Raw genomic sequence first — 57671 nt, forward strand, 5'->3', positions numbered from 1 at the left:
GCATAGAGCAGCTCCGCCGCCCTGGCTTGCGCTGACTGAACCGCCCACGCTCGTTGATGACGAGCAGTTCATCCGCCGCCTCCAAGAGGATCTTCAAGCCGCTGAACCTGAGCCAGCAGGGCCTCCTGTAGTAAGACTCGGCTTCATCGGGGAGGTGTGGGAGCGAGTGCGGGAAGGCGTCGATCGCCTGCACCACGAGGCGGCCGATTTTGTGGGAAAGTCCGCATGGAACGCCGCACGCGAGCTGCTCGTGCCCACAGTCCCCCGTTTTCTCGGTGATGTGTTCGTGTACCTCGAGGGACGCGGGAGCACGTCCGATCCCGGGCCAATACCGGACCGGGTGATGGCTGCCCTGCAAGAGGGCATGAGGGGGCGTACCGCAGATGACCCTTTGATCGTCGTTGGCCACAGCCTGGGTGGAGCGATCGCCTACGACATGCTGTCGAGCTTCTGTACGGACACGACCGCAGATGTTCTCTGCACAGTGGGCTCCCAGGTAGGACTTCTGGAAGAAATGAAGGTTCTCGCAGTAAGTGACGACGACACAACAGGGCGCAAGGTGGCGAAGCCGCCTAACGTCGAGCACTGGATCAACGTCTTCGACTACAACGACGTGCTGTCATACAAGCTGGAGCCGATCTTCGCCGACGTGATCGACTACAGCTATCCAAGCCATGACCTGCTCAGAGCCCATGGTGCTTACTTCGGGCAGCCATCGTTCTTCCAGCGTTTGGGCGTCCGTGTCCAGGAGGTACGGGGACGATGACCACGGTCCTCGACAAGCAGACGAGGGACGCAGCCCTGCACGCCTTCGTGATAGGTGTCGGCGCTTACAGACACCTGCCCGGTGGCTCAGGACCCTTGATGGCGAACACACTGGGACTTGAGCAGATCCAAGAGCCTCCGTTGTCAGCTCATGCTTTCCTGGACTGGCTTACCGGCGACTACCCTCATCCTTCAGGCGCGCCGCTGGGCAGCATCGAGCTGTTGATGTCGACAAGCGACGGCCCCTACAGATATGCCGGGCATGACATAGCGCCGGCAGACCTTCCCAACGCCCAACTCGCGGCCAGCAGTTGGATCAAACGCTGCAACGCAAACCAGGCCAACGTCGCCCTGTTCTACTTCTGCGGTCACGGCTTGGCTCGGGATCACCAGTATCTCCTCTTGGAGGACTTTGGGCAGGCTCCGCTGAATCCGATGTCGACGAGCATTGACCTCAACCGCATGCGGTACGGCATGGCCAGCTGTCAGGCGGATACTCAGGTTTTCATCACTGACGCATGCCGCCAGGTGAAATGGGACTTGAGGAAAATTTCTGACACCCTAGGAGACCCACTCATACCGCCTATCTGGGGGGGAAACACCGATAGGAACACGCCAGTCCTACTTGCCACCCGCAAGGGCGGTACCGCTCTCGGAGCGCCTGGGCAGGTCACATATTTCACGCAAGCACTTCTGGCCGCGCTCCGCGGCGCAGGGGGCGAGGACCCCGGGAACAACGACACGTGGGTGGTCCGCTATCGCAGGCTGGCAGATGCCGTTCAGGATCTTCTGACCTACGGCACCTTCGGTCCGGCCACAGGGGAGCGCCAGTGTTGCCGCACGGACGGCGAGTCGGAGAACGTGATTCTGGGCCACCTTCCTGGACCGCCCTTGGTGTCCCTCCAAATCGACTACGACCCTCCCGACAGCGCCAAGGTCGCGACCCTCAGCCTTGACTCATCTCACCGGAACTTCCACCAAACCAGGAAACAGATCGCCGGTCCATGGCAACTGGAGGCGCCGGCCTCTTGCTGGTACCAGCTTCAAGCCTCCTACCTTGATGGAACGTCTTGGTCACGCCCCGTAGCAGTACTGCCGCCGCTGCCTCGTGTGCCCGCGGTTCACACACGGCGGAGCAACGCCCCGTCAAACCCGGCACCTGACGCGCCGTGATTCGACACACATCCACGATCCAGGGGAAGCGCACAGGAAGTGGGGAATCGAATGGCGAACAGCCCCATGGACAGGCGCGCCTTCGGCGGGCAGCACGATCGGCCCACCGGCCAGGGCGCGGAGTACACAGGTCGATACCTGGTGCTGCTCGAACCAGATGACCTGGACAACGGGCTGAACGCGCTGCGTTCCTCCGCCGACATCGCGTCCGTCGAGCGTGTCGGAGGAAAAATTGAGGCCGCGAACGTCACCGACTTCCTTGAGCGCCCCGACGTCTCGGTGCTCTTCGAGGAACTCGGCGCCGCGGTCGTCGAAGTGCGGCCCGCGAAACGCCATGCGCTGGTGACCACGGCCGAGGCGACATCGTCGATCATCGCAGCGGAGCCGGAGCGCATCGTCTACGCCTCACCGATCACCGTCGCGACGCAGGCGCCGACCGAATTCTTCCCGGCATACCGCAGTGACGAGGACGTGGTCGCCCGCTACAACAGGGCCGCATCCGCCGCCTCCCAGGACCCGCCCTGGGACGAGCAGCAGTGGACCTGGGGCCTACAAGTGATCCGCGCCAACCTGTCCAACCTGTCCAACCTGACGGGCCGCGATGTGAAGATCGCCGTCCTCGACACCGGAGTGGACACCGACCACCCGGACCTAGCCGGCCGCATCGAGGCGGCGGCCTCCTTCGTACCTGGAGAGAGTGTCAAGGACTTCCACGGGCACGGCACACACTGCACCGGCACCGCCGCAGGTCCGGTCAACCCTCAGCAGGGACCCCGCTACGGCGTCGCCTGCGAGGCCCGGATTCTCGCGGCGAAGGTGCTGAGCAACGCGGGTACCGGCACCGACGGGCAGATCCTGGCGGGCATGGCCTGGGCCGTCGCCCGAGGCGCGCGAGTGATCTCCATGTCGTTCGGCGTCCCTGTCCAGCCAGGTGAGCTCTTCCCGCAGACGTACGAGAAGCTGGCCCAGCGCGTGCTCGCCCTCGGCACGGTGATCGTCGCCGCTGGGGGCAACCACAGTGAGCGACCTGGGTTCGTGGCGCCCGTCGATCGACCCGCCAACTGCCCCTCCATCCTCGCCGTGGGCGCGCTCGACAAGGCACTGACCACGGCATTCTTCTCCAACGGCAGCATCAACGATCAGTGGGGTGAGCTTAACGTCGCCGCGCCCGGCTGGCAGGTGCACTCGGCTGCCCCCGGGGGCGCGTACCAGCTAATGAGTGGCACCAGCATGGCCACGGCGCACGTCGCGGGTGCGGCCGCTTTGCTCGCCCAGGAGAACCCCAATGCCTCCGCGGTCGATCTCATGGCCAGTCTGCGCCGCTACTTCCCTCGGGACGGAAACCCGCTTCCGGCGGCCGTTCCCGTCATGAGCGCCCTCGCCGTGTTCCTGGAGGCACCTCACGCCCCCAAGGGGTCGATAGTGCCCCTCGAAGTTCTCGACCTGCAGACAGGGCACACCATCCACGCGCTGGCACACTGCGGAATGGTAACGAAAGTGGACGTGAAAGAGGGCCCCCTGTACGTTCAGGCCAAACTCGCCGACGGTCAGGTCCTCACAGCGTTCGCCGACATGCATGGCACCGCTCGTGTGACCCTGAAGCCGCACAGCACTGCACTTGAGGATGAACAGCTGTCGATGGATAACGCAGCAACCAGCAGCAATGCGTTCCCCGCCCTGGAACGTGAGGTGGCAGCGCTGTACAGCGGTAGCTGGGCTCGCCTGTGGCGCCTGGCAGCGGACCAGAAGTCTTGGACGCCGGTGCCATTCGAACCGATCGCTCTGGTACTGCGATCTGGAGCGCTGCAGTGGGGTGTGGACGAGGCTGGCGGATGTGCACTGCAAGTCGGCGGGGACCACATCGCGCACCGCTGCGTCCTTCTTCCCCCCACCGACCAGGTCACAGTGACTCTGACCTACACCGGTGACGATGAGCTGGGCTTCAACGCCGGATACGTATTGCAGGCTCACAGCGACGACGAGCGAGCCGAGGCACTGCTGGCCTACAACGCAGCTGGCCAACTTACAGCCGCGCAGATTATCGCGGACCACTACGATCCGCTCGCCGAAACCATGCTCTACGACAAGGTGTCCAGCCCCGTAGGGGCGATTGTCGGCGGATACCACCTGCTACGTTCACGCGCACTCGGACAAACGTGCGAATGGCCCAAAAATCTCGCTGACTGGTTCCCTCAACTGCCCGACGCCGCTGTCATCCGGATCGGCCAACTGCTACAAGCCTCAGAACCTGATCAAGATGAAGTGCGTGCCCGAATCCACCAGGCCCTAGACGTCGGCTTGCCTTCGTACACCGATGGTCTGCGGTGGCTGTACCGCGCCACCGAACTGCTGCTGGCAGCTACTCCCGAAAGCGAAGATGTTGCGGCCGCCTACCAACATCTTCGCCCATACGCCGACGCTGCCGATTGGGACGCGGTACTCACCAGCTTCCGCGGCGATCCGAATGAGCCAACGGTCGAACAGCACACCGGTCCTCTTGATGACCTTGAGAGAACGGAAAACACGGTACCCCTGGTACCTGTTCGTTACGCTTCGTAACATTTGCAGGTCCATGCGCCATGTACAGACGGGCTGTGACGTAGCCCCGCTTCTATGGCGTCGAGTCGCCTCCCTGCCACACCCCGAATCGACTGAGAGCAGCTGCGCAGCGTCGGGAAAGACCGGCGCTCCCCTCGCCTTCGGGGCCAAGGCTGAGAGCGGTCATGGCTCAGTTCTCAACCCTGTCCACAAACCAGCCGACCTGATCTTCGGGGTGGGAGGACAGATCCGTGACGGGCCCGCCCCAGGGGCCTCATCCACCGGTACTGCGGGCGGATTCGTCCTGGTTCCGGTCTCCACGCTGGTTGAGGGTCCGGGTCAGCTCACGGTTGGTTTCCCGGGCCGCCGCCAGATCGGCCTGGCTCTCTTCCAGGTCCTCGGTCAACTCGACGTTGCGCTGCTCGAGCCGCGTGATCGTTCGCTGCAGTTCCTCGATGTCGGTGGGAGCGCCGAGGCCCGACTCGCGCCACGTCTGCTCGCCCAGCTCCTGGGACAAGCGCTTCTCCAACTGTTGAATTCGTGCGGACAGGCGGACGGTGCGGGCCTGCGCGTTCGCGAGATCGGCCTGGAGCGAGGCCCTGCTCACCGCGGAGGCACCCGATGCGGGGTCCCGCTCGGCCGGCTCGAGCTCGGCAGCGTGGACCATGGCGAGCAGATCCCGGTGCCGGTACAGGAAGGTCCGGTCCACCCCGGCCTGACGGGCGATGCCCGAGACCGTGATGTGGTTCCCCTTCTGCGCCGCAGCGTTGACGGCCTTCACCACCCGCTGGCGGCGCCGGTCGCCATCCGCCTTGCGGCCGGCGCTCATCGCGGAGTTCATGCGGTCCTTCGCGGTCGGACGTCGGGCAAGGGCTGGGCGATGCGAGGCATCCCCAGCATCACGCTGCGCCCCCGGCGGATGACCGAGACCGCCTGCTGGATCTGCGCCTGCTCCTCCTCGGTGAGATCGCCGAGGTCAGCCTTGACGCGGTTGATCAGTCGACGGACCCGGCGGATCTCCTCCTGGGACGGCAATGCCTCGGTGCGTGCCCAGTCGTCCGCTTCAAAGGCGGACATCAGCTTCTCGCGGCTTCGTAGGAGGTCTGCGTGGTACGCCTCCAGGTCCGGCAGGTAGGAGACGTCGGTGTGGAAGTGTTCGCAGCCCAGGCAGCGGAAGCGCAGCGGGCAGCTGTGCCCGCCAGCCGCCACGTTCGTGGGTTCCCTGCACACGCCGTACGCCGTGGCGACTTCGCCGATCTCGCGCCGTACGTGCTCGGAGTCCAAGAGTCCCTGAACCTGGCGCCACACCCGCTTGCCGTGCCGGTCGAACTGCATGACCGCGACCCGGTCGATGGCCTCGCGTCGCCTGTCCTGGCCGATGCGGTAGTACGCCTGGCTGGTCTGTAGCTGGCGATGGTCCATGAGGTCCCTGAGGACCTCCGGCTTGACTCCCGCGTCGGCGTGCCGCTGGGCGAAGCTGTGCCGGTACGCGTACGGGAAGATCTTTCCCTTGTCGAACGGCAAGAGTTTCGTAACGGGTTCGCCATCCACTTCCACTTCGATGGGCACGAGGAAGTCGGGCAGTGCGCGGACCCAGTTCCGGTGCTGTTCCCAGATACCGGCGATGGGTTTGGTTCCCCACGGGTTGGCGACCGGAGACGGAAGCAACTTCAGCTCGGAGGAGGGAGTGTCGGGGAAGCGCCGTCGTACGCGTTCCTGCTGAGCGGTGACCACCGCTGCGGTCACTTTGGCGATCGGGAGCCTTCTGCCCAGCCGGAACGCCTTGTGGTTGTCGTAGAGGAGCACGGGGCTGCCGTCCGGATCTCGCTCAAGGCAGTCCAAGGGGAGCTGGCAGACTTCGTCGGGCCGACGGCCCGTGTCGATCAGCAGTTCCGTGCAGACCCGTACTTCTGTGCTGCTCATCTCCTCCAGGAGGTTCAGGTTGTCGCAGAGCTGCTGCATCACCTCGTCGGGCAGGTCCTTGCCGGCCTCGGTGTCCTCCGGGTCATCGGGCATGTCCTCGGGCCCCATGACGAATTCGGCCCGCAGACCTTCGAGGATCTCGCCCTTGCCTGTGAGGCCGAGGGTGCGCCACCGGTTCAGGATCTTGCGTACGGTCCGCGCCATGTAGAGGCGCTGGTGCGCGCTCAGCTGCCCGCTCTCCGTCTTGAAGGCGAGCCGGTTACAGAACGCGACGATGTCGCGTCGGTCGAGCAGCGCGACGATCTGCCCGCCGTCCTCGCGCTGGAGGCGCAGGCTCTTCGAGAGTTCCACGATCGCGTCGATCTGCCGCTGCAGCGTGCGCCCGCCGCGTTTACCGCGGCGCCGGGGCAGATCATCGGCGGCCCAGATCCTCATGGCCTCGCGGAGCGTGTCCTGGCGGATATCCGTAAAGTCGGCTGTACCGCCGAACCCGAAGATCGTGAGGTCCCATACGTCGCGTCGCGACTCCTCCTCCGGGGTCGCACCGAGCCGGCGGACGGTCCTGCGCATGGCCGTGACCAGCGAGACGGTGTGGGCCCGCAGCCCCGCCGCCTCCGGATCTTCGAGGCCGTCGAGGGTCTCGCACCGCAGGAGACGGAGACGGTCGCAGATCGCCCGCAGGTTGTGCCCGACCGTCCGCACGCCGTTCGCGGTGCGCTGCTGCACGCAGTACAGAAGCTCGGCGACCAGCCGTCGCGGAAGGCCCCGCATGCTGACCTCGCGTCCCATGTGGATTGGCGGAGTCGTCAGCCGCCACAGCTCCTCGTCGCCGTCGAAGGTGCCGGTGAGCTTCGCCTTGCTGAGCTTTTGCCGGTGCGCGTCGCAGTACAGCGTGCTCGGGGTGACCCGCTGACGCAGGCAGGCCGCCACTCCGCAGGCTCCATGGCCTGGAAGCGGCTGCGGGAAAGGGTGGACGAGGAACTCGTCGAGAGAGATCTTCAGCCGGTGTTTCCGCTGGTAGTGGTGGTTTTGGCACAGCGCTGCGGTCGGGCTCCGCCAGGGCCGCTCGCAGCCCGGCAGCCGGCACAGCTCCTGCCGGACGTGGACGACGTTGTACCGCTCCTGCGTGCCGAGGAAGTCCTCGACGCTCAGTCCCGACTTGTTCCATCGGATGCGACAGCCGGAGCACAAAGGGCCCCTGCTCTCGTACCCCTTGTCGCATCCCCGCACCTGGCACTCCGGCATCCCGATCACCGGGTGGTCCTGCGGATAAAAGAGAACACCCAACTCCCAGTCCCAGGAGATGAGTTCGAGGAACTCTGGATCCAGGGCCTCGACCAGTTCCTCGGTCCTCACAGCAGCCGCCGGCGGCCGCAACGGCAGGGGGATCGCCGACATCAGCGCTCACCTCGTCCGTACAGCTCCCGAGGAGACGGAACCCGTTCCACCGCCTCCCGCAGCCGGGCTCGATCCGGGATCACATAGGGACGGGCCGACTCGGGGTGTTTCTGCCCCAACAGGGCCTGGACCTCGTCGAGTTCGCCACCGGCGTCCGACACATTGCTGCCGAAGGCGCGACGCGCCATGTGCGGACCCACCTTCCTGGAAAGCCCCGCTCGCCGCGTCAGCCGCTCGAACAGCTCGTAGATCGCCTCCGGCGTCATCGGCGCTCCAAGCACCCCGCGAAAGAGGTTCACCAGCAGGAAGTCGCTGCCGCCAGCGCCGAGAAGGGCGAACCGCTCATCGGCGTACTGGTCGTAGGCCTGCACGACGAGGAAGTCCACGGGCTGAATCCAGGACTCCCGGGACTTGGACCAGGCACCGTTGGCGTTCTCCCGGCGCCGCACGTGGATGTGGGGCCCCTTGTAGTCACATCCGAGTGCACGCGAGTCCGCCAGCATGTGGCAGTCGGAGCGATGGAGGCCCGCCGCTTGTCCGCGCCGCAGACCCACCCGCCCCAGCAGCAGCACGACCAGTCGATCGCGGGCGCAGCGGCACTCCATGAACATGCCGACGATCTCCTCGTCGGAAGCCCGGTCGACCTCGGTCTCCGGCTCCTGGAGCCGGTGGCGGGCCCGGAGCCGGTAGAACAGCCCGGAATCCTCCCCCTGCGCCTCCGCCGGCAGGTCCCGGCTGTCGCCCAGTTCGTAGAGCTGCCCGAGTACGGACCGCGGTACCTCGGCGATCGAGACCGCGTACGAGAGGAACCCGCGGGTTGCCGAGAGCACGACGTTGATCCGGCGCTCGCGCCGAACCGGCGTGCCGCCCGGACCAGACTGGACAACGACGGGACCGTCGCCATTCGCTCGGGAGGGAGTGTGCCTCAGCCAGACGATGAACAAGCCGAGGTCGCGAGCGGCCTTCCTCCAGTCGCGGCCGGTTGCGCCGCACCACCGGAGGTAGAGCGCGGCGCCTCCCGCGTTCGTCTTGGTCGTGAGTTCGGCCCGGCTTCGGCCGAAACGCTGGTATCGCCCCCAGCTGTCGGCGACGGGGACGACTCGGAGGTCGTCATCAAGGACGGTCCAGTACCGCGTGCCCGAGGGCAGGACCACAGGAAAAGCCCGCATCTGTAACTCCGGTGCTCTGACGGATCATGCAACAACCCGCCACAGAGCCACACCCCGCGAGTACGAGCGTCCAAGCACCAACGAGGAACACTCGCACCACGTCACACCACACCTGTAGGAACCCCGTAGAACGTCGCTTCTCTGGGGTTCCAACGGCTGACATGCTGTGAAGCTCACATCGGCGCAGCTCAACGCTGGTGCTACGCAACCTAACCATTGCAACATGTGTGGCGCTATCGCCGGTTCGGGTGATCTGGGCACACCGAGATCAAGTTCGTTCGTGGGACGCCTGGTCGGGCTGGGCATTCGGGCTGATAGCCGACAACCCCGCCGATGGGTCACCGCCCTCTGACCTGGGACGAGACGATCAGCTCCCGCATGCCCACCCCCGTTGAGGCCAGACGGCTCCACCTGGCCAAGGGTGTCCCGCTGCTGCGGATCGTGCGGACGGCCGCCGGCCCGGACGGGACGGTGGTCGAGGTCAACGACACCCGCATGTCCGCCGACGACTTCGAGGTCGGATACGCCGTCACCCGCCACTCCGCAGCCCGCCTGCCGGGCTGAACTGCCGGCACGCGGCAAGCGGGGTTGGCCCCGGCGCAAGCCGGACACGTTGTACGCCGACCGCGGCTACGACCACGATGTGTACCGTCGCCGTCTGCGCGAGCGCGGCATCGTCCCGAAGATCGCCCGGCGCGGCGCGCCGTATGGCTCGGGTCTGGGCCGAGTCCACTGGGTCGTCGAGTCCGCTATCGCATGGCTCCACGGACCCCGCCGCCTACGGACCCGCTGGGAAACCCGAGACGACATATACGACGCCTTCCTCCAGCTCGCACACTGCATGACCCTCGCCCGTAAACACCCGGCTTTCTGAAAGCACCCTTAGCGCCGTGAGATGTCTTTCCCAGGTCCTGGCCTCGATGCCCGGCATCGGGGTCAGGACCGCCGCCCGGATCCCCGTCGACGTCGGTGACGCGAGTGCCCTCCCGAGCTCTGGTCACCTCGGCGCCTACGCCAGCCTGGCGCCCGTCGCCCGCGCCTCCGGCTCCTCGACCCGCGGCGAGTACTCCTCCCGGCGAGGCAACAAACAGTTCAAACGGGCCTTCTATCTCGCCGCGTTCGCGTCCCTGTCACAACTCGAGTCACGCGCCCATTACGACCGGAAACGACGCGAGGGCAAGCACCACGTCGCCGCCATCGTCGCACTCGCCCGACACCGCATCGACGTCCTCTTCGCCATGCTCAGAGACGGCACCTTCTACCAGCCACCGACCACCACAACCGGTCGACGAAGACCATCGGGGCACCTCTTGCCGGGCCTTCTCCGCCTCCTCGGCGGCCTTCTCCAGGTCGGCGAGCATGTCGGGGTCGAGGCGCATCCCGGCGGCGTCGTGGAGGGCCCGGACCGTGGCGGAGTCCACGCTGACCAGCTTCAAGTCCACCTCACCCCGCTTCGCGGCCTCCGTGATCGCGCCCTCCAGCAGGGCCTCGAAGACCCCGGCGTCCCTCCACTGCTGGAAGCGGACGGAGAGGGCTTCGCAGAGCACGGCTTGATTGCCCCGTCCGGTGGCGCTACGGCCGCGACGGCCTCCGCCCCCTCACCGGCCGCCCTCGACAACCCCCAGGACCGTTCCCACGACGACCGGCGGTAGGCCGACCGCCGGGCCGAGGAGAACGGCAGGCGGGGGCCAGTCGAGTGGTGTGGCCGCGCAAGGCGCCTGGAGGTGGAGGGCCGAGGGAACAGTCTTCCGGCAGGCATGAGTACCCGGAGGAGTTGGTATGGCGCTCGCTGTCACTCTCAAGAGCCGGGACGCGATTCCCGGCACGGTAGCGTACCAGGTGTGGTCCTATCAGGTGTCCGGGACCCCGGGCGAGTTGCCGAAGGATCAGCGGATCGCCCTCGGGCTGCCGACGGACATCGATGTGCGCGATCCGAGTGAGTACCCGACCGTGGCGGCGCTGGCGGGAACGTTCGTCGAGGACGATCCGAACGGCATCCGCCAGTACGTGGGCCGCACCGTGGGGACCGCGGGCTCCGCGGTCATCGCGTTCGTCGCTCCCTCGACGGACGCGACCTGCGAGGCCATCCTGGTGAAGGCCCCCACGGGGCAGGCGTGGGTCGCCCTGCCTTTCACTACGCTCGGTTCGTCGCCCAGCCACGTCCAGGTGCTTCCGGCGCCGCGGAGGGGCCCGGCCGTATTCAACGGCCGGCCACTGTCCGACTTCCGGGGCACCCTGCCGTACGCCAGCGAGGTGGTTGGCGTCTACCAGCCGTTGGTCGGCTGGCTGGGGGCGTTGAGCACGATGCGGGCGGCCGAGCGCGGGGGCGGCCAACCGGTGCCCAGCCGGGAGGCCTTCTCCAGTGACGCCGCGTCGACCCTCGACGACGGCACCTTCGCCGCCCTGGCCGAACAGGCCCAGGCGGTTGCGGGCTCGGTGTCGCCGATCGGGATGGTGAACCTGTTCCGCCAGTACTTCTTCGAGTTCGACAGCTTCCTCGGCACCCCCGCCGGTCACCTATGGCTCAGCCCCGGGGGCACGGTCGAGCTCGTCGAGACCAGCACCCGCCGCACCCTGGTCGAGAAGACCGCCGAACTGTCGGAGGAGACCACCCGCCAGACCGAGGAGACCCTCAGCAGCCAGGACGACGTGGCCGACGCCGTGAAGGAGTCAAACGCCAACAACACCAAACTCGGCGTCAGCGCCACGGGCGGCGTCAATGCGCCGATCTACCACGCCGAGGCCAGTGCCAACTTCAGCACGGACAGTACCGTCAGCAAGTCCTCTGAGGAGACCCACAAGCGCTCCCGCACCCAGAGCGCGAAGGTCAGCAGCCAGATCAAGCGGAACTTCAAAACCACGTTCAAGACGGTCACCGAGACCACGGATACATCGAGCCGCCGCTACGTCGTCCAGAACACGACCGCGAACCTGGTCAACTACGAGCTGCGGCGCAAGATGCGCAAAGTGGGGGTACAGATCCAACACATCGGCTCGCGGCTGTGCTGGCAGGTCTACCTGGACGATCCCGGTGCCTCCCTCGGACTCGGCGAGCTCGTCCACGTGGTCACCGCGCCTGACGTGACCGGCATCAAGAAGCCGGAGCCGCCCCCCGTGCCGCAGGCCAAGGTCGTCGAATTCACCGGACAGTTCCCCATCCTGAAGTACCCGGGGACCAAGGACGGGCCCGACGAGGACAACGCGGACTTCGTGTTCCTGGAGGGCCCGCCGCACGACCCGCCCTTCCAACCGGACGAGCCCAAAGGCCTGATGAGCTACGACCGGGCGCACCACATCATCGCCGAGGCGCCCTTCACCGCCGGGCCGCCGGCTCCGGGCTACTCGCTGGCGATGGCAGCGGTGAAGTCCGCGCAGTCAGGCGGGAAGCCGTGCAAGTTCGTCGCGCAGGAGTGCAAGGTCGAGAACGCCGCCGCGGGCCAGTTCCGGGTGACCGCGAAGTCCCTCAACGTCGGTGACATGAACGTCATCGACCTGACGTTCACTCTGACCTGGAATCCCCCGGCGACCGCGCAGGATCCCGCGCAGGCCCAGTACCTCGCGGACCTGGATGCGTACGAGGAGCAGGTCGGCCGTATCCAGCGCGAGGCGTACGCCAACGCCGTACGCGAGCGCCTGAAGCTGGTCAGTTCCGTCCGGCCCCGTTCGGCTGACGACCTGCGGACCGAGGAACGCCACAGGGTCTACCGGCAACTGCTCGACAAGATCACTCCACTCTTCGACGACCCGCACTTCAACGCCGAGATGCTCGCCCAGACCTTCGACGTCGACGAGATGCTCTACTTCGTGGCGCCGGACTACTGGAAGCCGCACCCGGACCCCGGCGACATCAGCGGGAACTCGATCAGCCGGAACCCGGTGCCGAGGCCTCCGTGGGTCCCGCAGCTTCCGGAGCCCGGTACCTGCTGGGTGGACCAGATCGCCGGTGAGACGGTGAGCGGTTGGTACACCCGGACCGGGAAGAGCCCGGACCCGGAACGGCAGCCGCAACCATCTTCCGAGGCGGCGGCAGCGGCCGACCTGTGCGACGCGCACCCCGAGTGGCGACTGAACTACCTGATCACCGAGGAGACCCTCCCCGCCCCCGTGGGTAGCTCACTGGGCTGGCGCATCCAGATCGACGGCGACCCGCGGCGCAACGAGTTCCTCAACGCGGCCTGGGTCAAAGCGGTGTTCCCCGTGCGGCCCGGTCACGAACTCCAGGCGATCCAGTGGCTGGACAGCACCATCGAGGGACATGCCGCGCTGGGACGTCCATACCCCTTCAACCCGAGCACCGACCCGCCGGAGTACCAGAACAAGTCGGTCGGCGAGGTGCTGAAGCTGCTCGCCCAGAAGCTGGCGGTCACCAACACGGACCCGACCAGGACGGTCGCCCAGGAGAAGGTCTTCGAAACCGGTTTCGATCCGCTCGCCGGCGGCTTCCAGCCCGCCCAGCCGTACCAGATCTTCGACCAGTGGGTCGAGGTGCTGCCAACGGACCAGATCGTCGCGGTGCCTGTGAGTTACGACCCGAAGACGGGCCAGCAGCTGTGAGGCCGGATCGGCAGCCCGTGGCTGGGGGTGCTGCCTACCGACCGGGTGTCAGTCGTGAGTCCGGGGGCGGTCCCAAGACTGGCGAAGAGGTCTGACAGGTGCCCGCTACCGAGGTGGTGATCGTCAGCGGGGCCGAATACGCCAAGTACGAGCCCGCCGCCGGCGACACATGGGTTCTGCGCACGTTCAGCCCGAGCATCTGGATCCAGATTGCGCGCAACTGGGCCGCCCAGGAGTTCCGCACCCCGGACACGACCGTCACGGTGTTCGACATCGCACGCGGCACGCAGGAGACGTCCGCCGACGGGAAGGCCTGGAAACGGGTGCAGACCCTGGAGCCACCGACCGCCGCCGAATGGTGGCGCATCACCGACAACAGGCCCGGACGGCGCCGGTACGAGCGTCCCGTCAGCCCCTTCACGACCAAGGACCGCGAAGCCACCCACGTGGCCTACCTGCCTGGTTCGGCGATCCCGCCGAACCGGGTCGCCCTCGACGATTCTTACCGGCCCGTCGGCGGACCGCGCCTAGGCATGCAGGACGTCTACAACTACATCTGCCGGATCGGATTGACCCGGCCGGGCACCCTGCGCGGCCTGCACCTGTTCGCGCACGCCGATGAGGACGGCCCGATCCTGCTCAACACCTGGTCGCCCGCGCCGCACGACCCCGGTCGCGGGCTGCTGGACATCGATGCGCGTGCCCATCAGGACTTCACCACGGCCAACATCCCGCGGGTTTCGGTACCAGACCCATTCCGTAGCGACGCCGACCGGGACAGCTTCATCGCCACGAATCCGCGGACGCGCTCGGGGTTCAACAGTGCTTGGAGCGAGGACACGACCGCCGTGGTCTGGGGCTGCCTCGGTGATCACTTCGTCAAGGAGTTCGTCGAGCAGGTCGCCGCGCAGCTTGCCCAGGCCAAGGCGAAAGCCGCCAAGCGTCCGGGCACAAAGATGCCAGCCGACCCCGCCATCACCATTCGCGCCAACGTACGCGGCAGCCTCGGTGAGGAAGACCGAGCTTTCTGGGCGGCGTTCTTCGGCTTGAACCCCGCGAGTGGGATTCCCACCACCATCGTCAAGCCCCTGAGCTGGGTGAAACAGAAGCTGATCGCTCTGAACCACGAGGCATACCCTGGCCAACTGGGTTCCGCCCTCGGGGCGGGCACCACGTTCCCCCGACGCCGAGTGCTGGCAGCCCCGCTCGGCGCGAGTACCTGGGTGAAACCGGCGGACCGGGACCGTGGCGTCAACGCCCTGATGCGAGTCGTGCCCAGGGAATTCGATACAGTTCTGGGCCTCTACCAGGGCCTCGGCTTCGTCTACGCACTCGATCTCGCCGACACCACATCGCCGTTCGGCCGTGGCTACGGACAGTTCCCGCCCGCCGCAGCAACGCCCTAGCCTGCGCGTTTCATCTGCGGTCGCGTCCGGATCATTATGAAAAGAGCGAAAGCGCCTTCTGAGAGAGTATTCGTGCAGGTTAGGTGCGAAATGCGACTCTCGCCCCTGCCCTGCTTTGAGGGCCTTCATCTCATGGGCGGCGAACGACGGTCTCCAGGGCGGATGCTCGACCATCCGTCTCATTCGCTTCCGTGCCTGGAAGCCCGTCTGATCCAAAAATTGACCATGCGGCAGGCACACGTCGTCGACCCAAGGCTGGCCTGGGCTCCGGCGGCAAGACGCCGGTCCGTACTTCCCTACCGTCCGCGCAGAGGGGAAGTACGGAGAAGGGTGCTCAACCACCTGTTCGAGCCGCCTGCGGTCTTGTGCTCAGCGAGGGGGGCAGTCTGGATGGGGCTGGTTCAGAGCCCGGGTGAGCTCCCGGTTCGCTGCCCGTGCGGCTTCCAGTTCCTCCGCTCGTTCCTCCAGCTCGCCTCGGGTGTCAACGAGTTCTTGCTCCAGCAGGGTGACGCGCCGCTGGAGGTCATCGATGTCCGTGGGCGCCCCGAGGCCGGACGCGGCCCAGACGCGCTCGCCGAGCTCGGCCGACAGCCGCTTCTCCAACTGCAGGACTCGTGCGGCAAGCCGCTTGTTGCGCTCCAGAGCGTTGGCGAGGTCGGTCTGGAGCGAGACCTCGCTAACCGCCGCCAGTCTGCCCTCCGCGACTGGAGTGTTGGCGGCGACATGGACGCGTTCGAGCAGGTCGCGGTGGCGATAGAGGAAGGTCCGGTCGACGCGGGCGGCTCTGGCGAGTCCGGAGACCGTGATGTCGCTGCCGTTCTTGACGGCTGTATCCAGGGCCTTGAGGACCCGTTCGCGACGTCGGGCTGAGTCGGCTTTCTTTCCCTCGATCATGGACGTCATTCGGCTGCCCCTCCTCCGCGGTAGTCGGGAAGTTCCGGTCGCACTCGGGGCATGCCGAGTGCGGTGACTCGCCGACTGCGGCGAACCACGGTGACGGCCTCCTCGATCTGCATCCTGTCTTCCTCGGTGAGTTCCTCGAGTCGCTCCTTGACGCGTTTGATTAGGCGGCGAACGCGCGTGATTTCCTCGTCGGACGGCATGGCCTCGGCCTTTGCCCAGGAGTCAGCGGCGAAGGCCGCCAGCCGTTCCCGGCCGCGGAGGAGATCCGCAAGGTATGCCTCCAGGTCGGGGAGGTAGGACACGTCGGTGCGGAAGTGCTCGCAGCCGACACAGCGGAACCGGACGGCGCAGTCCTCCCCGCCGGCGGAGACGTTGCTCGGCTCGGTGCAGAGCCCGTAGGGGACCTGTACTTCGCCGACGCCCCGGCGGGCGTGCTCGGATTCCAGTAGAGTCTCGGCCTGGCGCCAGATCCGGTTGCCCTTCCGGTCGAACTGCATGGCGGTGACCCTGTTGACGGCCTCTCGACGGCGCTTGTCGCTGACCCGGTAGTACCGCTGAGTCGTGTCGAGCCGCCGGTGATCCATCAAGACTCGGAGCACGTCAGGCGCGACGTTCTTGTCCGCGTGGCGCTGGGCGTAGGTGTGCCGGTAGGCGTAGAGGTAGATCTTCGATTTGTCGAAGGGCAGCATCTTCCTGACCCGCTTGCCGTCCTCCTCCACGACAACGGGGACCAAGATCTGCGGCAGGGAGGCGACCCAGGCGCGGTGGACGTCACTGACCGACTCGCTGTTGATGGCTTTGGCGCCGTCGGGGTTGGCAACCGGCGAGGGCAGAAGGACGAGCTGCTTGCGTGGGGTGTTGGGGAACCGCGCAAGAGCCCGTTCCTGCTGGGCGATGATCAAGGCGGCGGTCGCTTCGGCGATCGGAAGACGGCGGCCCTTGCGCAGGGATTTGTGGTTGTCATAGATCAGCTCCGAGTTGCCGTCTCCGTCCCGTTCCAGGCACTCCAGGGGCAGTGAGCAGATTTCGTCGGGACGGCGGCCGGTGTCGATGAGAAGTGCGGTCGCTGTGCGATGGAGCTGGTGGCCGTCGGGGTCGAGGCTGTCCAGGTGCTGGCAGAGCTGGCGCATCACCTCGACCGGGAGGTCGCGGCCGGCGTCGTCGTCCTCGTCGTACTCGGGCACGTCCTCCTGGCGGAGGGCGAAGTCGTCCCGGAGGCCGTGTAGGGGATGCCCGGGCTGGGCCAGGCCCAAGGTCCTCATGCGGGTGAGCACGCGCCGGACGTCGCGCGCGTCCCAGTGCCGGTGCAGGGCCGAGATCTCGCCTTGAAGCTGGAGGAAGAGGAGGCGGTTGAGGAATAGGACGATGTCGTCCCTGCCCAGGGGGCCCGGGTCGTGACCGTCGTCGTCGCGGTTCAGGCGGAGGCTCTTGGAGAGCATGGCGATGGAGTTGATCTGACGCTGGATAGGGGGAAGGGGGTTCCTTCCGCGCCGACGGGGAAGATCGTCGATCGCCCACTGCTGGGTGGCCTTGCGCAGCCACTGCTGAGAGATACCCCCGAAGTGGAGGAAGCCTTTGCTCAGCCCGAAGGCGGCGCCGTCCCAGGTGTCCTTGTGTCGTTCGGTCTCGGGAGACAAGCCGAAGCGGGCGAGGTGCTTGAGAAAGCCGAGTGCCAACTGTTTGCCCGTGGACTTCATCGCGCCGAGGTCGATGTCCTTGATCGAGGCGAGCTGCTGAGTGCGGACGGCATCGACGAACGGGCGAAGTTCCTGGTCCTTCTGCTTGATGCCCTTGGCGTTGCGGTCCTGCAGACAGTAGAGGACTTCCGCGACCACATGGTCGGGCAAGCCGCGCAGGCTGACGACGCCGTGCTCGACCACCGCCGGCGCGGTCCGCTGCCAGAGTTCCTCGTCCTCCAGTCGGCCGGTGCGGCGCAAGATGTTGCGTGTCTGGCGGTGTGGTGGGCAGTACTCGCCGTTGCCGCGGTCCCGGTAGCAGGCGGTCACCGCGCAGGGCCCGAGGCGCTCGAACGGCTGCAGGCCAGGCAGCCGGAGGAACTCCTCGATCGTCACGCGGTGGATCTTCTGCTGCTGGTAGCAGTGCGCCTCACAGAGAGCCTGGCGAATCGTTCTGCGGGGCCGGGCGCATTCGGGAACCAGGCAGGGGCGGGTGCCGATCGACCGCCAGTTGTGCTTGGCCGTGGCCACGAACTCCTCGATGGACTGCCCGGACTCCTTCATCCTCTTCTCGCAGCCCCGGCAAAGGGCCCGCTCGCGAGACGTGTAGGACATCTTGTCGCAGCCCTCGACGGGACAGATCCGACCGCCGAGCAGCTGGTGGAAGCGGGGGAAGGCGATGGTTCGCACGGAGGAATCCCAGGCGATGAGCCGGAGAAACTCCTCCGTCACCTCCCTCATCAGAGCTTCTTCGGGCGCCGGTTCCGGTTCCGGCAACGCGATCACCGCAGTGGTCACCGGTCCCCCTCCAGGAACTCACGGGGAGAGGGAACCCGCTCGACCGCGTCCCGGAGCCTCGACAGCTTGGGGTGCAGGTAGGGGCGGGCCGACTCCGGGTTCTTTTGACCCAAGAGGGCCTGCACCTCGTCCAGGCTGCCGCCGGCATCGGCCACGTTGCTGGGCATCGCATGCCGGCCCATGCGCGGCGTGACCACCCGGCCCAGCCTCGCTCGCCGAGACAGGGATTCGCACAGCTCACCGATCGCATCCGTGGTGATCGGCGAGCCATAGGGAGGGCGGAAGAGATTGACGAGCAGAAAGTCACTGCCGCCCGAGCCCAGCACCTCGTGCCGTTCCAGGGCGTACTGATCGAATGCCATCACCACCAGGTGGTCCACCGGCATGGCCCACGACTTCTTGGACTTCGACCAGGCACCGTTCTCGTTCTGCCGTCGCGTGACGTGAACGTGGGCCCCCTCGACCGAGCAACCCAGGGCCCGGGAGTCCATCATCAGGTGAGGATCGTTGCGGTGTAGGCCGGCGACCTGCCCCGGCCGCAGACCGACCCGGGTGAGCAGAAACAGCGTCAGCCGGTCACGAGCGGAGCGACAGGCCAGGAACATCGCCACGACCTCCTCGTCGCTGGCCCGGTCGATGTCCGTCTCCGGTTCCTGGACCCGGTGCCGGGCCCGCATCCGATAACGCATCCCTCCGTTCTCCGCTCGGGCAGCCGCGGGCAGGTCCAGGTCGTCACCGATCTCATAGAGCTGTTCCAACACCCAGGCCGGGGCCGCCTTGTTCGCCACCGCGTGCAGGAAGAACATCCGCACCGCGGTGAGCACCTTGTTGATCCGGATTTCACCCCGTACCGGCTTTGATCCCGGACCCGGCACCACGACCTGACGCGAACCGCCCCTGCCTGGCGTCCACTTCAGCCAGATCATGAACAGCCCCATGTCCCGGGCCGCGGTTCGCCAGTCACGCCGGGTGAGCAGGCACCAGAGCAGAAACAGACAGATGCCCTCCGCGTACGCCTTCGTCGTCGTCTCCGCTCGCCCACGCGCCAAGCGGAGTTCCTGCAGGAAGCGATCCGGCTCCGCGACGACACCCAGGTCGTCGTCCATGACAGTCCAGTACCGGGTGCCCGATGGGAGCACCACAGGGAATGCACGCACTTCTACCTCTACTCCATAACTCGATCTGCACGACCAGCCATAGAGCCACACCCCCCGAGAACCGTCGCAGCACCCCCAACGAGGGGGCCGTGCACGACGTCACGCCACGGCCAGGGAACCCCCAGAGAACGACGCGATCCCTGGCGATGACGCACGCATCCTCGGCAAGGTTGTCGGTGTCCTGCGCATCCTCTGATCGTGAAGGGTCTGCAACTGGCTACTGCGTCGGAGTGCAAGACCAGCAGAGCCGGAAGCCAATCTCGAGTACGCCCCTGTAGTACACCTGTTCTAGCAGGCCATGTCAGCGATGCGGGTTCCGGCGAATGACGACCGTACGTGGCGCAGGCACCTGCGGCCAGCCCGTACGCACGTGCAGGCCAGTCGCCGATGTCGAATCCTTCGCCAGCGTCAACACTTCCAGGTGCGGCAGCAAGCCGGTGTCGGCGACGGGTCGGGCATGAAAAGGGCGGCGGGCGGGTGTCCGCGCCGCCGCCCTTCAGCGGTGCCGGGTCAGCTGGTGAAGTAGAAGTACTGCCAGGCGCCGTAGGTGGTGGTGTTCACGCTGTCGCCGGAGGCGGGGTCGAGGTACGAGGCGCGGACCCGGGCGCGGACGCCCGCGGTGCCGGGGTGGCCGAGGTTGACGATGCACGTGCCGTTGGTGCCGAGGGCGAAGTACTCGGAGTCGGTCGTGTACCACTTGCCGCCCGAGTAGACCTGCAGGTCCAGGCGTTCCTTGCGGCCCCTGTAATAGGTCATGGTGGTGGTCAGGATCGCGTCGGTGTTCTTGTGGTAGTAGCGGTAGCGGGTCGAGCCGATGGTGCCGGTGCGGTAGTAGTGGGACAGTGAGCTCGCGGTCTTCACGTGCGCGTACGCGCTGGATTTGACGGTCCGCGGGCTGTAGCGGGCGTCGCCCTTGAAGACGGCGGTCACCGCGGTGTCGCGGGACATGTTCACGGTCGCCGTCAGGTTGCCGTGCGCATCCGCCTTGCCGCTCTTGATCAGCTTGTTGGGCTTGTCGGGGCCGTAGGGGTCGGCCCAGATCTCCACCGTGCGGTTGGTGTAGGTGGTGCCGAGGTGGGCGGTGAAGACGACGTTCTTGCCGTAGTCGTAGATCTTCTTGTTGTTGCTGAGCGTCAGCGCGGGTGTGGCGCGGGAGACGGCGACGGTGTCCGAGGCGGTCGCCGGGGTGTGGTCGGCGTCTCCGGGATAGGTGACGGTGTAGCGGACCGTGCCGCCGGCCGGGGGCACGTCGGTGAAGGAGAACGTGCCGTTGGCGCCCAGCTTCGCGGCCCCCAGGGATTTGCCCGCGGGGGAGAGCAGGTCGGTGCGCACAATGTTCACCGGTGTCCCGGCCGGCGGCACGAGGCCGGCGGTGAGGGTGCCCTTGACGGTGAGTGTCTTGGCACGCGGGGCGGTGGCGGGGGCGTTGACGGCGAGCGTGGTGACGTACTTGCGGGGTTCGGTCACCGTGTGGAACTCCATGGAGCCGGCTCTGCCGGTCAGCACGAACAGCTTGCTGCCGTCCGCGGACCAGGCGGTGGAATGCCCGCCCCAGGGCATCCAGTCGTGCGAGAGGTTGCGGACGCTCGGCGGGGCGTCGGCGCCTCCGGAAAAGACGTAGGTGTCGCCGGTGTCCTCGGTGTCCAGCGTGGTCGCCGCGATGGTGCCGTCCGGAGCGACGGTGACGGTCTCCGTCTCGTCCGCGACCGGGTACTCGCGCACCTTCGCCAGGTCGGAAAGCCGGTATTCGGTGACCGCCCGGGACCCCTGCCCGACCACCACGATCGACTGGGCGCCGGGGGTGAGCGCGGCGTCTGAATAGAAGCCGCCCTCGTTGGCGGTGACGCGGATCGTCGGGGTGGCGGAGGAGACGTCGTAGACGACAATCGGCCCGTTGCTGATCCCGCCGTCCAGGGCGACCAGGGTGTCCGGAGTGGCCGGGTCGGTGTACAGCAGCGGCGGGCTGGCGAAGTCGTGCGCGCCGGCAAGGTCGAGGGTCACGGTCGCCGGGGTCGCGCTCAGGTCGACCTCGCCGAGCCCGGAATCCCACTGGTCGCCGTAGCCGAACCAGATCCGGCCCTGCGTCAGGGCGAGATGGCGCGGCGCCGTTTTGGCGCCGGTCGGGTATTCGGCGGTCTGGGTGAGCGTCGCGGTGTCGAAGGCGACGATCTTGTCGGCGTCGGTGACCGCCGCGTACAGCGTGTCGCCGTCCGGGCTCAACTGCAGGTCGGACACCCCCGGCAGGCCGGTGAGTGTCTGGATCACCTTGCCGGTGTAGTCGACGACAAAGATGACGCTGTCGCCGCTGATGTACAGATGCTGGCGCGCACCGTCGACAACGGTGTCGCGGACGTCGCTGACATTGATCGGCACGCTGGTGTCCGCGGCCGCAGGACCGGCGGAAAGCAGCACGGAGCTGAAGAGGGCTGCCGTCGTGACGGCAGCCGCAAGTCTGTCAATACGCACGGAAGTTGACCCCCCAAGACAATGGCCGGCGTGAGCGGCCCGAGCCGGCCCCGTGGCCGGAGAGTGAAGCCTAGGGCAAAGCTCTGACACACCTTCCGCCACCCATCGGCGCTCCCCGCACGCACGCACCCGCAGAAGAGGGCCGAGGAGCCCGAGGGCGCTGCGCGACTCGCCCTGCGCACGGTCAGCAGAGCCGATCCGTCCCGAGGTGGCCGACCATGGCGAGATCGTCGCCGCACGCCTGAAGTACGAGGCCACCGCCAGGGTCTTGCGGCGCCAGAGCAGAAATCCCCTGGAGAAGAGCTGGACGGTCATGCCATGCTGACTCCCACCGAAGGGGCGTAGCTCAGCTGGCCAGAGCGCCGGTCTCCAAAACCGGATGCCGCAGGTTCGAGTCCTGCCGCCCCTGCCAGACGAAGTCGATGAGAGACCAGAGGATTCCGCCCGCTGGCGTCACACCGATGCCGAGAGAGTTGATGATCAAAGTGGACCGCCCCCTCGGACACCCCGGAGACCACTTGAGTGAGAGCAGCGCTCAGCCCCTCGGCATCGAGCTGCCCATCCCCCATCTGCTGAGCAGCGCAGACTAACTGATCGTTTCAGAATGAGAGGGGCAAGCCGAGGGGCTGTCAGTCCTCAAGGCGCTGAAGGATCTGTGTGAACTCGCCGTTCTCGATCAGTCCGGTGAGGACTGGGGTCATGTTGCTGATGCCGGCATCGCGGACGATGAGCCCGTCCGAGCGCCAGAAGTAGCGGCCGGAGAGGGCCTCCCCGCTGACGGCCCATCGCTTCATAAGGACCTCGGCCTGGGCGACGGTGATGATCGTCGCGCTCCACCGGGAACCGTCGTTGAGGTCCACGAAGACGTCGACGTTGTCCACGGACTCCAAGTCCTCACCGGCATTTGGCAGGAACGCGGCCTCGAACTGCTCTGTGTGGACGCGGTACCAGGGTCCGTCCCCGCTGCCCGATGGTGTTCTGTCGCTCATCGCGCGAGTGTGCCGGGCTGATTCTCCCTCCTCAACTGCTTTGTTCTGGCACGCTTCCGGCGTGAACAGTGATCTTGTGCCTGACGACTTGTGGGAGCGGATAGCCCCGCTGATCCCGTCCCGGCCACGGCGGCGGCACCGGTTTCCCGGACGGAAGCCAGTCAACGACCGTACTGCGCTGGCCGGGATGGTGTATGTCCTGCGCAAGGGCGTTTCGTGGGCGGACGTCCCGGCCGAGCGGATCGGCTGCTCCGGGGTCACCTGCTGGAGGCGGCTGCGGGACTGGACCGAGGCTGGAGTCTGGGCCCGCCTGAGGACGCCTGCCAGGTGCGAACCGGCAACGCGCTACGGCGGCCTGGGGCAATCTGGCCATCGGCGTCCTGAAGATCGCCGGTGTCACCGATATCGCCGCCGGCCTGCGCCGAAACGCCTGCGGTCTTCTGCGGCCGCTCATGCTCCTCGGGCTCTTCTGACTGCTGCCTGTACGGACCGGGCGGGGAAACGTGGTTGATCGGCCGGTGCCCCTCGTATAGCAATGCCCTGTGATACGTGGTGAAAGGACCGGGCTGCGTGCCCGGCATGAGAGCGACGTCCCAGTTCTCCACTCCGAGCTGTACGACGATGTGGCCACACGGTCACGCGCCGACTCTCGTCCGTGGCGGCCCGTCCCATCAGGTTCGGGTCACTCACCCTTCGCTGTGACCGGACCGTCGGACGAGGCGGCGTGCTTCTCCATTGTCGAGCTGGAGTCGCAGGAGCTGGCGGGTGAGGCCCTGCTCTGGGGCATCGACACACACAACCGGACGGCTCACATCGGGATCGCCCTGCGCCCCGCATTCCGCGGCCGCGGGCTCAGCGTCGATGTCCTGCACGCGCTGTGCGGGTACGGATTCGCCGTACGCGGCCTACAGCGCCTGCAGATCGAGACCCTCACCGGCAACACCCCGATGCTCGCGGCGGCAACCAGGGTCGGGTTCACACGCGAGGGAACACTGCGGCGCTCGGCCTGGGTGTACGGCGCCTACGCAGACGAAGCCGTCCTCGGCCTCCTCGCGAACGATTGGACGCCCCGGAGCTGAACAGCAGGAGCCCGGTTTCGCGAGAGAGAGATGCGAACAAAGAGGGCAGGAAGGAACTTTGACGAAGTTCTGGGGCGTCGGTGGTACAGCGGATGTAGTCGCGTACGCCGAGCGGGCCGGCGTGCCTGTGCGCATCGTGTGGCCGGAAGGCGCCGGCCGCTGACGAGCTCCGGCAGAGGGGCCCGCCCACCGGGCGGGTCCGCCCATGAGGCGCTATGACTTTTCTGCTTGACGACGGACCCCCACCCCTTCGCGGCCTCCGCGGGGGCAGTCCCGGTACAGCGGGTTCGCACCACTTCCGTAGCGCTTGCACGTGCCGGAGCACTTGGCGCACACCCCCTCTTCAGACGGGCCCCACCCCGGAACCGGATTGTCCCTCAACGGGGTCACTGTGGGTGTGGCCGTGTCACTGATCACGGGGCCCGCCGACCTGACGCGCGGCGGGCTCACGCGTCAGCCCATCGAACGCAACCGATCCAGTTCGCTCCCGATCCCGTCCCGCAGCACGTCATGCTGCGGACCCAGCCTGAACCCCTCGTCACTCCACCGGTCACCCGGATACAGCCACACAGGCTTGCCCACCAGCTCGGCCGGCTCCCACTCGAACCGCGGCCAGACATGGGCATGAAGGAACGGATCGGTGTTCCCCGGAATCTCCAGGTTGACCCGGCGGAAGTCGGGGTCCAGGCGCCGGCAGACGCGCTCAACGGCTTCTCCGAGCCGTTCCATGTCGGACAGAAACGACAGTCGCCTCGCCCTCGGCAGGTCAGACAGCCGCTGTACACCCGGCTCGTCCACGAGGAGAACCGAGTAGCCCGGCAGGAACTGAACGTCGCCGATCACTGCGAACCCCGACTCGAGCCGCCGCAGCACGGTCGGGTTCTCACCGCGCAGAGCAGCCCCGATCCGATCCATCCGCCAGTCACCAGTCATGGCCCCAATTGTTGCCCGTCCGCAGGTCAGGTGCCCCATGGTGCTCTGGTTGCGGTGGCTGACCTGCTGTGGTGTTTGGCACGCCGGTCGGGAGAGTCTCAGCCGGAGGACGCCGTTGGCGTGTGCTGGGCCCGGCGTGGAACCGTGTGGCGGATCAGGACCGCGGCAAGCGTGGCCAGAGCCGCGGCTGCGGGGGCGGCCAAAAGGGCGTGATGAAGGCCGCCCGAATACACGAAGTTGGTGAGGACGAGGGATTCTGTGGCTGCCAGCCCGTGCGCGCTGATGCCCCGGGGTGTGGCCCGGAGAGTGATCGCGGCTCCGACGATGGTGCCGTAGCAGGTGGCCCCCGCGAAGTACGCGGCCCAGGTGCGCAGGAACAACAGGGGCAGTGAGCTGTGACGGGCCCGCAGCCCGGGCAGGGTGCGCAGCAGGTAGGCGACCATCGCTGCCGCAAGGAAGCAGAGGCCGTAGGCATAGAGGCGAATCAGGGAGTAGAGGTTCCAAGGCCTGCTCCCCGCGGCGTTGCTCCGCTGGGGCAGGCCCCCAAGGACGGCGTCGGCGATTTCGCCGGTGCAGTGCGAACGGAATCGGGCCCCGGCGCACCAGGGGACGGCCACGTGCTGGGCGCCGTCCCGCACCAGTTGCGAGTCCAGCAGGGTGAGCAGCAGGCAGCAAACCAGCCCGCTCGTCATCGCCATGCCGATTCTGCGCCGCAGCGATCCCGCGGGACCTCGCGCCATGGCCGCCGTGCCGAGGAGAAATCGATGCCGGGATACCTCGGGCCTGCCGGGGCCCTGGACCGCCAGCCGTCCCGTGACCGCCGCGGTGACACCGGCGGCCACCCCGAGCAGCAGGGCGTGCTGGGTTCCCTTGTGAGCCTGCTCGATCGTCTCGGCGAGGGCGTCGCCTTGTGTGCCGTAGGACATGAGCTGCGGGGTCTTCATCAGCAGCAGAGTGATCAGATGGGCTGCCGGCGCCAGCAGGGGCAGGACGAACACACTCACCAAGGGAACCGTGCGCGGCGTGCTCAGCCTGCGCAGCAGTGCGGCCGCGCCCGTGCACAACAGGATCAGGAAGAGCGTCAGCCACAACGCCTCGCGGCCGAGCGCGGCGGCACCGGTCTTACCGCCGTAAAGCCACACGGGCGAAACGGTGATCAGGCGCAGCGCGTCGGGAACAGCGAGGAAGACTCCGTTGAGCGAGAGCAGCGAACGCGCCCAGTTGATCTGGGCGGGCAGCATCCCGCAAGCGTGGACAAGGACGACGGCTCCACCTGCCGGCAGCAGGAGGGGCGGCAGTCGATTCCTGGGGTTCTCGGGGGTCCCAGGCTGGACGAGGGACGAGGAGGCGGTCACCGGGCCCTGGCCGTCATACGGAAGTCAGCGCCGTTGTCGTCGACCGTGGTTTGGTGCTGCTTGCCGCCGTCCCACCAGACGAGGGTGGCCTTCCAGGAGCAGTCGTAGTGCTGGGTGAGGCCGATGACGTAGAACGTGTAGTAGTCGTCGTTGGTCAGGGTGCGCGGGAGGACGAGCGGGACGCCGTACTGGTCTGCGGTGGCCTGGGCGGCCTTCTGACGTGGGCTGGCCCTCAAGGTGTTGAGCGACACGGTGCGTCCCACGGCGATCGCGTCCAGGTTCACGGCGATGGCGGCGGGCGAGGGACTGCCGCCGCCACATCCGATCGGGGGCGCCAGCCTCTCACCGCGCAGCGGTGCGGCCCGGCGGGTGACTGTGAAGAACATGTTCCGGATCTGTACGGCGTGGTTGCCCGCCCCGTACAGCGATATCGCGGCGACCGCCTGATCCAGGCGCACGAGGCGGCCCTCCCGGCTCCATTGGGTGAACTGCTGCTGTGTGGCGTCCGAGAGGCTCGTCTTGATGGCCTCGTTCCCTTTGCTGAGCGTCCAGCTGCTGCTGCAGAGGTCGTTCAAGGGGGCAACGCTCACGGTCAGTTCGCTGTCTCCGGACCAGGCGTTGCGTGCGTAGTTCCCGAGGGGAACGCCGATGCTGACAAGGACGGCGAGCGCCAGACTCGCGAGCCCGATCTTGTCCGCGATGCTGAGGGCTCGTAAACGACGCAGTCGTGGTGGCTGCCGGGTGGGCTCCGGATCAGCGGGCTCGGGTTCCGGAGGCTGCGCGTCCGGGGCCGGGGGCCGTGCTGAGTCCGGGTCCGATGGCGGCTCCGGAGTCGCTCTCGTATCGCTGTCCATCGCTCGAGCCCCCGAAGAACGGATGGTTGCTGGACTCACTGTAGGGATTGAACCGCCCCAGAAATAGGCGAGTTGATGCCCGTAATCAGACTTGAGCGGCAGATCCGTTCCGCAGCACGGTGACACGCTGGGTTTCGAGGGCGTGGTGGTATCCGTCCGGCGGGGCTCGTCGTACGGGTGTGGCGGGCACGGTCGGCTGCGGGCCGGGGCGGCGGCCGTGGGGGCGGCCCTCACGGGTGTGGGCGCCAGGGCGTGCAGGGATGGGACGGTCGTGCCGGGTACCTTCGTGTGGGCTGCCGGGCCTGCCACAGCGCAGCTTGGTAGCGCAGGCCAGGGCGTCAGGGGTGACTTCCAAGCCGCCGGTTTCGGTGTCGAACTTCGCGGCCCGAACCTTCTCGGCTATCGGCCGGCCCCTCTTCTGTGGCGCCCGAGCGCAGGTCAGCGACCTGGGGTGGGGAATCTCAGCGAGCAGGTCTGTCCCCTCCCCGGGCACCGGCTGGGGATTTTCAGGGCTTTGTCAGCGATTTCGTGAAGGCGGAAGCCAGGGGGCTGTACCGACGGAAATGGCCTGGTCATGTGGGGTTTCTGCTTACCGGCCGAGGACGTCTTGTTGCTTCTTGCCCTGCGAGGTGGCTGGTGTCGGGAAAGTCGTTCCGTCTCTCCTCTCAGAGGGTCCGCGGCAGGGGACACGCCGTTGCGAGGCAGTGTGACGGGCGCCGGGGGGAAGGGGTTTGTGGCGGGAGTGAGTCCGAGGGCTGCCTTGGCCTGTCGGGTGCGTTCGTCGGCGAGGACTCCGTCCGGCCGGCCTCGACGGCGGTGAAAGTGTGCTCGGCGATCGCTTCCGGGGTGTTCTTGGGGCGAGTGAGGTGGGCGGCCATGTCCGTGTCGAGGGTGGCCGCAGTGGGCGCCGGCGACGAGGACGCCGGTGTTGTGGAGTTCGCTGCGGATTCCGTTGGTCAGGGCCCAGGCGGCGGCCTTGGAAGCGCTGTAGGAGCCCATCGCGGGGTTGGTGAAGCAGCTCGCGGTGGACAGCACGGTGACGAGGGCGCCAGGCGAGTTGCCTGTGAGCAGCGGGGCGAAGGCGCGGCACATGGCGAGCGTGCCCGAAGTGGTTGGCCTCCATTTCCGCGCGGGCGGCGTCCGGGGCGGGTGCGGCCAGCAGGGGGCTGTCGGTAAGGACGCCGGCGTTGTTGACCAGCAAGGTCCCGTCGGAGCACGTCTCGGCTGCCGCGGCCACCTGGGCGGGATCGGTGATGTCGAGGCGGACCGGGATCACGCCGGCCTCAAGGATCGGCCGCGGGTCGCGGGCCCCCGGTAGATGCGCTGCGCACTGCCGCGCAGGAGCAGCCGGGCCGTTGCCTGCCCGAGCCCCCGGTTCGCGCGGTCACCAGCGCCGTCGCCCCCTGGATCCGCATGGTCTTCCCGTCTCGTCAGGCCGACTGGCCGGCAGATTCCCGGTCATGCAGTGGACCACTTGAGATGAACAGCGCTCTCGTGGAACCCCAGAGCGCGATAGAAGCCGGCCGCTCTGCGGGTCGGCACGGTCACCTCGACGTCCTTCGCCTCCCGGGCCTTTGCCTGTACGGCCCGGATCAGCGCGGAACCCGTACCGCGGCCCCGCATGGGCTCGTCCACGGTGAGTTCGAGCAGTTCGAGGACCGTTCCGCCGGCGAACAGGGTGGGCATGCGCACCGCGAGCAGGTACCCGACCACGCACGAGTCCTGCTGGGCGACCAGGAACTCGACGCTGCCGTCCGAGGCGGCCTCGATGATCCGGGGGAACGTGGCTTCGTCGAAGACCTCTCGGTCGGGCCGGTAGCTCGTCACGAACCCGCTCAGCAGACGGTAGATGTCACCGGCGTCCGAGGGCGTGGCGTCGCGGATAGTCGTCATGCCGGCTCACCCGCCGGGAGGTCGGGGGTCGGCGTGGACGCCGAAGCGGCCCCCGGGACGGCTGCCATGAGCTCCGCCGCCTCGATCTCGATGCTGCTGTCGCGCCGGCCGCTGCCGCAGTGCACCCGTCCCAGGCTGCTGACCGTCCCGTCGAACACCACCGCGGTCCGGTCCGCGGACACCGGACACACCCCGCCCGGCTGCATCCCCGCCCGGCTGCATCCCCGCCCGGGCCGGCCGCCCGGCACCGGCGGGAGACAAATCGCCTCGGCGGATCCCGGCTGCGCGGGGCAGGGCGCCGTACCGCGGCCGTGCATGGCCGGGCAACGCCGCCAGCAGGAGACGGTCCTCGAGGGTGACGGATGCCAAGGTCTTGACGGTTCGCTCCAGCGGAACGCCCCACGCGGCACAGACCTCCAGAGGGCTGGTCACGTCAGGGTGCTCGTGGAGCCGGAAGGACACACCGAGCGAAGCGGGGATGTCCGGCGGGCCAACGGGTGCGAGACCGTTCACCTCGCCGAGATTACCGTGCACGGTAAGGGAGTTGATCGCGGCTGGCGGAGCAGAAGTCGGGCACGCCGCTCCACCGGGACCTACCCGCGGTTGAAACCGCAGCCAAGTGAGGGAGACGAACAGAGGCGGCCATTCAGGGTTCTGAGGGGGCGTTTGAAGTGGGCAGATTGCCGTTTGCATCCTAGTGCGTTCCTCGCCAGGTAGGTGTCGTCTCGTCCGTTATGCGCCTGGCGAGGTTGTCGATCGAGGCAATGTGGATCATGGCCTCGGAGCTGGCGGTGAGGGTCTCGTAGTCGCGGGAGAGACGGCGGTGCATCATGATCCAACCGATACTCCGCTCCACCACCCAGCGCCTTTCCACGACCTGAAAGCCGCGGGTCTCCGGATTCCGGTTGACGACTTCGACGTCGATTCCGAGGGTGGCGCCGTGCTCGACGACGGCATTCTTGAAGCCGGTGTCGACCCAGCTCTTGGAGATGGTCGGGTACGTCTCCGTCGCCCGGTCGAGCAGGCGGATTCCCAGGGCGTTTTCCGACAGGCCGGCGGCGGCGACGGTCACGGCGAGGATGAGGCCGATCGTGTCCGTCAGGATGCCGCGCTTCCGGCCGACGATCTTCTTCGCGGCGTCCGTTCCCTGGCTGGCCACAGGCACGTTGGTGGAAGTCTTCACGCTCTGGGTGTCGATTACGGATGCGGTCGGCTCGGGCTTGCGCCCCTCTTTCACGCGCGCCAGTCCGGTCAGGTCATAGTTGAGCTGGGCGAAGATTCCCTCATCGCGCCAAGCGGCGTAGTAGGCGTAAACGGTGCCGTGGTTCGGGAAGTCGTGCGGGAGATATTTCCAGGGGATGCCGGTGCGGTTCACGTAGAGGATCGCGTTGAAGACGTCCCGTAAATCGACCTTGGCCGGCTGCCCGGTTGGCCTGCGGTCGAGTCGGGTCTTCTCCAGGCCGTCAACGTCGGTTCGATCAGGGCCCATCGGGCGTCGGACAGGTCGCTGGGGTACGGCTTGCGCTCACTCACGGCGTAGCGTGGTCACAGGCAAGGCGGAGGGGTTGGTTCCGCTGTTCATGGGGCGATTCCGCGGCAACTTCAAGCCAGACGGACTTCCAGGTGCAGAAGCGAACGAGATGGAAGGCCGCGCATTCGACCTGGGGAGCGCCATTCGCCGCCTATGGGATGAAGACCCTCAAACAGGGCAGTGGCGAGAGCCGCATATGGGGTCTGACATGCATAAACGCCCTCTGAGCTCTCTACGGAACCCGGAACGGTTCACTTTGTGCGGTGGCTCGGGGTGGGGGCGCGGCTGTGATCGGCTGAAGGGATGATCTGTGCTCGGCATGCCGTCATCGCGGAGTGGGGCCGGAAGGTGAGTGGGCTCTGGCCCGTACGATTCTGCCGAATTTGTCGTATACCCCCTTGCTCTTTCGGTTTGTTCTGCTTCTCGAATCGGCGGTGTGCATGAAATCGATGTTCCATGGCAGGCTGCGGCCCTGGGCTGCAGCCTGCGTGACGCTGGTGACCCTGGCGGGCGTGGCCGTCACCGCTCCTGCGGCGCTGGCGGCCGCGCCGGCGCGCGCACCCGAAACGGGGCATGTCAGCGGCCTCCCGCCCGCCGTCGAGGCGATCATGCACAAGCCCGGCTACGAGAGTGCGCAATGGGGTGTCTACGAGGTCGACCCCTCGAACGGGCAGGTGATCCACTCCCGGTTCGCGCGGCAGTCCTTCGTCCCCGGCTCGGACACCAAACTCGTCACCCTGTCGGCCGCTTGGCACAGCCTGGGCCCCGGCCACCGATTCACCACGCCCGTGTATGCGGCGGGCACGCGCCGCGGCTCGACACTGAAGGGGAACCTGGCTCTGGTCGCCCAGGGCGACCTGACGATGGGCGGGCGGACCAGGCCCGACGGTTCGGTGGACTACACCAACGTCGATCACACGTCCGCCAACGACCTGCCCGGCGCCACGCTCACCCCGGAGAATCCGCTCGCCGGTGTGGACAAGATCGCCCGGCAGGTGCGCGATGCAGGCATCACCCGCGTTCAGGGCGACGTCGTCGTCGATCCCAGGATCTTCACGCCCCCGGAGCTGGACCCGCAGCCCACCCCGCTGATCATCAACGACAACCTCATCGACCTGCTCACCACCCCCACCACCGCCGGGCACGCGGCCAAGCTGTTCTGGCGCCCGCAGGTCAAGCCGTACAGCGTCGACTTCAAGGTGAAGACGGTGGCCGCCGGCGGTACGACGAACATCACGGTCAAGGCCTCCCCGGACGGCACCAAGATCACCGTGTCCGGTCAGATCGCGGCCGGGACGCAGCCCGTCCTGAGGACCTCACCCGTCCAGGATCCCAACGCTTTCGGCCGCACCGCGCTGATCGAGGCGCTCGGCCGGGCAGGTGTCACCGTCCACGCTCGGCAGACCGGTCCCAACCCGGAGCGCGAACTGCCCGCCTCCTACGATCACGATGCGCGGGTGGCCGCCTATGTCTCGCCGCCCTACCAGCAGTACGCCAAGCTGATCCTGAAGGTCAGTCACAATCTCGGCGCCAACCTGGCCTTGTGCAACATGGCCGGGCTGCGGGGCAGCAAGGACTGCTTCGCCGGCGGATTCGGGGTCGAGCACGACTTCCTGACCCGGGTCGCGCACATCGACCCGGCGCAGTTCCAGCTCGATGACGGACGCGGCGGCGACGCGACAGAGAAGGCCACCCCGGTCGGCCTCGCCCAGATTCTCGCCTATTGGCTGCACACCCCCGATGCGAAGGCCTTCCGGCTGTCGCTGCCCATCCTGGGGGTCGATGGCTCGAACGCGATCTCCTGCACTCACTGCCCGGCCAGAGGCAAGGTCTTCGCCAAACCGGGAACCGTCATCGGCCTGGACCGGCTCAACGGCCGGCTCGCCGTGGCGGACCAGAGCCAGGCCGGCTACCTGCTGACCGACGACGGTCATGTGGTCATCTTCGTTGAACTCGTCAACTCCGCCACCGCTCCTGACATCCAGGGCATCCTGCGCATCTTCGACGACACCAATCAGATCTCCGCGCTGCTGCAGGAGGAGGCCTCGGCCCACCTGTGACGGCGCGTGGCAGCCGGTACCTGCGCCGGCGGTACGCAAAACGCCCGGGATCGCCGTCTCTTCACCGGCCCCGGGCGTGCGATCACGCCGCCCGCACCCACGCGCAGGCCACCCCGTCGGTGGTGGGGATGTGTGTCTGGAGGGTGTGTCAGAACAATGGCCCTGTCTCACATTTGGTGGTGACGCAGAGTGGTGAGGTGTCGTTGGTGTCCGTGTGAAGGATGTCGACGAGCTTGTGCAGACGGTGTTTTGAGGGCTGTCCCCACTGGCCATCGAGGATGTGGTCGACGAGGGCGAGCGAGTCGTGGTGCGGGCACGGACTCCGCAGGACACTGCAGCCTGTGGGTCTGTATGGTGAGCGGCCCTGTCCCACATCCGGGGGTAATGGTAAGTAGTTACCGTAGCTGGCAGTAACGCCCCCGGGCCGGCACTGGGTGAAGCGAACGTCGACACTGAGCACGCGCCGCTCGACGACGCCTCTGGGGCTGCTCTCACCGGAACTCGGACCAGGCACTTCAGTGATTACGTTCTGTCACCACCGAATGTGAGACGGGCCGTTCGCTACACAGACCCCCGCCGTTCGGCGGGTGCACCTGGGGAATCACGGCGAGCAGCTCTGAGGCGGAACCGATGACCGGGTGGCCGAATTCGGAGAGCGCGATCAGGGCTGGGGTTCAGGGTGCGGGGTGTGGCTGGGTGGGGTGGTGCAGGGTGTGCCAGCGTCGTTCGAAGTCGGGGGTGTGGGGGGTGATGTGGTGGGGGGTGAGGGGTTTGTTGTATTGGGCGGTGATGTTGTGGGTGGTGCATTCGTGGGCGATGTCGGTGGGGTCGGGGGTGGGGGTGTGTGCGCGGTGGCGGGCCCAGATGGTGTAGATGCGCCAGCGGAGGAAGTGTCTGCGGAGGTTGGCTGGGCTGATGGGCTGGTTGTCGCGTCCGAGTAGGCCCTGGGCGGCGAGGTGGGTGGAGAGTTCCTGGTCGGTGGGTTCGCTGTGGTGGCGGGTCTGGTACTCCATCCAGGCGAGGTAGTAGCGGTCGGGCAGGGTGAGAGCGGCGTTGCCCATGTGACGCTGATCGGGCGTGTGTTCGGTTACGGGTGGTGTGCCGTGGGCGGGCGGGGTGGGGGCCTGTTGTGAGGTGTGGTTGTGGGTCAGGCCCGAGGGGGGATGGGGCGCGATACGCGTGCCGGGGGGCGGTGCCTGGGCATCTGCCGTAGCGGTGGTGGGGGAGTTGCGTCCTGTGGTGTTGCCGCGGGCGGGTGGAGCGGCGTCGCGGGCGGGGTTGGCGTGGTGTGTGTCGTGTTGCGTGGAGTGCGTGTGTGAGGGGGCGGGGCTGCGGTGCTCGTGTGGGTCGGGGTGGGAGCCGGCGCGGGGGGCGGGTAGTGCGTCGGTCGGGTCTGATGGGGCGTCGGATTGTTGCGGGTGTGCGGTGGTGGGAAGGGGTGGGGCAAAGACCTGGAGGTGTGCCTGCGGTGGTCCGGGCTTGTCGCGCCCGCTGGCGCCCGTGGCATGGCGAGATCTGGGTGGGGTGGAGGAGGTGGTGGCGCGTCCGGGGGCGGGCTGGGTGACGGGGTCCGAGGGTTGCTGAGTGCCGTGTGTGCGCAAGGCGTCTGCTTTTTCGTGGTGGTCGTGGCGGCCTGAGTGGCCGTCTGGGGGGCTGTGCCGCTGTGGGCGGTAGCGCTGCGGGGGTACGGCGTTGGAGGCGAGTTCTGGGCGGGCCAGGGGCGGATCTTGCGTCTGCTGGTGCGGATGCTGGCCCATGTGCGGCGGTTGCCCGGACGGGCGGGCGTGGGGATCTTGAGGGTGGTCGATGAGGCCGCGGTCGTCGCGGAGCGCGGTTGGTTGCATGGGCCGGGTGTGCCGGCGTGGGCTGTGGTCCGGGGTGGTCGTCGGGTCGGGTTGGGGTTGCTGGGGTGGTGGGGGCGTGGTCTGCCGGTCTGAGGGCGCGGGCTGTCCGGGTTGCCTGGGAGCCAGTGCCGGGGCGGGGGCGGTTTCGGTGGGCGGCTGTTGTGGTGGCGGGGGCAGTGGCGCGGGCTGGATGCCCGCCGCCTCCAGGCCTGCCGGGGCTGTTTTGGTGAGGGGGATGCCGTGGCGGGCCAGGCGCAGGGGCATGAGGGACTCGGCCGGGGCTTTGCGGCGCCAGGCGCGGCCGAAGCGGGAGTGCAGGCGGGCCTGGTAGACCAGCCGCTCCTGCTCCAGCTTGATGACCTGCTCGTAGGAGCGCAGCTCCCACAGCTTCATGCGGCGCCAGAGCAGGAAGGTGGGGATGGGGGCCAGCAGCCAGCGGGTGAGGCGGACACCCTCCATGTGTGTGCCGGCCGTGATGTCCGCTATGCGGCCGATGGCGTGCCGGGCGGCCTCGACGGCGACGATGAACAGCACCGGGATGACACCGTGCATGCTCACGCCCAGCGGGTCGGGCCAGGCCGCCGCGGCGTTGAAGGCGATCGTCGCCGCCGTGAGCAGCCACGCCGTCTGGCGCAGCAGCGGGAAGGGGATGCGGAGGAAGGTGAGGAGGAGGTCCAGGGCGAGCAGGACACAGATACCGGCGTCGATGCCGATGGGGAAGACGTAGGCGAAGGTGCCGAAGCCGTTGTTGATGGCCAGCTCGCGGACGGCTGTGTACGAGCCGGCGAAGCCGATGCCGGCGATGATCACGGCGCCGCACGCGACCACGCCGATGAGAACGCGGTGCATCCGCAGCGTCTGCAACGGGACGCCGGCCTGCTCGCGCACTGACGGCTGGTCAGCTGAGGCTGGCCGCGCGGCATGAGAGACGCTTTTCTCGTCAGCGGCTTCGGACTGTCCGGCGCCTGGCATGTGCGGTTGAGGAGATGTGTCGTGGGTGCTGTGAGGGCGGGTGGTTGAGGGCGGTGGCAAGGTCATCGGCTTCCTGTGCCGTGGGGTGGGAGCAAACCCAGCAGTTCGTTGATGAGCTGTGTAGTCTCCGTCTCCGGCGAGCAGTCCAGGTCCCGGTTGACCTGCTGGACGCGGGAGATGGCCATGTGGAGCCCCTGCCGGTTCCCGGCCGCATGCTCGATCCGCATCCAGTCCCGGTAAAGGAGCTCGGCGGTGTCGTCGACGTCGAGGCCGGTGGTGACGGCCTGGCGGGCGGCGCTGAGGTCGTGGTGCGGGCCTGGAGGGGTTCGGTGAGTGGCGACGGTGTGGGCGACGTCGATGATGCGGGTGATCATTTCCTGCCGGTGCGGCTCGGCCCAGGGCAGGGCCTTGGCCCCGAACGGCCGGCCGCGCACCCACGTGAGTGCCTTCTCCAGGTCGGTGAGGCCGGAGGGGCCCGACGGGAGAGCGCGTTCGGCGAGCTGCAGGAAGCGGTTCCAGTCGCAGCGCACCCCGGGGGCGAGCTGGTACGGGTCCTCACCGGAACTGCGGCGCGGCACGTAGGGGTTGCCGGCGGGGTCGTTGCCCAGGCAGCGGCGCAGGCCCTGCAAGCGGGCGTTGAGGGTGCTCGTCGACCAGGGGCTGACGGGATCCATGTCGGAGCACAGCACGTCTGCACTGCGGCCGGGCCGGAAGAAGAGCAATGCGGCGAGCTGCGCCATCCGCGGGCCGTGGCCGGTGCTGTCCACGCCGGTCACCTCGACCGGGCCCAGCACCCTGATCTCCGGCGCGTGCAGGTCATGCGCCTCGCGCTCCTCCGCCTCCGGCGCTTGGCGTTCCTTGAGCGAGGCCTCAGCGGCGTCGGCCTTTGGGGCCTCGTCGCCGGCGGTGGTCTCTGCCGCGTTTTCCGGATGCGTGTGGGCTGTTGTGGCCGGGGCGGTGTCGTCGCCAGCCTTGGGTGCCGGTGCGGCGGGGGAGAGAAGTCGCAGGTGCGACGGGTCGGTGGTGGCGGCGAGCAGGGCCGGGAACACGCTGCTGTCCGTGCCGGATGGTGCTGCCTGTGTGCGGTGGGGGGTAGTGGGCGCGGATGCGGTCGGCTGGTGGGGCGTGCTCTCGTCGGGCTGCTGCCGGTTCTCGGGTTCGTCGGGGATGTGGTGCCAGGGTCCTTCGGCGGGGTGGGAGGGCTGTCCGGACACGTTCAGCGCGGTGGTGATCTGCAGGTAGGCGGCGTGCTGAAGGCGTTGCACGGTGATGTCGGTGCCCGTGTAGTCGAGGTTTTGCGGCCTACTGATGGAGGCGTTGAGGATTTCTGCCTCGGGGAAGTGCGCGGCGGCCGTGCTCGCGGGGGCGATCAGTGTGACGGGCACGGTGCCTGCCTTGTCGATCAGGTCGGCGAACTGCCAGGCGCTGTCTTCGTCGAGGGGGGCCGCGCACAGCACAAGGTACGGCTGATGCCCGGTTTCGGGCATCTGGTGCGCCTGCAGCAGCCGTTCGCTCAGATCACGCAGGGCGTGCGCGGCCTGGCGCATGTGGGCGATCCGCGCGGTGGGCAGCAGCTGCGGCAGGTCCTCGCCGAACCCGACGGTGACGACCTCGACGTCGCTGGCCCACGGGCTCATGCCGAGTTCCAGCGCGAGCGAGGTGCACACCTCGGTGATGTGGACGGGGTTGCCGTCCAGCAGCAGCGCGGGCAGTCCGGCGAGGTTGAGCAGCAGGAGACCCCCCGTGTCGGTGCTGCCGATCGTGACCAGCCCCGGATGCGGCGGGGGCACCTCGCGGGCGGCGGCCTCGTCCAGGAGGACGGCATCAAAGGGCAGGGCCCACCATCCGCCCTGCCCGGCCACGAAGGGCGCGGCGGGATCCTGGGTGAGGTCCTCGGGCAGCACGTCCACCGTGCGGGTGCCGATCCGGGCCGCCCGCAGCGGCGGCGGGATCGCGTCCTTGCCCTGGGCCGCCTGGTGGGCCAGCGTCCGCAGCGCCACGTCGAGGCGGGCAGCGCCGCCCGGCTCGGCGGCCGTCGCCAACTGGGCCTCGGCCGCGGACGTCTCCGACGCGATGGCGATCTTCTCGCCGGGCCCTCGGCGGCGGCGCTGCAGTGTCCGGCGCAGGGCGAGCGCGCCGGTGATGGCGGCCGCCAGCAGCGCGCCGGCACCGACAACGGTACGAAGGTTCAACGGGCTGCTGGCCGGAGCCGTCGCCGGGGTCTGGGACGCCGGGGCGGCGGGGGAGGAGCCGGCAGCGGAGCCGGACGCATGAGCCGACGCCGGCGGGGAGGCGGCAGAGGGCGACGCGCTGACGCCGGGCTGCGGGGATACGGCAGCTGTTGCCGACGGCGATGCCCGATCCTGTCCGGGCTGCTCGGCAGGGCGGCTGGCCGGTGCGCTGGGGGCCGACGACTGGGGCGCGGGCAGGGTGGTCTGGCTCGGCGCGGGAGTCTGGCCGTCTCCCGCGCCGTCGCCCGGGGCGTGTTCACTACCCGGCTTCGTGCCGGCCGGGCCAGTGGCCTTGTGGCTGCCCGCCTCGTCCCCCTGGCCGCGGTCCTGGGACGGCTGGTCAGGTCCGGCGCCGGGCACGGTGACCTGCTGCCCCGCATAGATGACGTCCGGGTCGGTGATCGCGGGCAGACCGTGCGGCTGCTCCTGGCCCCGGCTGGCCTTGAACAGCTGTGGCCATGCGTCGCCGTCACCGAGCTCTTGTTCCGCGATCTTCGACAGGTAGTCGCCCGAGTGGACCGTGACGACATGCCCGCCCTTCTCGCCTGCAGCCGGCACGGCCTCCCCCAACTGCGTACGCGGGCCTCCCACTCCCGTTGACGTGTCGGGCATCTCCAACTGCCAGCCGGGCTGCAGAAAACTGCTGGCGCGGAAGGCCGTGCCGTCGACCATGGTGTGGCCCTCGTTGAGAGCAGCGATCTCCCGCCACCGCTCGCCCTCGCCCAACTCCCGTTCAGCGATGCCCCACAGGCTCTCCGCCGGCCGCATCTCGCGCACCGTGTACGACGTGCTGGACGCCGCGGTGCTCGCCGAGGACCTTAAGGCCTGCTCGGTCTCGGCGGCCTGCCGGGCCTGGGCCTGGGCCTGAATCTCGCCCGGGACGTGGGCCGCTGTGGCGGCCGGGGCGGCCTGGGCGTCGGAGGCCAGCGCCGAACTCGCCGGCAGCAGCACCAGGATGCTGCCGATCAGCAGGGCCGCGGCGCGCTGCGAGGCGCCCATCCCCCGCGGGGCATGCCACGTCAGTCCCCGCAGCTGCGCGATCAGCTCGCGCACGGCGCAGAAAGCGAACTGGGCCCACCCGACCCACCCCACGCAGGCGAGCAGCAGCAGGAACGCCGCGCCCGAGTCCTGCCGGTCCAGCAGGTGCGTGAGGTCGTCGTGGGTGGCAGCCCAGATGACCGGGGTGGCCCAGGCCAGCAGCAGCGGCAGTCCGGCGACAGCGGCGGCCAGGACCACCAGACTCAGGACTGCTGTAAGGAGCCGGCCCAGGGTGCGCCAGGCCGCTGTGGCGGGGGAGGGGGTGGCGGGCATCAGTTTCCTTCGGGAGCGGCGACGCCGTGCAGGAGGGTGGCCGTGCCATGGCCGGTCACCGACAGAGAGCCGATTCCCACCACCGACAGAAACTTCGTGTCGTATGTGCCGGTGACGACGACGGTGAGGGTGGTGCCGTCGCCGGACACGCTGACCGTGCCGGTGGCGCCGGCGGAGCGCAGGTACGCCTGCGCCGCGGCCTGTGCGTCCTGCGGATTCACGGTGATCGCCCTCCCGTTGATGGCCTCGGCAGAGTCGATGGCCTGCCCGCCGGCCCGCGCGGCTTCACCGGCGACGTAGTCGGCGCGTTCCGTGGCCCGCATCTTGCTGCCGCCGTCGACGGCGACGCCGATGATCCCGATCAGCGCGATGACGCACACGGCGACGAACACCGTGACGCCGCCCCGGTCGTCCGGCCGCGCCCCGCGCAGCCACCTCCGATGGAAGATCATGACTCTCCTCGCGCCGGAAGGGCCGTAGGTCCGGCAGCGGCCGCACGGTGATGCAGACCCGCACCGCCGGCATCCGCTGGGCCACACGGCTGCTTGCGCCTGGCGCCGGCTGCCGCTCGATGTGCGAAGCGCGCATCCTCGCCCCGGCCGTGGCCAGCGGCCCAGACGCCGAGCGTCGGCACGACGAGCTCGGTCTGTCCATCGACGCCCCACACCGCTACGCCGGCGTAGTTGACCCCTGCATCTGCACCGGCGTCGCCCGGCCGGCCTGAGCGGGCGTGCTCCCCTCGGGATTGAGGTCCGCCCGCTGCCGTAACCTCACGGCCATGCCTACCGATCACACCGTCTGCCACTGTGTCGTCTGCCAGAACATCACCGAACTGGACGCACGCACCCGGTCGGTCGTGGCCACCATCGATCAGCACGGCTGGCAGGTCATGATGATCCCCACCGACGATCAGGGACCGGGCTGGGCCTACACCATCGGTCTGTGGCACCGGCACCGGATACCCGAGCTGGCGATGTTCGGCCTGGACATCCGCCTGATGCAGACAGTCCTCAACGACCTCGGCCAGCGAGCCGTCGAAGGACAACCTCTGGAGGCCGACAAGGAGCGGCACGACGTCGCCAGCGTCCCGGTCGTACTCAAACCGGTCGACTACCGCTGGTACAAGGCGTTCTTCGGCACGGCGTTGGGCTACTACCGCAAGCCGCCGTTGCCGTTTCTCCAGGTCGTCTGGCCCAACCGCGACGGCGCCTTCCCCTGGCAGCCCGGTGGAGAGGACCTCCTGGTCCGCCAGCCCCGGCTGTGGTTGCGGCCCGACGAACACCCCGCCGGGGTCTGGACTAAGGAGGTGTGAAGAGGCGACCCCCACGCCGTCGCGGACCATGGCGCCATGACGCGCTGGTTCCGCAGCTATGGGGCCGAGGAAGACATCTGGTTCTACGTCGAGGCCGACGCCGACGGCTGGGTCACCCGCCAGGTGGAACTCCAAGGACCGTTCGAGAAGCCCATCGCTGCGGCCTCGTTGGTTGAGTGGGAGGCCGCCCGGCGGGCGGGGACTGTCGCGGACCACGAGACGACCTTCGGCGCCACGGCAGAGGTTTGTGTCCGTGAGCGGGATGCCCACGATCCGCAGGACCTCACCGGCGGTGAGTTCGAGACCGTCTGGCGCACAGCACGGGCAGCCTGCCGAGCAAGAGCTCGAGCACGCTCGCCGCACGGAGCCTGAACCCAAGCAGCCCCGCGCGCTCACTGCTCAGCACCCGCACTTCGGTTCGGCCCCCATGGCACTTCAGAATTCGCGGCCCCAAGAGCTCTCTGCCGGTACTGGTCCACTACCGAGGTGGCGGTCGACGTGAGCGTCCTTGCTCCCGGCACGCCGGGAAGCAGGAGGTCGGAGAGGTGGACGGTGCAGGTCACGGTCACGGTGACGGTGCCGGCCTGCCCCACCGGAACGCTGAGACCGCCCGTGTTGATGTGGACGCTGGTGGACGAGCACGTGATGCCCTGGTCGTTGAGGGACTGCGCGGCCGCCGCCTGCGCGGCGCTGTGCGCGGATGCCGCGGTGCGGTGAAGGGAGGCCTCCCGTGCCGCGTCCTCGGCTGCGGCGTCGATCTTCGCGCCGGAGGTGACGATGCGTCCGCCGGCGATGGCCATACAGATGAACATGATCAGCGCAGGGAGGACGATGGCAGCCTCGATCGCCGCGCTGCCCTCGTCACTGCGGAGCCTGCGAGCCCAGCGGGCCGTAATGCGCACGTGGTTCACCCTCCCGGGACGGTCCAACTTTCCACCGGACCGGACGCGGACTGGGTGACGTGAAGGCCCGAAATGCCCGGGATCATCGACATGGCGGTGCCGGACACCTGAACCTGCACCCGCTGTCCGTTGCTGCTGGCCGAGACGCTGTAGCCGCTCAGGCTGTCACCCGCGGTGCGGCCCAGCACATCCCGTGCCTGGGCCGCACCGTCGGCGGGGCTCGACTGGTAGGCGCGGGCCGCGCTGGCGCCCTCACGGGCAGCGGTCAGGGCGATCTGCCGCGCGTAGTACCACATGGAGGCCTGGATCACGGCAACCGTGGCGAGCAGCACGAACGGAAAGATGATCGCCATCTGGATGGCCGTGTCACCGCGGTCGTCGCGCCATCTTCGTCCCTGCCACCAGTCCTTCAGCCGCTCGGGAGCAGACATCACAGTCCGTTGAGATTGCCGTTGTACTTGGCGATCACGACGGCGATGGTGCCCGCGATCGCCAGGGCGCCGGTGACGGCGGCGACCCAGATGATGACGGTGGTGATGCTGATGTCGCCGCGGTCCGGATGGCGGGTGGCTTCCTCCAGACTCTCCTGCAGACGCGTGCTCAGCCGGATCGCTGCCCGGTTGGCGCGTCCGATGACGCGGGATCCTCGGCTGCCGTGGGCGGGCCGGTGGGACGCCTTGTCCGGGCCTGCGTGGGGGCGGCTGGTCAGCCGGGTCACAGCACGGCGCGTGCGGGCTGCGGTGTACCTCATGTTCGTTACCTCTCTGGAGCGTTGGACCAATCGTGGTGGGTCTCACACGGTCAGCATGCGGATCACCGCGGGGAAGGCCATCAGGAGCATGACCAAGACGGCGAGCAGGGCTCCGGGCGCGGTCATCTTCTCGCTGGCCGTGTTCGCTTCGGCGGCCTGATCGGCCAGCAACTCGGCGTTGAGTGCCGCGGTACGGGCCCGAAGGGCCTTGTAGACGGCGGCGCCGTCGGTTGCTGAGCCGCGCATGATGTCGGCGACGTCATCGAGGACGGGCAGGCCGTAGGCGTGGGCGAGTTCCGTGAGTGCCTGATACGGCGGGATCTTCTCGAGCCGGGCCCGGCGCAGCGCGCCTTGGAGATAGAGGAAGGGCCAGCCCTCGCCGACCTCGGCGGCCTTTTCGAGGGCCTCGGCGGGGCCGGCGTCGGCGGCCCGCTTGAGGGCGACCAGGTCGAGGTAGGCGGACAGGGCGTGCGCGAACTCCTCCCGGGCCCGCTTGGCCTGGTCGCGCACGGCGAGATCGGGCGTGATGAACAGCAGGCCGGCGATGATGAGTCCGACGACGGCGGGCACGTAGAACGGCAGGCCCACCCCGGCGATGATCCACGGAATCGTCGCGACCTGCGGGCAGAGCAGCCCCAGACCAGCGAACGCGACCTTTTTCAGCATGAACTGGCCCGGCCCCTGCCCGAGCAGGGCCAGGTTCACTGTGGGGACCTTCACGCCCGGCAGGCGCTCGAGGCGGGCCAGCAGCCACCGGCCCCACACCTCCTCGCGGTCCAGCTCCGGCTCGGGCATCGTCAAGGACGCCGGGGCACTGCGCTTGAGGGCTGGCCCCAACGCGGGCTGGGGCTGCAGGAGTTCCCGGATCAGCAAGGCGACGCCGGCACCGACCGTGCCGCCGGTCACCACCACGGGAAGCAGGTTCACGAGGCGGCCCCTTCCGGCTCCCTGGCGGCGGTCGGCGGGTCCGGCTCCGACGCGGGCGCGGGCAGCCGGACGGTGCTGGCTGGGTCGGTGACCAGGAAACGCGGCACGCGCCGGAAATTGCCCAGCTGCCGCATCAGGGCGAGGACACCGATGAACCCGGCCGTCAGGAAGGCCAGCACGAGCTGTCCCAGCAACGTGGAGTACGGCTTCGTGTAGGACGGCACGAAGAACCCGGCCACCACAACGCCCAAGCTGATGACAGTCATCCACCGCACGGTCGTCCTGGGCTTGGCGCGGTCCGCCTCGATGGCGCGCTTCTTGGCGACCTCCTCGCGGACGGTGCCCGACAGATCTTCCAGTGCCTGAGCCAGGCCCGGGCCGCGGTCGCCCGCCGACAGAATGAGCGCGGCGACCACCTTGTCCGCGGTGACATCGTCCAGTTCCTCGGCGAACGCGCGCAGCGCCCCGTCCGGCCGCCACCCCAGGCGCAGCCGGTCGGACAGATTGATGATCTGAGGGGCGAGTTCGTCCGGCGCCCCCTGACGGCTGCTGATCATCGCCTGTTCCAGGCCCATGCCCAGCCTCAGCAGGCCCGCGAGCCGCTGCGTCCACTCGCTTAAGCCCTCCAGCTGACCGATGCGGTCGGCCGCCATTTGCGCCGGGCTGATCAGCCAGGGCACGCCGATGACGGCCGCACCCAGCAGCGCACCCCCGACGAAGTTCCCCGAGACCAGCCACACGGCCACGAAGACCACGACGGCCGCGACCACGAGGGTGCGGCGCCGCATCCGTGCGTCCTCGCTCTGGTTCTTCCCACCGCGCAAGCCTGCCTGCCAGCGCTTGAGCAGCGGGGCCCGGCGTGGCGCAGTCGTGCCCACGACCCCCGAAACGACACCGATCAGCCCGCCGACCACGGCCATGCCGGACAGCAGCGCCCACAGAAGGATCATCGTCTGGCCCCCACCTTGAGCGGCAGCGGCGCCGCCCAGGCCCCGTAGGACTCCTGCAGCAGCCCCGAGTCGAAGCCGACGCGGCGCAGGTCATCGATACAGCCCGGATCCATCCTCGGCACCGCCCGCGGCTCCCCCCACTCGCGGCCGGGAGAGAAGACCTCATTGGTGGCGGGCCGGCCGTTCTCGCCGATCCCGGTCAGCTCCAGGACGTGGGAGACGTAGCGGTGGCGGCGCCCGCCGATCTGCGTCTCGTCCGTCATGTCGACGTACACGACGAAATCCAGGCCGTTGGCGGTCTGCCGGTAGGCAAGCTGCTCGGAGAGGTTCTCCTGGGCGAGCGCGTACAGCTCGGCGATCCGGTCGAAGACGATGTCCGGGCGACGCGCGTGGATGGTGCACAGGTTGCCGCCCGATCCGTTCGTCAACGCCTGCATCATGGCGACGACTTCGGGGCCGCGGACCTCGCCGACCACGATCCGCTCCAGCGACATCCGCAACGCGGGATGCATCAAGTCCAGCAGCGTGACCTCACCGGCACCGCGGCCGGTGACGTCCTTCTCCCCGTTGGATTCCCGCCCGACGAGGGACACGACCTGCTTGTGGTAGCCGTTTTGGTGGGCGAAGAGCTCGTCCTCGGTCTGGATGGTGGCAAACCGCGTCTCAGGGGCGAACTCCTTGAGCATCGCCCGCATCAAGGTCGTTTTCCCGGCCTTCTGCTTCCCCGCGATCATGATGTTCTTCTCTGCGCGTACGGCGGCGCCGAGGAACTCGCGCAGGATGGGGTCGATGGTGCCCAGCCGAACCAGGTCGTCGAGATTCGCGTGGGAGACCCGGTGCCGCCGGATGACCGCATAGGTCATCGGCCCGAGCCCCGTGATGGCCTGAAGACGGGAGCCGTCCTGCAGAGACAGCGCGAGGGTGGGGTTCGCCGTCGAAATGGTGCGCTCGCTGTGCCCAGAGCCCCGGGCCAACTCACGCAACAGCTCCAGCAGTTCCTCTTCCGAATCCGCGATCGGCCCGACCCGGCGGCGTTCGCCGTCGCCGTAGTCGAGCCACACCTCGTGCGGGCCCTGGATGATGATGTCCTCGACCCGGTCATCGTCCAGGTACGGCTGCAGCCGGCCGGCCCGGAACAGCAGGTCGTACACGGCGCGCCGCAGCGCCTCGTCCTCGTGCGGCGTCATCGCCTGGGCGTCCGACCACAGGGCGACCGCCTCGGCGATCCAGTTCAGGCAGCGCTGCTCTTCACTGGCCCGGTCCATGTCGGGCTTCGTCTTGATCAGTTCCTCACGCTGCTTGGCGACCTGGGACGCGATGTCCCGCGCCACCCGGTAGTCGACGGTGATCTGCGGAACCGCCGTACCGAGCACCTGCGAACTGGAGGCAGCACCCGCAACGGCCGGTACTCCGCTGGTCTGCTGCCCCCACTCCTGGGGGACCGGTGCCACCGAGGGGTCGTGATGCAGAGGCCTAGCGCGCACGGGTCACCTCCCCGCCTGCCGCACGCGCACCGCGTGGATCGAGCCGGGCCCGGCGCATGGCAGCCCGCTGCACCAGCAGCGTGCTGCCCGTGCGGGCGGCCTTCATCAGCGGCGACTTAGGGAAGTGGCGCGGCTGTTCGGCCCCGTCGGACAGCACGCGCGCGTCCTTCGGTGCATACGGCAGCGTGGCGATCACCGGCACCTGCAGCACGCGCTGCACCTCGCCCGCGGGATACGGGCCCTCATTGATCATCACCACGCTGACGTCGCCGACGCGTTCCTCCAGCTCGCGCACCCGGCCTTCCGCTGCCTGCAGGCAGCGCAGCGTGTTGCGGACCACCACGAACACCGCGTCGGCCTGCTCGGCCAGCACGCCGGAGGGCCCGTACGCCCCGCGCCGTCCCAGGTCGATGAGGACGTCGTGGCCGCTCTCGGCTTCGATGCCGCGGAACATCTGCGCGAGGACCTTCCACACCTGGCCCAGGCTCGCCGACTGCGCAGGGTTGGTGAGGCCCGGCAGCAGCAGCCGGTCGCGCGATGACTCGTGCTTGCCGTCCTCCCCGCTCAGGTCGATCAGCTGCCGCCAGAACGCCTCGCTGAACTCGCCCCTACGGGCGGCGACCGAGAGGTTGCGCAGCCCGTACCGGTCGCCGAGCGTGCCCTGCAGCAGCCCGTGCAGCACCGCCCCACCGTCCGGGTCGCACTCGGCCAGGATCATCCGCCGGCCCGCCTGAAGCGGCCACGACAGCAGCAGAGCCAACGCGCTCGTGGTCACTCCGGGCGCACCGCTGCAGCCCGCAAGGGCGATGACAGCCATCAGTTGCCGTCCGGAGCAGCGAGAACCAGGCGCAGAGTGCCAGCCGCCTCCCACGCGGCGGCCGTGGGACCGTCGGTGGCAGAGGTGGCCACGTCGACGACCACGATCCCGGTGCCGGGGGCGGCGCCGGAGGCCTTCACGACCCGGCCGTCGATGGTCTGCGGCGCGGCGTCAGACGCCTTGCCGGTGTCCGTCGTTCCCTGAGCCGGGACGTGCACCAACTCGACCTTCTGGCCCGGCACCAGCGCGGTGGCCGGGATCTGCTTGGGCTCCAGGCCGATCGGCACCAGCTGCTCGCCGGCCTTCACCAGGTTGTCCTTCGTCACCTGGGAGGGCGCGAGTAGGGAGCCGGGCTTGAGTTCCACGGCGGCCCGCTTGCCCACAACCGTCTTCAGGTTGTCGGCGCGGACCGCCTTGACGGCCGGGTCCAGGGCGACGGACGCCTTGCCCAGGTCGTCCTCGCTGAGGACCTGGCCGACCTGGACATCGCGGACCACGGTCACCACCTCCGTGCGGTTGCCGACCTGGAGCAAAAGGACGGCAACTCCGGCGCCACCGGCGGCGATCAGCGCCAGCGACAAGGCGATGACGCCTGGTCGACGCCTGCGCGCCGACACCCGGGGCGGGGCGACGGGCCCGGCCACGCGTCCCTGCTGCGGGATACCGGTCGGGGCTGTGTCTACTTGGGTCTTGCTCACCGTTCTGTCCTTCCGGCGGCGTTACCTGACGACCTGGACTTCGCCGACCGCCACTTGCACGTTGGTCTGCCGGACCTCGGTGAGTTGGCCGGCTTGTCCGCCGCCCTGCCAGTTGATCGTCCATGTCGAGGTCGCGGTCACCGGGTACTTGCCGTTCTTGGCACCGGATGAGGTCTTCGCGTACACGTGACCGCAGGTCGGGGACTGGGCCATGCCCTGAGAAGACGTGTAGGGCGTGCCCGGGCCGTTGCACGTCACGGACGCACCGTCGCCCATCCTCCACACGACCTTCGAGACCTTCGCGGTCGCGGTCACGGTGACTCCGCCGGCCGTGGCCGACGCGGTGTTGGGTCCGTAGGTCGTGGCGCTCTGGTTGACCCACATCCACATCGGGACCCCCACGGTGTACTTGCCGGCCCCGCGCGGGCTGGCGATGTCAGGACCGAGCAGCGTCATGGAATCCACCGCGCGCTGAGCCAACTCCGCAGGGTCGACCTGCGGGGCGGGATTCTGGCCTGTGGGCACGACGATGAAACCGGCCGGGTTGTTCTGTTCCCCGTCCGAACACTCCATCAAGTACAGGTCGTTCTTCTTGGGGTCTTTGCCCTTCCAAGCCGGGTGGTTGGCAGGCGGCTTCGGATCGACCTTGGTGTAGGTGCACTTCATCTTGCTGTCGCTGCCGTCGCCACCTTGCGAGCCGCCTGCCTGACCGCCGCTGCCGCCGGATTCGTCACCGACGCCCACGTCGACACAGAACTTGATGACCTGGCACTTGCCGGCACCGACGTCGGGATCGTCGCCGGCGTGCGCGACGCCCGCCGAGGCCAGGACGATTGCGCCGGTGAGTACGGCGAGCCGTCGGGTCAGCAGGACTGCTCTTGAGCGGTCAACTTTGTGACCATCCACTTCGTCCCCCACTTTTCAAGCGTTGCGGTGCTGACGTATTTGATGAGCCGCGTCGTTGGCAGCGGGACCGGCTTCTTCGAGGCCTTGTCGGTCAGGATCCAGTGCGTCGTGTCGACGCAGTCCGCGACTGTGGCCGTAGGGATCTTGGCGTCGGTCACCCTGACGACCTTCGGACTGATCGCCGGCTTTCCGGTCGTCACCTGCCCGGCCTTCCGCATGACCGCCAAGTCCTTCTCGATGTCGGCCAGCGCCTTGAAGGTGGTGTTCTTCTTCAGGTCGGTGCCCGCGGAGGAGGCCTTGCTGTAGGCCACGGTCTGCGCGTCCCAGGAGCGGGTGTAGGCCGCGATGACGGCGGCGTTTTCGGCGTCGACAGTGGAACTTGCAGACGGCGAGACAGTTGTTGGGGTTGGGCTGGGCTTGGACGACGTGTCCGAATCGCTGTCGCTGCACCCGGCCAGCACCAGCAGACTGCTGGCGAGGACTAGAGCGGTTGCGTGCTTCCGAGTGCGAACGGCGGTGATACTGAGCTCAGTTAGGCGTGGCTGTGCGGCTGTCACGTTGTCTCCCCGTGCGGCGTGGTGTGACGAACCGCCGCCCGGGCCCTCCGACTTACGGCAGCCCAGAACCGCGGCCTGCCAGCTGCGGTGGTGCGTTTGCGCGATCGTCAGGTTACGCATATGCCAGTCAACTTTCCCAGTGTGATTGGTCAGTTCACTTCCGTAACGCGGGGCGTATCCGGTCACTTTGGGATCGGAGGCCGGGCGGCGGCTGTGCGGACTCGTTCGTCGCGTTTGCGTATGGTCGGGGTGTGGTCGCCGGGAAGAGGCGGCCTGTGTTGGAGGGAGCGGTCGCGTAAAGGGTCTGAGTTGGCGAGGGCTGTGCGGCCGGTCGCGTGGTCGGGTGTGAGGGTTTGGGGCGTGGGAGGTGTCCGGCCAGGTGGGTTGCCCGCCGTCCTAGGACGTTTCTGCAGTGCGATCCTTTCCCGGCTGTGCGGCATCGCATGGTCTCCAAAGGCGTTGCGTGGCAAGGAGTTTCGGGGTGTGGCCTCGACTCCCGAAGCACGTTAGAGGTTTGCGTAGGCAAATTTCAAGGGGATGGTCGGGGTGGTGGGGGTGTGGGGTTTCGGCCAGAGCTGAGGGGATGTCACAGTTCGGTCCAGGGCCGGGGTGTGTCGCCGGCCAGTGGCACCCATATCGGGGCGGTGGCTCCGTGCTCTTCGAGGTCCTCCAGGATGGCTGCGCCCATTGGTACCTGCCGGGAGAGTGTGCCGACGAGGGGGTGCTCGGCTGCCATGGCCTGGAGGTCGTTGATCCGGTTGCCCAGGGCGTACCGGGAGGCCCCGGTCAGCACGAACAACACCCTTGGGAAAACCGGATACCAGCGCAGCCACACCGCCCCGGCAGCGGCGGGCTGCCGCGAGCGGGGGCGGCCGACGGGCTGCGGCTCGTACGACCACAACCGCGCGTACTCGATCAGCTTGGAGGCGAGCCGCTCGCTGCCCATGGTCGCCCGGTCGACCTCGACGAACGCCCGCAGCTTGGTGCGCTCCTCGCTCTCGATGAGGGTGTAGTGCATGACCGCGTCCGTGATGATCCGCTCGCCGTCGCTGAGCGGGTGGGAGACCTCCGGTGTCCAGTCCAGGTGGCCGTGCTCGTCGCCGCGGCGGCGGGCATCGGCGACGAATGCGAGGTGGCTGCGGAGCACGGTCAAGGTGTGCGGGGTCTTCAGCGAAGCCGCCGTGGCCGAGCTGATCGGATAGGCGGGGCGTCTCCGCAGCGAGGGGAAGTCCTTCGTCAGCCGGGCGCCCTCGCTGGTCAGGTACCAGGCGCGGGACCGGTTGGACTGCGGCAGCACGGTGTAGTCCACCAGGCCGTCGCGGCGCAGTTTGTTGAGCGGTGCGGAGACGGTCTGCCGCGCGGCGGAGGGCCGCAGCAGTTCGTGGAGCTGATGCGTGGTCGCCATCCGGTGCTGGCCGAGCACGGCCAGGAGCTGATGCGGCAGCGGCTCGAGGGGGCTGGGCGTACGGCCGGACGGCGTGGTCTCGAAGGCGGTGGTCACTTGTACTTCCTTTTCTTCTGCAGATGGACGGCCGGCTGGGCGGTGGAGGACTGGGCGAGGAAGGCGCTTACGCGGGTGAGCTGGGTTTCGGCCCGGTCGGTGAGTGTCTCCAGCGGGGCGGCGCCTGCTGTGGCCTGGGCGGCGCGCTCCAGTGCCCCGGCCTGGCCCGGGCGGGCGTAGTCGGCGAAGACGTTGTCCAGGTGAGGGCCGGTGATCCGGACGGGACCGACACGGCGGCCGGCGACGGTCAGCGACATGTAGTGCTCGAAGCGGTCCAGAGCGGCGACGACATCCGGAGTTGGACGGTCACCCCACTCGGCGGTGATCGGGGCGATGGCGGACTGCGAACCCGCGGTCGAGGCCAGGCTGGAGGCGTTCTGCACCAGCGACAGTCGCACCGGGATGGGAAGGCGGCCCAGCAGCTGGGTCATGCCGTGGACGTGCACCTTGTACTTGCGGAAGTCCTCGAACATCGCGGCGATCGTTTCCGGGGCTGCGCCGGTGAGGGTGATCAGCTCGTCGAAGTAGGGGCGGAACGGCACCCGCCTGTCTTCGGGGGTGTCGCGGCGCGAGCGCACGGCGCGCAGCAGGTCCCGGGCGAGCAGCGCGGTGATCAGCCGGTCGGTGGGCCCGTTCCCGCCCGGGCACACCCACACGATCATCCGCGAGTCCATCGCGCCCCGGATGTTGTAGACGCCGGCAGGCTGCCCGAGGAAGGCGCGGGTGACGGGGTTCGCGGCCAGGCGGGCGATCGGATTGAGGACGACGGCGAACGCGTCGGTGGGCAGCGTGGGGAACACGGTCCGCCACCAGGAGCGGGTCTCCTCGTCCAGGCGCCCCTCGATGGCGGTGAGCGCCGTCGTACGGAAGACAGGGTCGGTCAGCAGGGACCGCACGTGAAAGATCGTGGCCTGGTCTTCGGGCTGCCCGGCCTGGCAGGCGGTCTCGTTGACGGCCACCAGCACCGCCAGGGCGGCGGTGAAGATGGTCAGCGCGCGGGGTGCGGTGGCGTCGTCCCAGCCGAGCACGGACGCGTAGGCGTCGGCGGTCGCCTCGACGACCTCGTGCGCGACCTGGCCCTGGTGCATACCGATCGGGTTCCAGCAACTGAGCTGCGGAGCAGGCCCGCTGGCGTTGAGGTCGATCAGCGCGATCCTCGGCATCAGGTGGTCGTGGGCGAGGAACGGCAGGGCACGCGGCCACGAGTCGCGGTGCGGGTCGACGAACATCAGCCCGCCGCCGGCATGCGCCCAGCCGATCGCCTGGGCGAGGGCGCGTTCCGTCTTGCCGCCTCCCGCCTTGCCCACCCCGACCTCGAACAGCGTCTCCTTGGCGTAGGTGGCGATCAGGCGCCGACGGCCGTCCGGGCCGCGGTAGATCCCCTGCAGCAACAGCTCGGGATCGCCATGCTCGAACGTCGGCAGGTCGCCGGCGAGCAGAGGCAGACGGCAGTGCGTTGTGGGCGGCTTGAGCAGGCCGGTCAGCTCTTCCAGCCTCACCCAGTTCGGACGGGGCGGCTGACAGTGCCTCAAAGTCCAGCGGCGTTCGAAGCCGCGCCGGCTGGGCCAGCGGTCCGCCCCGAACCGCCAGGGGCCTACCCTCCAGCCGCGCATCGCCCAGCGCGAGCCGCCGCCGAACACGTCCAGGGCGGCCTGAAGTTGAGCGAGCCGGGCCTGAGCGCGGCCCTCGGTGTTCGACGCGCACATCACCAGCAGCTGCACCCGCACCAGGTGGTCGTCCTCGGCGAGCTTGCCCAGCGCCTCCTGCGGGTCCACCCGGCGTGGGACGGGCGGTATGACCAGTCGGCGCCCACCTCCGCCCTGCTTGCCGGCGACCAGTTGCTGCAGCTGCCAGGTGAGCGAGTCCTCGATGCCGGTGGCGTCCTGCCGCACCCAGCGGGCGGCCCGCTGGGCCTCGCGCCGCTCCGAACGTCGCGCGTCGCTCATCAGCTGCAGACGGCGGGCCCGCAGTGCCCACTTGGGGGCGCGCTGGATGTCGAGCCGGATCTCGGCGAGGTCCCCCAACTCGGCACGCAGATCCGAGACGGCGTCGATCAGCGGCTGCAACGGGTCCGGGTTCAGCGGAACCTCACGCAGGGGTGCGGTCGGCCTGCCGCGCAGGATGAACTCCGCCCGCACCACGTGGTCACGGGGCTTGTCGACGAGGGGACGGGCCCGGTTCACAGTGACGGCCGGACCGAACGGCGTGATCGACAGCAGGCGTTCGCCGCCGGCCGGGCCTTCGATGCGGTAGCGCAGCGGGCTGGAGCCGTCGGCGCGCAGCCTGATCTGCACCGACTTCGACCGGCGCGGCGCCCACCACGGCATGCTCGTCGACGCCCGGGCGAGTTGCACACCCCGGCGGAAGATCTCCTCCAGACCAGGGTCGAAGTGCCGCGACGGTACGAGCTCCAGCGCCATCCGTTCGGCCGAGGCCTTCCGCGCCAGATGGCGCACCACCGCCTCGCCCGTGGCCCAGACCGCCACGGCGGCCAAAGACACCACCCACCAGTAGGTGATCACCCAGCCGGCGGTGTGAACGACGCCCAAGACGAGGCCGAGCACCTGGCCGGATGCCGATGCGGAGGCCTGGCCCGTCAGGTACGGGGCTGCGGAGTCCACGTGGACGCCCCCTTCAGTGTGTTGGTGCGGGTGAAGTGCCAGTCCGTGATGCGGCCGTCGGTGAAGGTGCCGCCGCGGTCCATGCCGGCCCACACCAGGTGCACCACCGCCTTGTCCGGGCTGTGGTCGCGGCGGGCGATCGCGGCCTGGATCCGGAAACGAGCGGCGGCGAACGCCGGCGCGAGGCCCTGCCGTGAGGCGGGGAAGACCGCAGGCCACTGCGCGCGGCCGATCCCGGTGGCGTCGGCGCGCAGGAGGTCGCGTCCCGCTGCCAGCAGTGCGCGTGCGTCGCCCGAGGGAAGATCTGGGGGCCACGCGGCCTCCAACGCCTTTTGGATGGCCGCATCGCCGGCCGTGCCTTCGCCGTGCGGCGGCAGTGCGGACGCACCGGCCGCCGGTGTCGACGCGGCGGGCGTCGAGGCAGGAGTGCCGACGGCCGGCTCATCAGTGGTCGGTGTAGGGGCCGCAGGTGACGGATCCGTGGTTGCGTGAGATGCCGCCGGGGCCGGTGGCTGCTGACCGTGCTGCAGGCCGAGGAGGGCGACGCCGACGACGGCGAGCAGGGCGGTGCTCAGCACCAGCAGACGCGGTGAGCGCGGGAGGGTGGTCACAGCAGCCGCGCTCCCCCCGCATAGCCCGACATGGCGTTGACCGAGTCCAGCCGGACGACCGTGCCCGGGCGGGCAGCGTTGATCATTTGACCGCTGCCGGCGTAGATCCCAACGTGGTAGATCGTGGAATCGCGGCCGGGGGCGTAGGCATAGAAGACGAGGTCGCCCACTTTGAGGGCGCTCGGGCCGAGGCTGGCGGGGATGCGCTGGCCGACGCCGGCTTGCGTGGCCGCGGTGCGCGGCAGGCTGATGCCGGCCTGGGCGTACGCGTAGGTGGTCAGCCCCGAGCAGTCGAAGCCCTTGATGTTCGCGCCGCTCTTGCCGCTTGGGGAGCAGCAGATCCCGTACGAGGGACCCTGAACGTTGCCGCCGCCCCACGAGTAGGGCACACCACGCTGGGAGAGCGCCGCGTCGATAACGGTACGGACCTTGCCCGAGACGTTCTTCAGGTCCGGGTCCTTGGCGGCCGCGGTGTACTGGTCGATCCAGCCCAGCACGTTGGCGACGTACTCGTCCGAGTGGTTGTACTGCCAGATCGCGGCCTTGAGCTGGGCACGCTTGGTCAGGTCGCGGCCGCCTCCGCACAGGTAGATCGCGGCGCCGAGCGCGGCGTCGTCGGCGTTGTGCGGGTCGGCGACCTTGTCGCCGTTGCCGTCTTCGCCGATCGATTCCCACGTGGAGGGCAGGAACTGGAACGGACCGACCGCACGCTCCCCCTGAGAGGTTCCGTCCCACTTGCCGCCGTCGGTGTCCGGGACGACGATGGTGTTGCCGCCCTGGCCGGAGCCGTTGAGGAGCACCCCGTAGATCTTCGGGCGGATGTCGCCGTTGTCGGCGATGTTCCTGCCCACCGCGTGGTTGGACTCGACCTTCGCGATCCCGGCGAGGATCGGCCAGCGCATGCCCTGGCACTTCGGCACATACGTCCTGACCTGCTGGACGGCCTTCTTGTAGGCGGTCAGCATCCGCGGCGGGATGTCCGCGGCACTGCCGCCCTCGGCGATCCCGCCATCGCCCTGCTGGCCCGTCTTCAACGCGACATACGCGCTGATCGCGTTCCCCACTGGTGCGGCACAGCACACGGCGGCAAACATCAGCAGCGCCACCACACACCCCCACCGCGCCATCCGGCGCCCGGGCGGCCTCACTCGTCCTCACCGTCCTCGGTCCGCCACCGGGCTCGCATTTCGCGCAGCGCTTCGGCCTGCCGCATCGACTCCTGGATCCGGGCCTGGTTGCTGGTGCCTGCGGAACCGCCCGCGTCACCGTCGCCGGGATGAACCGGACGCCCGGGCCTGCCGAGATCGGGCCGAGGCACCGGCGCAGGGCCGTCCCGGCGGGGGAGCGGTGCCGGAGGCGCAGTTGCTGCGGGACCGCCCGCAGGCGCGGCCGGCCGTGTGGGGGCAGGGGAAGGACGACCTGAGGGCGCAGGCCGCGGACGGGGTGCCGGGCGGGGGGTAGCGGTCGGCGTGGCTGCGGTTGGCAGGCGGCGGCTGGTGAACGGACCGGTTCCGCCGCTGTCGTCGGTGTGCTCGCGGATGACCCGGGCCACGAGACGCCCCGTGTCTTTCCAGGCCCGGCTGTCCTCGCGGACGGTGTTGCCCCACACCCGCACCTGCTGGCGGGCGTCCTGGGAGTAGCGCGAGCCCCCCGACCGCGTGCGGCGCACATTGGCCGGCAGACCTACAGTCGCCCCGTATGCGGCCCGGCCGCCGCGGCTTGCGATGCGGTACCCGCGGAAACGGACCAGCCGATTATGTGCCCGGGTCGACAGCAGCGTGCGGTCGCTGTTCTGGTCGTGCAGCACCTGGCCGGTGGTGCGGTCGACAACCTGCCCCTGCTCGTTGCGATACCGGTCGGGCGGGCCCCCGGGCCGACGCGGCCCCGTGCCGCCTGAACCGCCGTCCCCGCCATCCGACGACCCGCCCGTGTTCGGATCGCCGTCGGCCGTGGGCTTGCGCCACTTGGCCAACTGCTCCTTGTCCGGCCGCCGTCCGATCAGCAGCCAGCCAGCACCCTTGATGCCGAGCCGTGCGCCCAGCCCACCCACGGCCGCGGCTGTCGTCAGCGGGGCCAGACCGCGCCCGGCTTCGGCCGTGGCATCGGCGAGGATCCCGCCGGTGTCCACCGGCATGCCTGCGCCGTCGAACAGGGAAGTGAGCGCGCCCGTCAGCCGCTGCCGGGTGCCGAGCATCCCGAACCGGCCGCCACCCCCGCCGGTGAACGCGCGCAGGCCGCCGCCGTATCCGCCCATCCCGGCAGGGGAGTTCATGGCGAGGGCGGCGCCGAGTTCGGAGGTGTCGCCGGGCATGTGGGTGCCGCCGACCTTGGCGTAGCGCATCCGCATCGCCATGCGCCGGCCGAAGGACGCAATGCCGGTCAGCAGTCTGCGGTGTCCGGCCGCGCCGGCGATGGCCAGGACGTCAATGAGCAGGATCCGCTCGACCATCAGGTCCGGGCCGTTGGTGATCGTGGCGTCGACGGCGATCCCGAAGAACGGAATGAACGCGCAGATCCCGACTACGGCCAAAACCGCGATCCCCCACACGGACAGCCACTTCCATACCGACTGCCGTGCGGGCCCGGGCAGCATGCCCGCGACGAAGGTGACCCCGCCGACGGCCGCCGCGGCCGCACACACACCTTGGGTGCCCAGCAGCACGATCGCGCTGGACAGCAGCATCCCGCAGATGAACAGCGCGGCGATCAGCAGCAGGAACGCGCCGCCGACCCGCCACCACGTGGGCTTCTCGGCATATCCCGCGCATGACTCGCCGACCGGGCCGGCCTTCTTCATGTCCGCGAGGAACGCCGCGAACGCCTGGTCCTCGTCGGTGACGATCGCGTTGGAGGCGTCGAGGAGCTCGCCCCCGGGCGTGAGGGAAGGGAGATCGTCGGTGCTGGGCGGCTTGTCATCGACGTCGCGCTCGCAGTACTTCTTGGCCGGCCCGATGATCAGATGGCAGGCGTCCTTCGCCTTGTCCGAGGGAGTCGAGCTGGGCATGTACCCGCCGGTGACCCACTTCAGATGGACGGCGTAGGCCTTGCGGTCGGAGTCCTTGGCCGGGTCGAGGACGCGTCCGTACTGAAGGAGCATGTACGGCTTGACGATCAGGGCGTTGGTGATCGAGTCCTGGAGAGGGCGGGCCACTTCCGTTGACGAGACCGGTCCTTCGCCTTCAAGCTCCTCGCACTTGATCTCGGCATTGCCCGCCATGCCCGCGCACGGGTCGTAACTCGCGAGCTTGCCGCCCCAGTCGTAGGAGTTGACGCTCTGCTGGGCCACTTCGGCAGCCACTTGCTGGGACTGCCCCAGCGGACCGTCCGGGCCGAGCAGGGTGTCGGGACGGATGAGAGCCGAGGCGGCGATCGCCCCGATCAGCAGGGTGAGAAAGATTTCGCCCAGACCGCGGCCGACCCGGCCACGCACGATCATGAACCCCGCGAACACAAACGCCCAGGCCAGCAAGAGCCCCTTCAGCCCAAGGGTGTCGACGACCACGCTGTCGTAGGTGTCGGCGACCTTCTGCGCGGGCTTGATGAGGAGCTTGAGCAGCGGGAACCGAAAGGCCACCTCGATGGCCCACCCGGCCAGCCCGACCAGCAGCCGGATCAGCGTGAACAAGCCGGACAGGGCGAAGGCCAGAGCCTGGGTCTTGAAGGCGACGATGGAGCCGCCGGAGGCGTTCAGGTCGTACCCGTCGATCGGCACACCCTCGGACGAGTAGATGTTCAACGGGGCGAGCAGGTCTCCGGCCTCGCTGCTGCTGCCGGCCGCGTACACGACCTGGGTGTTGACCAGGAGGAACACGCCGGTGAGCAGCACGACGAAGCCGGCCGAACGCAGCCTCGCGCGGTCTGGACGGAACACGTCAGCGCCGCCTTTGCCCAGCAGGCCTGCGCAGCCGCCACACCACGAGAGCACCCACACCTGCACAGGCGGGCACGAGCCTCCACGCCCTGCCAACGACGTCCTGATGACCAGCGGAAGCATTGGCTGCGGCGCCGCGCTCGCAGTACGACTTGGCCGGGCCCACGATCAGGGCGCAGGGATCTTGGTGCGCGGCGTCGGCGGCGAAGGCCTGCCCGGTGTGCGGCCACCACCCCTGCGGCACGCCCACCCCGAGGGCGAGCACGACCGCGCCGACGACGACGGCGATCACGGTAAGGACACTCACGGCGGCGGCGACGCGCCTCGCGCGGTTCCAGGACAAAGTGGTCATCAGACGGTTTCCTTCGGACGGGGCTGCGCGGCCTCACCGGCGAGCGGCTCCGGCACCGTGGGGGAGACAGCGCTCGCGCCGCGTCCCGGCGTGGTGGTGATGGACGTCGTGATGCGGGCGATGCGGGGGATGGAGACCTTGATGCGGCCGGTGTTCTGCCGCGGGCAGGTCAGCAAGAACTCGCCCTCCCGGCCCCTCTGGCCGACCGGAGACAGGCCGGTGGTCACCAGCCGCAACAGCTCGCCGTCGTCCGGGTCGAGCCCGACGAACTCCAGGCCGCGCCGGGCGCGTTCACGATCCGCGGTGCGGGTGAGTGCCCGGTAGGCCATCAGGCCGCGGTCGGGGCCGAGTTCTTCGGCGTCGTGCGAGCCCGCCAACAGGCCGGCGCCGTGCTTGCGGCCGTCGTGGAGGATCTCGTGGACCAGGGCCGTGC

44 protein-coding genes, 1 tRNA gene and 6 pseudogenes (2 of these 51 only partly in view) are annotated in these 57671 nt (G+C 68.6%); 15 read left to right on the top strand and 36 right to left on the bottom strand.

All coding sequences use genetic code 11. From position 1 onward, the window contains the following. The 3 genes in view from ABZT17_RS09750 to ABZT17_RS09760 are tightly spaced (at most 51 nt apart) and all read left to right on the top strand, a layout consistent with a single transcriptional unit that may run on beyond the window. Nucleotides 1-766 carry the 3' portion of a hypothetical protein gene (locus ABZT17_RS09750; RefSeq protein WP_356345997.1) on the top strand. It extends 431 nt beyond the left edge of the window, so the window shows 766 of its 1197 coding nt (coding positions 432-1197); its start codon lies beyond the left edge, outside the window; it ends in the stop codon at nt 764-766. Then, nucleotides 763-1938, top strand: coding sequence for a caspase family protein (locus ABZT17_RS09755; protein ID WP_356345999.1), 1176 nt, complete (start codon nt 763-765; stop codon nt 1936-1938). Before ABZT17_RS09750 ends, ABZT17_RS09755 begins: the two co-directional genes overlap by 4 nt. Before the next feature lie 51 nt (nt 1939-1989). Then, nucleotides 1990-4497, top strand: a complete 2508-nt coding sequence (locus ABZT17_RS09760; RefSeq protein ID WP_356346002.1) for a S8 family serine peptidase — start codon at nt 1990-1992, stop codon at nt 4495-4497. A gap of 253 nt (nt 4498-4750) precedes the next feature. On the opposite strand, the gene ABZT17_RS09765 is transcribed toward ABZT17_RS09760, so the two are convergent. From ABZT17_RS09765 to ABZT17_RS09775, 3 genes are read right to left on the bottom strand one after another with little or no spacing between them, the layout of a single operon-like run. Beyond that, nucleotides 4751-5317, bottom strand: a complete 567-nt coding sequence (locus ABZT17_RS09765) for a DUF6262 family protein (RefSeq protein ID WP_356346004.1) — start codon at nt 5315-5317, stop codon at nt 4751-4753. Further along, the gene (locus ABZT17_RS09770; RefSeq protein WP_356346008.1) at nt 5314-7797 is read right to left on the bottom strand and encodes a hypothetical protein; all 2484 of its coding nucleotides are present in this window, start codon (nt 7795-7797) and stop codon (nt 5314-5316) included. Before ABZT17_RS09770 ends, ABZT17_RS09765 begins: the two co-directional genes overlap by 4 nt. Beyond that, the gene (locus tag ABZT17_RS09775; RefSeq protein ID WP_356346010.1) at nt 7797-8627 is read right to left on the bottom strand and encodes a tyrosine-type recombinase/integrase; all 831 of its coding nucleotides are present in this window, start codon (nt 8625-8627) and stop codon (nt 7797-7799) included. The genes ABZT17_RS09770 and ABZT17_RS09775 overlap by 1 nt, the downstream gene beginning before the upstream one ends. A gap of 672 nt (nt 8628-9299) precedes the next feature. On the opposite strand from ABZT17_RS09775, the gene ABZT17_RS09780 reads away from it, so the two are divergent. The 3 genes and pseudogenes from ABZT17_RS09780 to ABZT17_RS09790 form a co-directional block, all read left to right on the top strand. Continuing rightward, nucleotides 9300-9530 carry a UTRA domain-containing protein gene (locus ABZT17_RS09780; RefSeq protein ID WP_356346012.1) on the top strand — a complete coding sequence of 77 codons (231 nt, stop codon included), beginning with the start codon at nt 9300-9302 and terminating at the stop codon, nt 9528-9530. Nucleotides 9531-9534: 4 nt separating this feature from the next. Then, nucleotides 9535-9840, top strand: a pseudogene (locus ABZT17_RS09785) (transposase); the annotation flags it as partial. A 34-nt stretch (nt 9841-9874) separates the two neighbouring features. After that, nucleotides 9875-10240 (top strand): annotated as a pseudogene (locus ABZT17_RS09790) (transposase); the annotation flags it as partial. Nucleotides 10241-10273: 33 nt separating this feature from the next. Here ABZT17_RS09790 and ABZT17_RS09795 read toward each other — a convergent pair. After that, nucleotides 10274-10489 (bottom strand): annotated as a pseudogene (locus ABZT17_RS09795) (hypothetical protein); the annotation flags it as partial. A gap of 256 nt (nt 10490-10745) precedes the next feature. On the opposite strand from ABZT17_RS09795, the gene ABZT17_RS09800 reads away from it, so the two are divergent. After that, nucleotides 10746-13520, top strand: a complete 2775-nt coding sequence (locus ABZT17_RS09800; RefSeq protein ID WP_356346014.1) for a hypothetical protein — start codon at nt 10746-10748, stop codon at nt 13518-13520. Between the two features lie 98 nt (nt 13521-13618). Continuing rightward, nucleotides 13619-14926 carry a hypothetical protein gene (locus ABZT17_RS09805; RefSeq protein ID WP_356346016.1) on the top strand — a complete coding sequence of 436 codons (1308 nt, stop codon included), beginning with the start codon at nt 13619-13621 and terminating at the stop codon, nt 14924-14926. Between the two features lie 369 nt (nt 14927-15295). Here the strand turns inward: ABZT17_RS09805 and ABZT17_RS09810 are convergent, their stop codons facing one another. From ABZT17_RS09810 to ABZT17_RS09825, 4 genes are all read right to left on the bottom strand, one after another. Next, nucleotides 15296-15829, bottom strand: a complete 534-nt coding sequence (locus ABZT17_RS09810; RefSeq protein ID WP_356346019.1) for a DUF6262 family protein — start codon at nt 15827-15829, stop codon at nt 15296-15298. Then, nucleotides 15826-18246 carry a site-specific integrase gene (locus ABZT17_RS09815; RefSeq protein ID WP_356346022.1) on the bottom strand — a complete coding sequence of 807 codons (2421 nt, stop codon included), beginning with the start codon at nt 18244-18246 and terminating at the stop codon, nt 15826-15828. The genes ABZT17_RS09810 and ABZT17_RS09815 overlap by 4 nt, the downstream gene beginning before the upstream one ends. 53 nt (nt 18247-18299) lie before the next feature. Further along, entirely contained in the window at nt 18300-19409 is a 1110-nt protein-coding gene (locus ABZT17_RS09820) for a tyrosine-type recombinase/integrase (RefSeq protein WP_356346025.1), read from the bottom strand. A gap of 561 nt (nt 19410-19970) precedes the next feature. After that, nucleotides 19971-21926 carry an Ig-like domain repeat protein gene (locus ABZT17_RS09825; RefSeq protein ID WP_356346028.1) on the bottom strand — a complete coding sequence of 652 codons (1956 nt, stop codon included), beginning with the start codon at nt 21924-21926 and terminating at the stop codon, nt 19971-19973. 335 nt (nt 21927-22261) lie between these two features. On the opposite strand from ABZT17_RS09825, the gene ABZT17_RS09830 reads away from it, so the two are divergent. Further along, a tRNA-Trp gene (locus ABZT17_RS09830) sits at nt 22262-22338 on the top strand. 217 nt (nt 22339-22555) lie between these two features. Here ABZT17_RS09830 and ABZT17_RS09835 read toward each other — a convergent pair. Beyond that, complete coding sequence (locus tag ABZT17_RS09835; RefSeq protein ID WP_356346030.1) at nt 22556-22915, bottom strand: hypothetical protein; 360 nt, start codon at nt 22913-22915, stop codon at nt 22556-22558. Between the two features lie 61 nt (nt 22916-22976). On the opposite strand from ABZT17_RS09835, the pseudogene ABZT17_RS09840 reads away from it, so the two are divergent. Both ABZT17_RS09840 and ABZT17_RS09845 read left to right on the top strand, forming a co-directional pair. Next, nucleotides 22977-23228: pseudogene (locus ABZT17_RS09840) on the top strand (transposase); the annotation flags it as partial. A gap of 229 nt (nt 23229-23457) precedes the next feature. Next, nucleotides 23458-23994, top strand: coding sequence for a GNAT family protein (locus ABZT17_RS09845; protein WP_356346033.1), 537 nt, complete (start codon nt 23458-23460; stop codon nt 23992-23994). Between the two features lie 453 nt (nt 23995-24447). Here ABZT17_RS09845 and ABZT17_RS09850 read toward each other — a convergent pair whose 3' ends face one another. From ABZT17_RS09850 to ABZT17_RS09880, 7 genes and pseudogenes are all read right to left on the bottom strand, one after another. Then, the gene (locus tag ABZT17_RS09850; protein ID WP_356346036.1) at nt 24448-24927 is read right to left on the bottom strand and encodes a diadenosine tetraphosphate hydrolase; all 480 of its coding nucleotides are present in this window, start codon (nt 24925-24927) and stop codon (nt 24448-24450) included. A gap of 98 nt (nt 24928-25025) precedes the next feature. Continuing rightward, a complete protein-coding gene (locus tag ABZT17_RS09855) occupies nt 25026-26168 on the bottom strand; it encodes a hypothetical protein (RefSeq protein ID WP_356346039.1) in 1143 nt (380 codons plus the stop codon). A gap of 110 nt (nt 26169-26278) precedes the next feature. Next, nucleotides 26279-26857: a hypothetical protein gene (locus tag ABZT17_RS09860; protein WP_356346042.1), complete on the bottom strand. Its 579-nt coding sequence runs from the start codon at nt 26855-26857 to the stop codon at nt 26279-26281. A gap of 717 nt (nt 26858-27574) precedes the next feature. Continuing rightward, a complete protein-coding gene (locus tag ABZT17_RS09865; RefSeq protein WP_356346213.1) occupies nt 27575-28384 on the bottom strand; it encodes an SDR family NAD(P)-dependent oxidoreductase in 810 nt (269 codons plus the stop codon). Between the two features lie 210 nt (nt 28385-28594). After that, nucleotides 28595-29029, bottom strand: coding sequence for a GNAT family N-acetyltransferase (locus ABZT17_RS09870; protein ID WP_356346044.1), 435 nt, complete (start codon nt 29027-29029; stop codon nt 28595-28597). Then, nucleotides 29026-29211, bottom strand: a complete 186-nt coding sequence (locus tag ABZT17_RS09875) for a hypothetical protein (protein ID WP_356346047.1) — start codon at nt 29209-29211, stop codon at nt 29026-29028. The genes ABZT17_RS09870 and ABZT17_RS09875 overlap by 4 nt, the downstream gene beginning before the upstream one ends. Before the next feature lie 512 nt (nt 29212-29723). Continuing rightward, nucleotides 29724-30562 (bottom strand): annotated as a pseudogene (locus tag ABZT17_RS09880) (IS5 family transposase). A 333-nt stretch (nt 30563-30895) separates the two neighbouring features. Here ABZT17_RS09880 and dacB point away from each other — a divergent pair. Continuing rightward, nucleotides 30896-32620, top strand: coding sequence for a D-alanyl-D-alanine carboxypeptidase/D-alanyl-D-alanine-endopeptidase (dacB, locus tag ABZT17_RS09885; protein ID WP_356346050.1), 1725 nt, complete (start codon nt 30896-30898; stop codon nt 32618-32620). Between the two features lie 2003 nt (nt 32621-34623). On the opposite strand, the pseudogene ABZT17_RS09890 reads toward dacB, so the two are convergent. The 3 genes and pseudogenes from ABZT17_RS09890 to ABZT17_RS09900 form a co-directional block, all read right to left on the bottom strand. Next, nucleotides 34624-35313: pseudogene (locus tag ABZT17_RS09890) on the bottom strand (DUF2637 domain-containing protein); the annotation flags it as partial. Nucleotides 35314-35498: 185 nt separating this feature from the next. Next, nucleotides 35499-38978, bottom strand: coding sequence for a hypothetical protein (locus ABZT17_RS09895; protein ID WP_356346053.1), 3480 nt, complete (start codon nt 38976-38978; stop codon nt 35499-35501). Continuing rightward, nucleotides 38978-39430: a Tad domain-containing protein gene (locus tag ABZT17_RS09900; RefSeq protein WP_356346055.1), complete on the bottom strand. Its 453-nt coding sequence runs from the start codon at nt 39428-39430 to the stop codon at nt 38978-38980. The genes ABZT17_RS09895 and ABZT17_RS09900 overlap by 1 nt, the downstream gene beginning before the upstream one ends. 149 nt (nt 39431-39579) lie before the next feature. Here ABZT17_RS09900 and ABZT17_RS09905 point away from each other — a divergent pair, with 149 nt between their 5' ends. From ABZT17_RS09905 to ABZT17_RS09915, 3 genes are read left to right on the top strand one after another with little or no spacing between them, the layout of a single operon-like run. After that, a complete protein-coding gene (locus ABZT17_RS09905) occupies nt 39580-39702 on the top strand; it encodes a hypothetical protein (RefSeq protein WP_356346057.1) in 123 nt (40 codons plus the stop codon). A gap of 54 nt (nt 39703-39756) precedes the next feature. Further along, on the top strand, nt 39757-40290 hold the full coding sequence (locus ABZT17_RS09910) for a DUF4262 domain-containing protein (RefSeq protein WP_356346060.1): 534 nt from the start codon (nt 39757-39759) through the stop codon (nt 40288-40290). 36 nt (nt 40291-40326) lie between these two features. Next, on the top strand, nt 40327-40662 hold the full coding sequence (locus ABZT17_RS09915; protein WP_356346063.1) for a hypothetical protein: 336 nt from the start codon (nt 40327-40329) through the stop codon (nt 40660-40662). Between the two features lie 20 nt (nt 40663-40682). Here the strand turns inward: ABZT17_RS09915 and ABZT17_RS09920 are convergent, their stop codons facing one another. From ABZT17_RS09920 to ABZT17_RS10000, 17 genes are all read right to left on the bottom strand, one after another. After that, nucleotides 40683-41192: a TadE family protein gene (locus ABZT17_RS09920; RefSeq protein WP_356346065.1), complete on the bottom strand. Its 510-nt coding sequence runs from the start codon at nt 41190-41192 to the stop codon at nt 40683-40685. Between the two features lie 5 nt (nt 41193-41197). Beyond that, on the bottom strand, nt 41198-41623 hold the full coding sequence (locus ABZT17_RS09925) for a TadE family protein (RefSeq protein ID WP_356346067.1): 426 nt from the start codon (nt 41621-41623) through the stop codon (nt 41198-41200). Then, nucleotides 41623-41802, bottom strand: a complete 180-nt coding sequence (locus ABZT17_RS09930) for a hypothetical protein (RefSeq protein WP_356346216.1) — start codon at nt 41800-41802, stop codon at nt 41623-41625. The genes ABZT17_RS09925 and ABZT17_RS09930 overlap by 1 nt, the downstream gene beginning before the upstream one ends. 183 nt (nt 41803-41985) lie before the next feature. After that, complete coding sequence (locus ABZT17_RS09935) at nt 41986-42870, bottom strand: type II secretion system F family protein (protein ID WP_356346070.1); 885 nt, start codon at nt 42868-42870, stop codon at nt 41986-41988. Beyond that, the gene (locus ABZT17_RS09940) at nt 42867-43820 is read right to left on the bottom strand and encodes a type II secretion system F family protein (protein WP_356346073.1); all 954 of its coding nucleotides are present in this window, start codon (nt 43818-43820) and stop codon (nt 42867-42869) included. Before ABZT17_RS09940 ends, ABZT17_RS09935 begins: the two co-directional genes overlap by 4 nt. After that, nucleotides 43817-45193: a CpaF/VirB11 family protein gene (locus ABZT17_RS09945; RefSeq protein ID WP_356346218.1), complete on the bottom strand. Its 1377-nt coding sequence runs from the start codon at nt 45191-45193 to the stop codon at nt 43817-43819. Before ABZT17_RS09945 ends, ABZT17_RS09940 begins: the two co-directional genes overlap by 4 nt. Nucleotides 45194-45293: 100 nt before the next feature. Continuing rightward, complete coding sequence (locus tag ABZT17_RS09950; RefSeq protein WP_356346075.1) at nt 45294-46121, bottom strand: hypothetical protein; 828 nt, start codon at nt 46119-46121, stop codon at nt 45294-45296. Beyond that, on the bottom strand, nt 46121-46819 hold the full coding sequence (locus ABZT17_RS09955; RefSeq protein ID WP_356346079.1) for an SAF domain-containing protein: 699 nt from the start codon (nt 46817-46819) through the stop codon (nt 46121-46123). The genes ABZT17_RS09950 and ABZT17_RS09955 overlap by 1 nt, the downstream gene beginning before the upstream one ends. Nucleotides 46820-46840: 21 nt before the next feature. Next, nucleotides 46841-47737, bottom strand: a complete 897-nt coding sequence (locus ABZT17_RS09960; protein ID WP_356346081.1) for an ATP/GTP-binding protein — start codon at nt 47735-47737, stop codon at nt 46841-46843. Next, entirely contained in the window at nt 47683-48282 is a 600-nt protein-coding gene (locus ABZT17_RS09965; protein WP_356346084.1) for a hypothetical protein, read from the bottom strand. Before ABZT17_RS09965 ends, ABZT17_RS09960 begins: the two co-directional genes overlap by 55 nt. Nucleotides 48283-48868: 586 nt before the next feature. Continuing rightward, entirely contained in the window at nt 48869-49783 is a 915-nt protein-coding gene (locus ABZT17_RS09970) for a replication-relaxation family protein (protein ID WP_356346088.1), read from the bottom strand. Next, complete coding sequence (locus ABZT17_RS09975; RefSeq protein WP_356346091.1) at nt 49780-52404, bottom strand: ATP/GTP-binding protein; 2625 nt, start codon at nt 52402-52404, stop codon at nt 49780-49782. Before ABZT17_RS09975 ends, ABZT17_RS09970 begins: the two co-directional genes overlap by 4 nt. Then, the gene (locus tag ABZT17_RS09980; RefSeq protein WP_356346094.1) at nt 52380-53015 is read right to left on the bottom strand and encodes a hypothetical protein; all 636 of its coding nucleotides are present in this window, start codon (nt 53013-53015) and stop codon (nt 52380-52382) included. Before ABZT17_RS09980 ends, ABZT17_RS09975 begins: the two co-directional genes overlap by 25 nt. Further along, nucleotides 53012-54079: a bifunctional lytic transglycosylase/C40 family peptidase gene (locus ABZT17_RS09985; protein ID WP_356346097.1), complete on the bottom strand. Its 1068-nt coding sequence runs from the start codon at nt 54077-54079 to the stop codon at nt 53012-53014. The genes ABZT17_RS09980 and ABZT17_RS09985 overlap by 4 nt, the downstream gene beginning before the upstream one ends. An 80-nt stretch (nt 54080-54159) precedes the next feature. Then, complete coding sequence (locus ABZT17_RS09990; RefSeq protein WP_356346099.1) at nt 54160-56886, bottom strand: hypothetical protein; 2727 nt, start codon at nt 56884-56886, stop codon at nt 54160-54162. A gap of 1 nt (nt 56887) precedes the next feature. Continuing rightward, a complete protein-coding gene (locus ABZT17_RS09995; RefSeq protein ID WP_356346101.1) occupies nt 56888-57238 on the bottom strand; it encodes a hypothetical protein in 351 nt (116 codons plus the stop codon). Then, nucleotides 57238-57671, bottom strand: partial view of an ATP-binding protein gene (locus tag ABZT17_RS10000; protein WP_356346104.1) — the 3' portion only. It continues 2257 nt past the right edge of the window; only the last 434 of its 2691 coding nucleotides appear in the window; its start codon lies off the right edge, out of view; its stop codon occupies nt 57238-57240. The genes ABZT17_RS09995 and ABZT17_RS10000 overlap by 1 nt, the downstream gene beginning before the upstream one ends.

Source organism: Streptomyces sp. NPDC005648 (genome assembly GCF_040605395.1).
Taxonomy (GTDB): domain Bacteria; phylum Actinomycetota; class Actinomycetes; order Streptomycetales; family Streptomycetaceae; genus Streptomyces.

Bases quoted from the DNA above. Each gene is read 5' to 3' on its own strand.
- ABZT17_RS09855 (WP_356346039.1), bottom strand. From the start codon at position 26,168: ATGCTGCCCGCCCAGATCAACTGGGCGCGTTCGCTGCTCTCGCTCAAC.
- ABZT17_RS09835 (WP_356346030.1), bottom strand. From the start codon at position 22,915: ATGAGCGACAGAACACCATCGGGCAGCGGGGACGGACCCTGGTACCGC.
- ABZT17_RS09820 (WP_356346025.1), bottom strand. From the start codon at position 19,409: ATGGACGACGACCTGGGTGTCGTCGCGGAGCCGGATCGCTTCCTGCAG.
- ABZT17_RS09760 (WP_356346002.1), top strand. From the start codon at position 1,990: ATGGCGAACAGCCCCATGGACAGGCGCGCCTTCGGCGGGCAGCACGAT.
- ABZT17_RS09915 (WP_356346063.1), top strand. From the start codon at position 40,327: ATGACGCGCTGGTTCCGCAGCTATGGGGCCGAGGAAGACATCTGGTTC.
- ABZT17_RS09850 (WP_356346036.1), bottom strand. From the start codon at position 24,927: ATGACTGGTGACTGGCGGATGGATCGGATCGGGGCTGCTCTGCGCGGT.
- ABZT17_RS09995 (WP_356346101.1), bottom strand. From the start codon at position 57,238: ATGACCACTTTGTCCTGGAACCGCGCGAGGCGCGTCGCCGCCGCCGTG.
- ABZT17_RS09780 (WP_356346012.1), top strand. From the start codon at position 9,300: ATGGGTCACCGCCCTCTGACCTGGGACGAGACGATCAGCTCCCGCATG.
- ABZT17_RS09925 (WP_356346067.1), bottom strand. From the start codon at position 41,623: ATGTCTGCTCCCGAGCGGCTGAAGGACTGGTGGCAGGGACGAAGATGG.
- ABZT17_RS09755 (WP_356345999.1), top strand. From the start codon at position 763: ATGACCACGGTCCTCGACAAGCAGACGAGGGACGCAGCCCTGCACGCC.
- ABZT17_RS09815 (WP_356346022.1), bottom strand. From the start codon at position 18,246: ATGAGGGAGGTGACGGAGGAGTTTCTCCGGCTCATCGCCTGGGATTCC.
- ABZT17_RS09910 (WP_356346060.1), top strand. From the start codon at position 39,757: ATGCCTACCGATCACACCGTCTGCCACTGTGTCGTCTGCCAGAACATC.
- ABZT17_RS09870 (WP_356346044.1), bottom strand. From the start codon at position 29,029: ATGACGACTATCCGCGACGCCACGCCCTCGGACGCCGGTGACATCTAC.
- ABZT17_RS09770 (WP_356346008.1), bottom strand. From the start codon at position 7,797: ATGTCGGCGATCCCCCTGCCGTTGCGGCCGCCGGCGGCTGCTGTGAGG.
- ABZT17_RS09900 (WP_356346055.1), bottom strand. From the start codon at position 39,430: ATGATCTTCCATCGGAGGTGGCTGCGCGGGGCGCGGCCGGACGACCGG.
- ABZT17_RS09800 (WP_356346014.1), top strand. From the start codon at position 10,746: ATGGCGCTCGCTGTCACTCTCAAGAGCCGGGACGCGATTCCCGGCACG.
- ABZT17_RS09810 (WP_356346019.1), bottom strand. From the start codon at position 15,829: ATGACGTCCATGATCGAGGGAAAGAAAGCCGACTCAGCCCGACGTCGC.
- ABZT17_RS09940 (WP_356346073.1), bottom strand. From the start codon at position 43,820: ATGATCCTTCTGTGGGCGCTGCTGTCCGGCATGGCCGTGGTCGGCGGG.
- ABZT17_RS09765 (WP_356346004.1), bottom strand. From the start codon at position 5,317: ATGAACTCCGCGATGAGCGCCGGCCGCAAGGCGGATGGCGACCGGCGC.
- ABZT17_RS09950 (WP_356346075.1), bottom strand. From the start codon at position 46,121: ATGGCTGTCATCGCCCTTGCGGGCTGCAGCGGTGCGCCCGGAGTGACC.
- ABZT17_RS09895 (WP_356346053.1), bottom strand. From the start codon at position 38,978: ATGCCCGCCACCCCCTCCCCCGCCACAGCGGCCTGGCGCACCCTGGGC.